Annotated in this window: 57 protein-coding genes and 1 tRNA gene (1 of these 58 only partly in view); 43 read left to right on the top strand and 15 right to left on the bottom strand. The window is 42.3% G+C overall.

The window, feature by feature from the left end; translation table 11 throughout:
• Positions 1-72: 72 nt before the first annotated feature.
• On the bottom strand, positions 73-912 hold the full coding sequence (locus CST_RS07555) for an AraC family transcriptional regulator (RefSeq protein ID WP_015359269.1): 840 nt from the start codon (positions 910-912) through the stop codon (positions 73-75).
• A gap of 167 nt (positions 913-1079) precedes the next feature.
• Here CST_RS07555 and CST_RS07550 point away from each other — a divergent pair, with 167 nt between their 5' ends.
• The 5 genes from CST_RS07550 (at position 1080) to CST_RS07530 (ending at position 6784) form a co-directional block, all read left to right on the top strand.
• A complete protein-coding gene (locus CST_RS07550) occupies positions 1080-1940 on the top strand; it encodes a sugar phosphate isomerase/epimerase family protein (protein ID WP_015359268.1) in 861 nt (286 codons plus the stop codon).
• A 77-nt stretch (positions 1941-2017) separates the two neighbouring features.
• A complete protein-coding gene (locus tag CST_RS07545) occupies positions 2018-3127 on the top strand; it encodes a Gfo/Idh/MocA family protein (protein WP_015359267.1) in 1110 nt (369 codons plus the stop codon).
• 101 nt (positions 3128-3228) lie between these two features.
• Entirely contained in the window at positions 3229-4869 is a 1641-nt protein-coding gene (locus CST_RS07540; protein ID WP_015359266.1) for a SpoIID/LytB domain-containing protein, read from the top strand.
• Between the two features lie 494 nt (positions 4870-5363).
• Positions 5364-5867 (top strand): signal peptidase II, encoded by a 504-nt coding sequence (gene lspA / locus CST_RS07535; protein ID WP_015359264.1) that lies wholly within the window; start codon positions 5364-5366, stop codon positions 5865-5867.
• Positions 5864-6784: an RluA family pseudouridine synthase gene (locus CST_RS07530; protein ID WP_015359263.1), complete on the top strand. Its 921-nt coding sequence runs from the start codon at positions 5864-5866 to the stop codon at positions 6782-6784. Before lspA ends, CST_RS07530 begins: the two co-directional genes overlap by 4 nt.
• 6 nt (positions 6785-6790) lie before the next feature.
• Here the strand turns inward: CST_RS07530 and CST_RS07525 are convergent, their stop codons facing one another.
• The 5 genes from CST_RS07525 to CST_RS07505 all read right to left on the bottom strand — a co-directional run bounded on the left by CST_RS07525 (position 6791) and on the right by CST_RS07505 (position 12165).
• Positions 6791-7732, bottom strand: coding sequence for an ABC transporter permease (locus tag CST_RS07525; RefSeq protein WP_015359262.1), 942 nt, complete (start codon positions 7730-7732; stop codon positions 6791-6793).
• Between the two features lies 1 nt (position 7733).
• Entirely contained in the window at positions 7734-8804 is a 1071-nt protein-coding gene (locus CST_RS07520; protein WP_015359261.1) for an ABC transporter permease, read from the bottom strand.
• Complete coding sequence (locus CST_RS07515; protein WP_015359260.1) at positions 8795-10330, bottom strand: ABC transporter ATP-binding protein; 1536 nt, start codon at positions 10328-10330, stop codon at positions 8795-8797. The genes CST_RS07520 and CST_RS07515 overlap by 10 nt, the downstream gene beginning before the upstream one ends.
• 154 nt (positions 10331-10484) lie before the next feature.
• Positions 10485-11585, bottom strand: coding sequence for a BMP family ABC transporter substrate-binding protein (locus tag CST_RS07510; RefSeq protein ID WP_015359259.1), 1101 nt, complete (start codon positions 11583-11585; stop codon positions 10485-10487).
• Positions 11586-11589: 4 nt separating this feature from the next.
• The gene (locus tag CST_RS07505; protein ID WP_015359258.1) at positions 11590-12165 is read right to left on the bottom strand and encodes a xanthine phosphoribosyltransferase; all 576 of its coding nucleotides are present in this window, start codon (positions 12163-12165) and stop codon (positions 11590-11592) included.
• Between the two features lie 394 nt (positions 12166-12559).
• On the opposite strand from CST_RS07505, the gene nadA reads away from it, so the two are divergent.
• From nadA to CST_RS07460, 9 genes are all read left to right on the top strand, one after another.
• Complete coding sequence (gene nadA, locus CST_RS07500) at positions 12560-13477, top strand: quinolinate synthase NadA (protein WP_015359257.1); 918 nt, start codon at positions 12560-12562, stop codon at positions 13475-13477.
• Between the two features lie 93 nt (positions 13478-13570).
• On the top strand, positions 13571-14401 hold the full coding sequence (locus tag CST_RS07495; RefSeq protein WP_015359256.1) for a tetratricopeptide repeat protein: 831 nt from the start codon (positions 13571-13573) through the stop codon (positions 14399-14401).
• A gap of 31 nt (positions 14402-14432) precedes the next feature.
• A complete protein-coding gene (locus CST_RS07490; protein WP_015359255.1) occupies positions 14433-15725 on the top strand; it encodes a methionine gamma-lyase family protein in 1293 nt (430 codons plus the stop codon).
• 69 nt (positions 15726-15794) lie between these two features.
• A complete protein-coding gene (locus tag CST_RS07485) occupies positions 15795-17150 on the top strand; it encodes a biotin/lipoyl attachment domain-containing protein (protein ID WP_242823533.1) in 1356 nt (451 codons plus the stop codon).
• Positions 17150-17863, top strand: coding sequence for a YggS family pyridoxal phosphate-dependent enzyme (locus tag CST_RS07480; RefSeq protein ID WP_015359253.1), 714 nt, complete (start codon positions 17150-17152; stop codon positions 17861-17863). The genes CST_RS07485 and CST_RS07480 overlap by 1 nt, the downstream gene beginning before the upstream one ends.
• A 54-nt stretch (positions 17864-17917) precedes the next feature.
• On the top strand, positions 17918-18370 hold the full coding sequence (locus CST_RS07475; protein WP_015359252.1) for a cell division protein SepF: 453 nt from the start codon (positions 17918-17920) through the stop codon (positions 18368-18370).
• A 12-nt stretch (positions 18371-18382) separates the two neighbouring features.
• Positions 18383-18661 carry a YggT family protein gene (locus tag CST_RS07470; RefSeq protein WP_015359251.1) on the top strand — a complete coding sequence of 93 codons (279 nt, stop codon included), beginning with the start codon at positions 18383-18385 and terminating at the stop codon, positions 18659-18661.
• Positions 18662-18687: 26 nt separating this feature from the next.
• Entirely contained in the window at positions 18688-19134 is a 447-nt protein-coding gene (locus CST_RS07465) for a DivIVA domain-containing protein (protein WP_015359250.1), read from the top strand.
• A gap of 77 nt (positions 19135-19211) precedes the next feature.
• Positions 19212-19526 carry a DUF503 domain-containing protein gene (locus CST_RS07460; RefSeq protein WP_242823532.1) on the top strand — a complete coding sequence of 105 codons (315 nt, stop codon included), beginning with the start codon at positions 19212-19214 and terminating at the stop codon, positions 19524-19526.
• Positions 19527-19633: 107 nt separating this feature from the next.
• Here the strand turns inward: CST_RS07460 and lexA are convergent, their stop codons facing one another.
• The gene (lexA, locus tag CST_RS07455; RefSeq protein ID WP_015485020.1) at positions 19634-20269 is read right to left on the bottom strand and encodes a transcriptional repressor LexA; all 636 of its coding nucleotides are present in this window, start codon (positions 20267-20269) and stop codon (positions 19634-19636) included.
• A 182-nt stretch (positions 20270-20451) separates the two neighbouring features.
• Here lexA and yneA point away from each other — a divergent pair, with 182 nt between their 5' ends.
• From yneA to CST_RS07400, 11 genes are all read left to right on the top strand, one after another.
• The gene (gene yneA / locus CST_RS07450) at positions 20452-20730 is read left to right on the top strand and encodes a cell division suppressor protein YneA (protein WP_015359247.1); all 279 of its coding nucleotides are present in this window, start codon (positions 20452-20454) and stop codon (positions 20728-20730) included.
• A 411-nt stretch (positions 20731-21141) separates the two neighbouring features.
• Entirely contained in the window at positions 21142-22215 is a 1074-nt protein-coding gene (locus tag CST_RS07445) for a mannose-1-phosphate guanylyltransferase (RefSeq protein ID WP_015359246.1), read from the top strand.
• Positions 22216-22241: 26 nt separating this feature from the next.
• Positions 22242-23162 (top strand): O-fucosyltransferase family protein, encoded by a 921-nt coding sequence (locus tag CST_RS07440; RefSeq protein ID WP_015359245.1) that lies wholly within the window; start codon positions 22242-22244, stop codon positions 23160-23162.
• Positions 23163-23181: 19 nt separating this feature from the next.
• Positions 23182-24147, top strand: a complete 966-nt coding sequence (locus tag CST_RS07435) for a thiamine pyrophosphate-dependent dehydrogenase E1 component subunit alpha (RefSeq protein ID WP_015359244.1) — start codon at positions 23182-23184, stop codon at positions 24145-24147.
• Positions 24148-24163: 16 nt separating this feature from the next.
• Complete coding sequence (locus tag CST_RS07430; protein ID WP_015359243.1) at positions 24164-25207, top strand: alpha-ketoacid dehydrogenase subunit beta; 1044 nt, start codon at positions 24164-24166, stop codon at positions 25205-25207.
• A 13-nt stretch (positions 25208-25220) separates the two neighbouring features.
• Positions 25221-26270 (top strand): NAD-dependent epimerase/dehydratase family protein, encoded by a 1050-nt coding sequence (locus CST_RS07425; RefSeq protein WP_015359242.1) that lies wholly within the window; start codon positions 25221-25223, stop codon positions 26268-26270.
• 174 nt (positions 26271-26444) lie between these two features.
• Positions 26445-27626 carry an O-fucosyltransferase family protein gene (locus CST_RS07420; protein ID WP_015359241.1) on the top strand — a complete coding sequence of 394 codons (1182 nt, stop codon included), beginning with the start codon at positions 26445-26447 and terminating at the stop codon, positions 27624-27626.
• Complete coding sequence (locus tag CST_RS07415; RefSeq protein WP_034838215.1) at positions 27610-28707, top strand: O-fucosyltransferase family protein; 1098 nt, start codon at positions 27610-27612, stop codon at positions 28705-28707. Before CST_RS07420 ends, CST_RS07415 begins: the two co-directional genes overlap by 17 nt.
• The gene (locus tag CST_RS07410; RefSeq protein WP_015359239.1) at positions 28667-29626 is read left to right on the top strand and encodes an O-fucosyltransferase family protein; all 960 of its coding nucleotides are present in this window, start codon (positions 28667-28669) and stop codon (positions 29624-29626) included. Before CST_RS07415 ends, CST_RS07410 begins: the two co-directional genes overlap by 41 nt.
• 40 nt (positions 29627-29666) lie before the next feature.
• Positions 29667-30599: an aminoglycoside phosphotransferase family protein gene (locus tag CST_RS07405; protein WP_015359238.1), complete on the top strand. Its 933-nt coding sequence runs from the start codon at positions 29667-29669 to the stop codon at positions 30597-30599.
• Positions 30600-30666: 67 nt separating this feature from the next.
• The gene (locus tag CST_RS07400; RefSeq protein ID WP_015359237.1) at positions 30667-31119 is read left to right on the top strand and encodes a DivIVA domain-containing protein; all 453 of its coding nucleotides are present in this window, start codon (positions 30667-30669) and stop codon (positions 31117-31119) included.
• Positions 31120-31174: 55 nt separating this feature from the next.
• Here the strand turns inward: CST_RS07400 and fcl are convergent, their stop codons facing one another.
• On the bottom strand, positions 31175-32110 hold the full coding sequence (gene fcl, locus CST_RS07395) for a GDP-L-fucose synthase (protein WP_015359236.1): 936 nt from the start codon (positions 32108-32110) through the stop codon (positions 31175-31177).
• Between the two features lie 12 nt (positions 32111-32122).
• Positions 32123-33151, bottom strand: coding sequence for a GDP-mannose 4,6-dehydratase (gene gmd, locus CST_RS07390; protein WP_015359235.1), 1029 nt, complete (start codon positions 33149-33151; stop codon positions 32123-32125).
• A gap of 269 nt (positions 33152-33420) precedes the next feature.
• Between gmd and CST_RS07385 the strand changes: the two genes are divergently transcribed.
• The 3 genes from CST_RS07385 to CST_RS07375 all read left to right on the top strand — a co-directional run bounded on the left by CST_RS07385 (position 33421) and on the right by CST_RS07375 (position 36167).
• Positions 33421-35289, top strand: a complete 1869-nt coding sequence (locus CST_RS07385; RefSeq protein WP_015359234.1) for a DNRLRE domain-containing protein — start codon at positions 33421-33423, stop codon at positions 35287-35289.
• A gap of 147 nt (positions 35290-35436) precedes the next feature.
• Positions 35437-35877, top strand: coding sequence for an ACT domain-containing protein (locus tag CST_RS07380; RefSeq protein ID WP_015485019.1), 441 nt, complete (start codon positions 35437-35439; stop codon positions 35875-35877).
• A 98-nt stretch (positions 35878-35975) separates the two neighbouring features.
• Positions 35976-36167 (top strand): PspC domain-containing protein, encoded by a 192-nt coding sequence (locus CST_RS07375; RefSeq protein ID WP_015485018.1) that lies wholly within the window; start codon positions 35976-35978, stop codon positions 36165-36167.
• A gap of 44 nt (positions 36168-36211) precedes the next feature.
• Here CST_RS07375 and CST_RS07370 read toward each other — a convergent pair whose 3' ends face one another.
• Positions 36212-37810: a peptide chain release factor 3 gene (locus tag CST_RS07370; protein WP_015485017.1), complete on the bottom strand. Its 1599-nt coding sequence runs from the start codon at positions 37808-37810 to the stop codon at positions 36212-36214.
• A gap of 23 nt (positions 37811-37833) precedes the next feature.
• Positions 37834-38244: a bacteriohemerythrin gene (locus CST_RS07365; protein ID WP_015359230.1), complete on the bottom strand. Its 411-nt coding sequence runs from the start codon at positions 38242-38244 to the stop codon at positions 37834-37836.
• Between the two features lie 246 nt (positions 38245-38490).
• On the opposite strand from CST_RS07365, the gene CST_RS07360 reads away from it, so the two are divergent.
• Positions 38491-39777 (top strand): glutamate-5-semialdehyde dehydrogenase, encoded by a 1287-nt coding sequence (locus CST_RS07360; protein ID WP_015359229.1) that lies wholly within the window; start codon positions 38491-38493, stop codon positions 39775-39777.
• On the opposite strand, the gene CST_RS07355 is transcribed toward CST_RS07360, so the two are convergent.
• Positions 39749-40630 (bottom strand): CPBP family intramembrane glutamic endopeptidase, encoded by an 882-nt coding sequence (locus CST_RS07355; RefSeq protein ID WP_015359228.1) that lies wholly within the window; start codon positions 40628-40630, stop codon positions 39749-39751. The two genes, CST_RS07360 and CST_RS07355, sit on opposite strands and share 29 nt — an antisense overlap.
• Positions 40631-40662: 32 nt before the next feature.
• The gene (locus tag CST_RS07350) at positions 40663-41403 is read right to left on the bottom strand and encodes an MBL fold metallo-hydrolase (protein WP_015485016.1); all 741 of its coding nucleotides are present in this window, start codon (positions 41401-41403) and stop codon (positions 40663-40665) included.
• A gap of 455 nt (positions 41404-41858) precedes the next feature.
• On the opposite strand from CST_RS07350, the gene spoIIGA reads away from it, so the two are divergent.
• The 8 genes from spoIIGA to CST_RS07310 all read left to right on the top strand — a co-directional run bounded on the left by spoIIGA (position 41859) and on the right by CST_RS07310 (position 49074).
• The gene (gene spoIIGA / locus CST_RS07345; protein WP_015359226.1) at positions 41859-42755 is read left to right on the top strand and encodes a sigma-E processing peptidase SpoIIGA; all 897 of its coding nucleotides are present in this window, start codon (positions 41859-41861) and stop codon (positions 42753-42755) included.
• Positions 42756-42864: 109 nt separating this feature from the next.
• Positions 42865-43587 (top strand): RNA polymerase sporulation sigma factor SigE, encoded by a 723-nt coding sequence (gene sigE / locus CST_RS07340; protein WP_015359225.1) that lies wholly within the window; start codon positions 42865-42867, stop codon positions 43585-43587.
• A gap of 194 nt (positions 43588-43781) precedes the next feature.
• Positions 43782-44555 carry an RNA polymerase sporulation sigma factor SigG gene (sigG, locus tag CST_RS07335; protein ID WP_034838297.1) on the top strand — a complete coding sequence of 258 codons (774 nt, stop codon included), beginning with the start codon at positions 43782-43784 and terminating at the stop codon, positions 44553-44555.
• A gap of 97 nt (positions 44556-44652) precedes the next feature.
• Complete coding sequence (locus CST_RS07330) at positions 44653-44952, top strand: YlmC/YmxH family sporulation protein (protein ID WP_015359223.1); 300 nt, start codon at positions 44653-44655, stop codon at positions 44950-44952.
• A gap of 172 nt (positions 44953-45124) precedes the next feature.
• Positions 45125-45580: a transcriptional regulator NrdR gene (gene nrdR / locus CST_RS07325; protein ID WP_015359222.1), complete on the top strand. Its 456-nt coding sequence runs from the start codon at positions 45125-45127 to the stop codon at positions 45578-45580.
• Positions 45581-45596: 16 nt separating this feature from the next.
• Positions 45597-46745: a sensor histidine kinase gene (locus CST_RS07320; RefSeq protein ID WP_015359221.1), complete on the top strand. Its 1149-nt coding sequence runs from the start codon at positions 45597-45599 to the stop codon at positions 46743-46745.
• A gap of 18 nt (positions 46746-46763) precedes the next feature.
• A complete protein-coding gene (locus tag CST_RS07315; RefSeq protein ID WP_015359220.1) occupies positions 46764-47414 on the top strand; it encodes a response regulator in 651 nt (216 codons plus the stop codon).
• A 115-nt stretch (positions 47415-47529) separates the two neighbouring features.
• The gene (locus CST_RS07310) at positions 47530-49074 is read left to right on the top strand and encodes an alpha-isopropylmalate synthase regulatory domain-containing protein (RefSeq protein WP_015485015.1); all 1545 of its coding nucleotides are present in this window, start codon (positions 47530-47532) and stop codon (positions 49072-49074) included.
• 154 nt (positions 49075-49228) lie between these two features.
• On the opposite strand, the gene CST_RS07305 is transcribed toward CST_RS07310, so the two are convergent.
• Positions 49229-49302: transfer RNA gene (locus CST_RS07305), tRNA-Val, on the bottom strand.
• A gap of 279 nt (positions 49303-49581) precedes the next feature.
• On the opposite strand from CST_RS07305, the gene CST_RS07300 reads away from it, so the two are divergent.
• The 4 genes from CST_RS07300 to CST_RS13520 are packed head-to-tail and all read left to right on the top strand — an operon-like array spanning position 49582 to position 53949.
• A complete protein-coding gene (locus CST_RS07300) occupies positions 49582-51402 on the top strand; it encodes a spore germination protein (RefSeq protein WP_015359218.1) in 1821 nt (606 codons plus the stop codon).
• Entirely contained in the window at positions 51377-52498 is a 1122-nt protein-coding gene (locus tag CST_RS07295) for a GerAB/ArcD/ProY family transporter (RefSeq protein ID WP_015359217.1), read from the top strand. Before CST_RS07300 ends, CST_RS07295 begins: the two co-directional genes overlap by 26 nt.
• Complete coding sequence (locus CST_RS07290) at positions 52482-53762, top strand: Ger(x)C family spore germination protein (RefSeq protein WP_015359216.1); 1281 nt, start codon at positions 52482-52484, stop codon at positions 53760-53762. Before CST_RS07295 ends, CST_RS07290 begins: the two co-directional genes overlap by 17 nt.
• Before the next feature lie 13 nt (positions 53763-53775).
• A complete protein-coding gene (locus tag CST_RS13520) occupies positions 53776-53949 on the top strand; it encodes a hypothetical protein (RefSeq protein WP_015485014.1) in 174 nt (57 codons plus the stop codon).
• On the opposite strand, the gene CST_RS07285 is transcribed toward CST_RS13520, so the two are convergent.
• Positions 53923-54720 (bottom strand): SGNH/GDSL hydrolase family protein, encoded by a 798-nt coding sequence (locus CST_RS07285; RefSeq protein ID WP_015359215.1) that lies wholly within the window; start codon positions 54718-54720, stop codon positions 53923-53925. The genes CST_RS13520 and CST_RS07285 overlap by 27 nt on opposite strands.
• Positions 54721-55105: 385 nt before the next feature.
• On the opposite strand from CST_RS07285, the gene CST_RS07280 reads away from it, so the two are divergent.
• Positions 55106-56638 (top strand): YifB family Mg chelatase-like AAA ATPase, encoded by a 1533-nt coding sequence (locus CST_RS07280; protein WP_015359214.1) that lies wholly within the window; start codon positions 55106-55108, stop codon positions 56636-56638.
• Positions 56639-56647: 9 nt separating this feature from the next.
• On the top strand, positions 56648-57671 hold the 5' portion of the coding sequence (gene dprA, locus CST_RS07275) for a DNA-processing protein DprA (RefSeq protein ID WP_015359213.1). 89 nt of this gene lie beyond the right edge of the window; the window shows 1024 of its 1113 coding nt (coding positions 1-1024); the start codon lies at positions 56648-56650; its stop codon lies off the right edge, out of view.

The raw sequence follows: 57671 nt of genomic DNA, 5'->3' as shown, positions 1-57671 counted from the left end.
AGTAATAAGTATATCAGAAAAATAACACCAGATAAAGCTGAATTTTGACATGTTATAAATTTATTTACATGTTTATTTTGAAATCTGTTTTAAATACTCTCTTGGCGAATATCCGGTAACTTTTTTAAAAGCACGGTAGAAATTGGAATAATCGGTAAAACCGCATTTCACAGCTGCGTTGTACGAGCTTTCGCCGTTAATAAGACACTGTTTTGCCCTGCATATTCTTTTGTACATTATGTATTCATGCAGCGTGAAACCTGTGGTTTGTCTGAAAATCTGGCACAGATGTGATCCGGAAATATAGAATTCTTTCTGCAGGGTTTTTAAAGAAAGATCCTTATCAAGGTTTTGATCTATAAATTCAAGTATGGGGATAAGGTTTCGATGACGCTGCGTGGACGGTGCGGTACGGGTTTCGTCCGAAAAAATACGGTTGATTTTGACCATGATTTCGAGGAAAATTGCAAGTTTGAGCTGAATACTCCACAATTTTTTATATGTATCAGCCATAACCAGCTTTTCAAAAAGGGCAATAAGTTCATTTTTCTCGTCATCTGTGGTGTTCAGCCTGTTTTTTTCGCCATGAGGGCGGTTAAAATAGCAGTACCCGAGGTCGTGACCTTCTGTGGAAAAAAACTTAAGGACACTTTCGGGAAAATTAAGAATTATCCTTTCGTAAGTTTCATTCGATTTAAAAGTGGCTTTGTGTATTTCATCTGGCCGCATGAGAAGTATGTCGCCCGGTAAGAGATCATACGAGTTTTTCTCAATAAAATAACGGACTCCGCCCGATAAAAACAGATAAATTTCATAGTCGTCATGAAGGTGGAAATCCATTTTGTAATTGTCCATCGGATTCTGTGTCCGGTTTTTTATGCATATGATCTCGTTATTTAAAGTTTCAAGCATTGATTTTCGTTCCCTTCCGGAATTTTAAAACAGCCTGATATGCAATGTTTTAAACAATGAAAGCCATATATATGGCTATAATTTATTCTATAATATAGGTTGTATGGCGTAAAGCAATTTTCGTTACCTCTATGACATGTGAGGGTAACAATCGGGGAGGATGGATTATGGCAAGGTTTCTGCTGAGCGGCTTTGCGGACGAAATTGACAGGGATTTGGAAATACAGATTAGGGAACTGAGAAAACTTAATATTAATTTTATTGAAGTCAGGGGAGTTTACGGCAAAACAATTACCGACTATACCGGAAAGGAAGTCAGTGAAATTAAAAAAATGCTGGATGACAATGGAATCAGAGTTTCGGCTTTAGGTTCCCCGATAGGCAAAATAGGTATAAAGGATGAGTTTGAACCGCATCTTGACAAATTCAAGCATGCGATCGAGCTGGCCGGCATACTGGAGACGAAATATGTCCGTATGTTCAGTTTCTATATACCTGAAGGAGGAAAACCAGAAGAATACCGCGATGAAGTGCTGGAGCGCTGGTATCGTTTTGTCGAAGCGGCTAAGAATACAGGTCTTATTCTTGCCCATGAAAATGAAAAAGGAATATACGGGGATACACCGGAGAGATGCGTGGATATTATTAAGTCAATGAATGTGGATTATGTCAGGGCGGTTTTTGATCCTGCCAATTTCGTGCAATGTCATGTGGAAACATATCCCGGAGCTTATAATCTTCTGAAACCCTATATATGCTATATGCATATCAAAGACGCGCTGTTTGGAAACGGGAAAGTGGTTCCGTCGGGCTTCGGAGACGGAAAGGTTCAGGATATTTTGCAGGGCATAAACAATTCCACCTACGGGGAAATGTTTTTATCTCTTGAACCACACCTTGGCTCCTTTGAAGGCCTTGCAGAATTGGAAAAATCGCTTGACTTAAGCATCATGGAAGAAAGCGGACCTGGCAAGTTTGCAATCGCCGTTAAGGCTCTCAGGGACATTTTGAGCAGGATAAACCGCTGAAGAACAGTGTTTCGATTAAGGCAGCTGATTTTTTAATTAATTGAAAACCACAAATATTTAATCGGGAGGTCTTTGTTGTGAAATTGGTAAGAATGGGGCTTATTGGCTTTGGAGTTATAGGCTCAAACCATGCAAGGTATTTGGGAAACGGCGAGGTTTCGGGAGCCGTTTTGTCATGTATTTGCGACATAAATCCCGAAAGGCTCAGATTGGCAAAGGAGCTTTACCCACACGTTAAACTGTTTGATGATTACAGAAAGATGATCGCAAGCGGTGAAGTGGATGCGGTCTTTGTGGCGACACCCCATTACGAACACCCGCCGATGGCAGTTGAAGCTCTGAAAAACGGGCTTCACGTGTTGATAGAGAAGCCGGCGGGGGTGTATACTAAGCAGGTGCTGGAGATGAACGAAGTGGCCGGTAAAAGCGACAGAGTGTTCGGAATAATGTATAATCAAAGGACAAATCCGGTGTACCAGAAAGCAAGGGACTTGGTTAAATCGGGGAAACTTGGAGAGATCAAAAGAACAAACTGGATTATTGACTGGTACAGGCCGCAAAGCTATTATGATTCCGGCGGATGGCGCGCTACCTGGTCCGGCGAAGGCGGTGGCGTTTTACTAAACCAGGATCTGCATCAGCTGGATTTGTGGCAGTGGATTTGCGGAATGCCGAAAAGGGTAAGGGCTTTCTGTTATTATGGAAAGTATCATAACATTGAAGTGGAAGATGACGTAACGGCCTTTGTTGAATACGAAAACGGAGCAACCGGCGTATTTGTCACGTCTACCGCAATGACACCTGAAACCAACCGTTTTGAAATAATTGGGGACAGAGGGAAAATTGTTATTGAAGACGGAAAACTTACGTTCTACCGTTTAAGGGTTCCGGAAAGGCAATTCAATCGTGAATATGACGGCGGAAAGATCGCAAAACCAGAATGCTGGAAATGTGAAATTCCGGTTGAGCCGGGGCAGGGAGGACAGCACAGGGAGATCACACAAAATTTTGTAAATGCAATCCTGAAGGGTGAAAAACTTTTAGCCCCGGGAATTGAAGGCATTAACGGGCTTCAGATATCGAACGCGATGCATCTGTCGTCATGGCTGGACGACTGGGTGGAGATACCTGTCGATCCCGATCTCTTTTATGAAAAACTTATGGAGAAAATCCATGGAAAAAATTAAATTTTCGTAACAATTTGTAAAATCCCATCCTGAACCTATGTACACTGTCGTTTTAACCCGATATAATAAAAGAAAAATACAAAGGATAAAGAGGGGCAGAGATGGAGAAAAAATTTTTTTCCGCTGTTTTGATTTTGCTGATTTTGTTCTGCGTTTCTGATTTTAATTCTTTAGCAGCCTCGTATCCCGATACGGTCAGAGTGGGGTTAAATTACGGCAGCGACGCGGTGTCAAGCGTTCAGGTTAATGCCGAGAAGGGCCTAAATATAGGTTATTACGGAAATAACACCTTTACTCTGCTGTATCAGCACAACAGCAACAAGCCCGTTATAATAAGAAAAGACGGATATTTCATAAGAACAGAAAATGGAATTGCGGAATACTCACCGACAGAGGGAATTCCTTCGGCAGGACAGGCAATGGGTCCGTGGCATCTGAAAATAGGCGGAACAGTCGCAGACTATGACACAGCGAAAAGTATTGCCGAAACCTATAATAAATCAGGCATAATAACATACGTGGCCTATGACGGAGGGTGGCAGGTTTGGGCAGGATTTTACCCCGACAAGAAATCCGCCGAGAATGATATTCCGGTTGTCAGGGAAAGGCTGGGGGTTGCAGACATTTCAGTACTCCCTGAGACTTCAAAAAGGCTTGTTATTTACGATTCTGCTTTTAACGTTATTTTGCTTTACGGTGGTGAAAACGGTTATCTTCAGGTGCACCCTAAGCCTGAAAACAATCCTTATATACTGACGGTAAACGGAAAAAGATACAGAAATTACATAGAAATACGAAGGTATACCGACAGTGACCTTACCCTTATTAACATACTTAATATCGAAGAATATCTATACGGGGTTGTCCCATCGGAAATAGAGGCGGATGCGCCGATTGAAGCCATTAAGGCGCAGGCGGTGGCTGCGAGGACTTACACATACCAGAATATCGGAAAATACGAAAAATGGGGATTTGATTTAACGGATACGGTTTCATCCCAAGTATATAACGGATACGACGCTGAAAGACCTGCCACGAACAGAGCGGTGGACGAAACCAGAGGTCAGAAAATAATGTATAACGGCAAGCTGGCCCAGGTTTTCTACTTTGCCTCAAGCGGAGGTATGACGGCTAATGTTTCGGAAGTATGGGGCTCGGAAATTCCATATCTGGTGAGCGTTCCTGATCCGTACGAGTCCGAGACTGCACGCAATTATATCTGGGAAAAAACCTTAACAGCCGCGGAAATAAAGCAAATACTTTTTCGAAGCGGTGTGGATATTGGAGATATTATTTCGGTGAGTGCGGAAGAGTATTCATCATCCGGACGCGTAACAGTGCTGAGAATAACGGGAACCAAAGGCTCAGTGACGTATTACAAGCAGGATACAAGGCTGATATTTAACCTTAACAGTCAGAAATACACCATTGAATCGGCAGGAAACGTTGTGGTGAAAACCGCCGACGGTTCTTTACTGACAATCGCTCTTGACGGAAGAACTGTGGTATCCAAATCGGGAGCGACGAAGCTGTCTTCTTCGGGCCTTGCTACAGCCTCAGTTATAGGCAGTGGAAACAATATACGCAAGATAAGCATGTCGTCCGATGTATATACCTTCAGCGGCAGAGGCTGGGGGCATGGTGTCGGTATGAGCCAGGAAGGAGCGAAAGGGTTCGCAAGACAGGGGTATACCTATGACCAGATACTGAAGCATTATTTCCAGGGTGTAACGATTGAATGAACGTATTGGTAAAAAACAAACGGAGGCAAGCCTCCGTTTGTTTTTTACTTTTTTTGTTCAGGATGACAAAACACTTGATATATCCGCCATAAAAAAGGGATCATCTTCTTTATGTTTCCATTTGCCGAGCTGAAGAATTTTTCGGCTGCTTCCTGATTTGATGTTTTTTACAAAGAAAGGTTTTAATTCCTTGGCAAGACCGGTTTTGAATGCAAAGGATCAAGGAGCTTTTGAAAAAGAAAAATATGATGCCAGTTCGAAACAAATATCCATCAGCTTACGGAAATTTTCATATTTTATTGTATTATAAGCATCTTCAAAGTCGTCCTTCGTCCTCAAATGACATGCTGGTTATTATTCTGAACGCGGGCAAATGACAGTCCAGGTATTTCTTTTGAAAACACAGGTATTTTAAAAAGGCGGCATGTCAATTCCGGGTTGACATTGCCGTGAACGAGCGGGTATACTGATATGGGTACAAAGGGGGAAATTACATGTTCTGGACGATTTTAATAGCCGTGTTGTTTGCATTGGATCAGGTAACAAAGGCGTACGTGAGGGATAATCTCCCCTTGGGGGTAAGAAACGAAGTGATCCCCGGCTTTTTTTATTTTACCCATGTGGAAAATACCGGCGCTGCCTTCGGCATACTCAAAAACGGCAGGTACTTTTTTATAATACTGACTGTTATAATCTGTGGCATACTGATTTATGTGATGATAAAGAATAAACAGAAATTGCTAAGACTTGCGATTTCCTTTATTCTGGCAGGCGCAGCCGGAAACTGGATTGATCGTGTTATCCGCGGAAAAGTAACCGATTTTTTTGATTTTTATATTTTCGGATATGATTATCCTGTCTTTAATGTTGCTGATATTTGCATAAACATTGGTACGTTTCTTCTTGTGTTTTTTGTGCTTTTCATCTATAAGGAACCAAAAAAAGAAAATGCGGCAGCAGAAGACTTAATGGCTGGTGCAGGTGAGGATGACGAATGAGTGAAAACAGGGAAATTGAAATAACAGTGGACGAAAACGAGGCGGGGCAGAGGCTGGACGCTTTTCTGTCCGGGAAAATTCCAGATGTGTCGAGAAATTATATTCAGAAACTCATAGAAGACAACCTTGTTCTTGTAAACGGACAAAGCACAAAGGCAAAAGTCAGGACATATCCCGGCATGAAAATAACGGTATATGTTCCTCAACCCGAACCGCTCAGGGTTAAACCGGAGAATATTCCGCTGGATATTGTTTACGAGGATTCGGATATACTGATAATTAACAAACCCAGAAACATGGTGGTTCATCCTGCCCCCGGAAATGAGGACAATACGCTTGTAAATGCCGTTCTTTATCACTGCGGGGATTCGCTTTCGGACATAAACGGCATTATAAGGCCGGGCATTGTACACCGTATTGACAAGGATACAACGGGGCTTATTGCCGTGGCTAAAAACAACAAGGCCCATCAGTCTCTTGCCCTCCAGCTTAAGGAACACAGTATGAAACGGGTTTATGATGCAATTGTGGAGGGAATAATCCGGGAGGACAGAGGTGTTATAGATGCACCGATAGGCCGCCATCCCGTCGACAGAAAAAAGATGGCTGTGGTGCCCGGAAAAGGCAAAGAAGCGATAACCCATTTTGAAGTGCTGGAACGCCTTAAAGGAGCCACTTATGTGAGATTAAGGCTCGAAACCGGAAGAACCCACCAGATACGGGTGCATATGGCTTATATTAACCATCCGGTATATGGGGATCCGCTGTACGGAAGGAGCACAAAAAAACTCACCGGTGGTCAGATGCTCCATGCAAGATTTTTGAGACTGAAACATCCAACCACCGGCGAATATATGGAATTTGAAGCCGAACTTCCCGAAGATTTCATAAAACTTCTTGATTTCCTCAGAGACTGAGACAAGTTACCGTTCTTCCCTGAAATACGGGTTTCCCAAATCCTTTGGCGGCATATGACTGGAGCTTTTTCTTACCGCTCCGATGATAATGACCAGCATTGTGGCAAGATACGGCAGCATTCTTAAAAAGTGCTGGTTTATTGTTATGGGCAGGTTCAGTGTCTGTATGCGGAAGCCGACAATATCAAGGCCTCCGAAGAGAAAAGCGCCCCAGAAAGCCCTGTAGGGATTCCATGAAGTAAATATAACAAGGGCGATGGCTATCCAGCCGCGGCCCGAAGTTATGTTATCCTGCCATGACGGAACATAAACAAGGGAGAGATATGCGCCGCCCAATCCGCATAATGCGCCGCCTATGAGTATATGGACATATTTGTAAAGAGTAACGTTAATTCCCGAAGCATCGGCCGCTGCGGTATTTTCACCTACCGCCCTCAAATTCAGCCCGAAACGCGTATGGTACAAATATATACCCGATAAGATTACTATAACGTAGCTTAAATAAACAAACAGGTCCTGTTCAAGGAATACCGAAAGTATCGGTCCCAGCACAGGGATTTTGGAAAGGAACGGCAAAGAAAGAGGGCGGAAATTACGGCTGAAGGATTCGGGCAAAACGGTTCCCATCAGGCGCTTACCCCAGAATCTGGACAGACCCGTTCCGAATATTGTAAGCGCAAGCCCGGTTACCGACTGATTTGCCCGCAAAGTCACGGTCAGAAAGGCATATATCAATGCACCAAGGGCACCGAAAACCATTGCGGCAAGCAGGGCAAGAACAGGGTTCATTGTAAGCAGCGCAACCTGGAAGCCTGCCACTGCTCCTAAAAGCATCATTCCCTCAATTCCAAGATTTAAGTTTCCCGCCTTTTCATTGTACATAGCTCCCAATATTCCGAAAGTAAGCGGTGTTCCTGCTATTATCGCGTTTTTCAGAAATGGAATCATATTATTTAACCTCCGATGAAACTGAGTTCTTTCTGTTAAATCGTATTTTGTACCGTACGAAGAATTCACTGCCGAGGGCGCAGAACAATATCATTCCCTGAAGCACGTCTGCGGCGGCTTGCGGAATCTGAAGCGCCGACTGTATGTATGAGCCGCCCTGCAGAAGAATGGCGAAAAGGAATGAAACAACCAGAACCCGTGGAGCACTCAGCCCTGACAAATATGTGGTTATAACGGCAGTAAATCCATAACCGCTTGAAACGTTCATCGTAAGAGTTTTATTTACGCCTGCCGCCTGAATAACTCCTGTAATGCCGCACAGGCCCCCGCTTAAAAGCATTGTGGCTATTATTATCCTTGAAATGTCCATTCCGGCGTATCTGGCAGTGCTTACGCTTTCGCCGACTACTGCAATTTCGAAACCCCTTTTTGTTTTTCTGAGGAACCAGGTTATTATAGCAACGAGTGCAAGGGAAATATAAAACCCTATATGAATTCCAAATAATTTAGGGAGCAAGGCATAGTCAGGGAAATTTGCAATTTTGGCGAACCCCTTTAAGCTGGGATCCCTCCACGGGCCATACTGGAGATATGTGACCCACTGGGTGGCAATATAGTTAAGCATAAGAGTCATAATTGTCTCATTGGCTCCAAACCTGGCCTTGAAAAAGGCAGGTATCACGCCCCATAAACCGCCTGTAAGAAAACCTACTATAAACATAACAGGAAGAACAAGTGGTTTCGGAAGCCAGTCAACGAAAAGTGCTACATAAGTTGCCGCGAAAGCCCCCATCAGAATTTGTCCCTCACCGCCGATATTCCAGAATTTCATCTTAAATGCCACCAGTATTCCGAGGGAGGTGATTACCAACGGGCACATTTCGAGTAATGTGGCTTTAAGGCGGATTTTTGAACCAAGGGCTCCTGAAATTATATTGGAATATACCTGAACGGGATTATATCCCAGAAAAACAATAAAGATACCCGAAACAACAATCGCAGCCATGATGGCAATCAGACGGATTATGATTACCTGTTTAACTGACGTACCTTCACGTTTCACTATTTGCATACGGAATCCTCCTTCTCTGCCGGAGAAACACCTGCCATCATAAGGCCAAGGTCTTCCTTTGTAACATTCTGAGCATCTACTATACCGGTAATCTTACCGTAACATAAAACCATTATTCTGTCACAAAGTTCTATCAATACATCTAGATCTTCGCCTATATAAAGAATGCCGACGCCTTTTCGCTTCTGTTCCTTCAAAAGCTCATAAATTGTGTATGAAGCACCAATGTCAAGGCCTCTGACCGGGTATGCGGTGATAAGGAGCTGAGGGCTTGCGTCAATTTCCCTTCCCAGCAGGACCTTCTGGATGTTTCCTCCCGAAAGCTTACGGATTGGAGTGAAAATACTGGGAGCCTGTATGTCGAGGCGTTTCTTAACCCGTTCGGCTTTTTCCCTTGCAGGTTTTCGATTTATCGTAATTCCGGGCTGATTGATATAATCCTTCAGAAGCATATTATCAACCATGTCCATTGACGGAACAAGCCCCATCCCAAGGCGATCTTCGGGAATGAAACTCATGCTGACGCCGCGCCTGATTATTTCACGGGGACTGTAGCCCACAATGTTTTCACCTTTAAAATAAATATCGCCCGTTGCGACGGGGTAAAGGCCTGCGATTGCCTCGCACAGTTCTTTCTGTCCGCTTCCGGCCACACCTGCCACACCTAAAATTTCACCTTCGTACAGATCAAAGGTTACATCGTCGAGCACCGGAACATTATGTTCACCCAAAGCGGTCAGGCCTTTAACGGATAACAGCAGGTTTCCTCTTTTTGCATTAACCCGTTCAATGGAGAGATTAACGGGTTTACCCACCATAAGCTCGGTCAGTTCCCGTATGTTTGTTTTGGATGTTTCCAGTGTCGCGACGGTTTTTCCCTGTCTCAGAACGGTAACCCTGTCGGTGACTTCCATGATCTCATTCAGCTTGTGAGTGATGATTATGATCGCGCACCCTGTTCCGGCAAGGTTTCTGAGTATTGCAAAAAGCTTCTGAGTTTCCTGTGGGGTTAATACTGCCGTCGGTTCATCAAGAATAAGAATTCTTGAACCGCGGTATAGAACTTTGAGTATTTCCACCGTCTGTTTTTCACTTACCGACATGTCCTTGATCTTCTTGTTCAGATCGATTTCCATGCCGTAACTGGCCATTACGTCCTGAATTGATTTAATTTTATTCTTTTTTGACGTATAACCCGCTTTGCTGTAACCTAAAAGGATGTTTTCGGCCGCAGTTAGGACGTCAACCAGCTTAAAGTGCTGGTGTATCATGCCTATTCCCAGTTCAATGGCATGTTTTGGTGAATGGATGTTAACCTCTTTTCCGTGAATAAAAATACTGCCGCTGTCGGGCTTATAAATACCTGAAAGCATATTTACCAGAGTGCTTTTGCCGGCGCCGTTTTCACCCAGCAGACCGTGAATTTCCCCTTCGTACACCGAAAAGTTTACGTCGATATTTGCGCGTATTACGCCAAAGGTTTTGCAGATGTTTTTCATTTCAACCAAAACTGTTTTATTACTCATGGCTTCATCCTTTTTACACTGTTATTTTTTTATTCTGATCCGAAGATAAGTTCTTTATATAGACATTTTAGCAGTTTTTTATCGTCTGAAAAAGGACAGGATTAAAGGTTTTACCTTTAATCCTGTCTTTTTTCATATTATATTGTGATTTTATTTAGTCTTCAGGTATGGTTCCGATAACACCCTCAACAAACCAGTTAAAACTCAGGAGTTCTTCATCGGTCATAACCGTTCCTTCGGGCACACGGACATTTCCGTTCTGATCCTTTATCGGTCCCTGGAATACTTTGAATTCACCGCTTATAATTTTTTGTGCCATTTCATCAACTTTTTCCTGAGCGCCTTCAGGTGCATTCTTCAGAGGAGCGAGGGCAACTACGCCGTCTTCCATTCCGCCCCAATAGTTTTCGCTCTTCCATGTACCGTCAAGAACCTTCTGAATCTGTTCCGTGTAATACGGACCCCAGTTCCATATCGGTGCTGTCAGGAATGCATCGGGTACGATGTCGGAAGTGTCACAGTTGTAACCAATACACCATTTGCCGCGTTCCTGGGCTGCAATCTGCGGGCCGGTTGTATCCTGATGCTGAGCTATAACATCACAACCCTTATCCAGAAGGGATATTGCTGCGGCCTTTTCCAAAGAAGGATCATACCATGTGGAGGTCCACACCACTTCCACCGTGGCGTCGGGATTAACCGAACGGACACCAAGGGTGAAAGCGTTAATTCCCCTTATTACTTCCGGAATGGGATGAGCGGCAACATAACCTATTTTATTGGTTTCTGTTTTCATACCTGCCACTATTCCTGAAAGATAACGGGCCTGATACATCCTTCCGAAATAATTCAGCATGTTTTCACGGCTTTTGCTGCCTGAGCAGTGCAGGAAAATAACATCAGGGTATTCTTCGGCCATATCATACATATAATCCATATAGCCGTAAGAGTTGGCAAAAATCATTTTGCAGCCCTGTTCAATCATTGACTGGATTACTGAGACAATTGAATCGTCAGTGTCACTGACATTTTCCTGTACAACAAATTCGACTTTGTTGCCAAGCTTTTCCTGGGCATAAAGTCTTCCCTGTTCGTGAGCATACGTATACCCCGGTTCATTAGCAGTACCGATGTAGACAAATCCAACCTTCAGCTTTTTCTGCCCGGCATTGTTCTGAGCTGTACCGCAGCCTGTCAGAATCATTGCCAGACATAAAACCACAGCGAATAAACAGATAATGCTTTTCTTTTTCATTTTTCTAATCCTCCCTGAATATTATTTTGTTATTATTAAAAGACTCTATAACAGCAAGGGATTCAAGGCGAATCCCAAGGTTTCTGAGGATTTGGCCACCTTGCTGAAACCCTTTTTCAATTACAATGCCAACACCCGTGATATTGCATTTTGCCTGATTTGCTATGTCGATAAGCCCTAAAACAGCTTGTCCGTTTGCAAGAAAATCATCGATTATAAGAATGTTTTCGTTTGAAGAGAGGTATTCTTTCGAGACGGATATGATATAATCGGTTTGCTTTGTATATGAACGGATTTTACTTCGATATACCTCAGGTGACATGTTCAGTCCGTTATATTTTTTAGCAAAAACAACAGGTACGTTAAAATTGTAGCCTGTACACACCGCAAAGGCTATTCCTGATGTCTCTACCGTTAATATTTTGTCAACCCTTGCATTTTTGAAACGATTATAGAATTCTTTTCCGATATCAAAGGCTAACCGGGGATCAATCTGGTGGTTCAAAAATGAATCCACCTTCAATATATTTCCGTCAATAATGACGCCGTCTTTCAATATACGCTGTTTTAAAGATTCCATAGAATAAAACTCCCGTTTTTTTACTAAATTCAACAACAATTAAAAAATACTGTACATACCTGCCCGTACAGTATGAAATAGCAAAAGGCACTATGCTAATAAAGAAAAAAATGAGTTATTACCAGACTAATGTTGTCTCACCGAACATATTACATATTCTACAACAATCTGAGGCGGGAAACAACAACAAACATTCCGAATCCAAAAAGAATTTGAAACATATTTTTACTTATTTTTTGTGAAAAACAAACAAAAATTGCATAAGTGCTCTGTATAAAATATCCTTCCGGTGGTATATTTGAACGCCATGTGTTATAATAGAAAGGATAACTTGGACTGAGAGTCTTTCAGAGGTCGTTCATTGTTATATTTGCCTACATGAGGAGGACGGAAAATGACTGAGAATTTTGCTGAAATGATGGAAGAAATAAAGAAAATGAAGAAGGAAAGAAACGCAGTTATCGTAGCTCATAACTACCAGTTGGATGAAGTGCAGGAGCTGGCGGATGTGGTTGGGGATTCGTTCAGGTTAAGCCAGTACTGTGCCTCTACCGACGCCGATGTTGTTGTTTTCTGCGGAGTGCATTTTATGGCAGAAAGCGCAAAGATTCTCTCTCCCGAAAAGACGGTTTTGCTCCCTGAAATTGATGCAGGGTGCCCGATGGCCGATATGGTAACACCGGAGGCACTAATTGAGGAAAAAAAGAAATACCCAAATGCCACGGTAGTATGTTACATAAATACATCTGCAGCTGTTAAGGCAGAATGTGATGTATGCTGCACATCCTCCAATGCAGTGAATGTTATCAGGTCTATACCGAACGATGAGATTTTGTTTGTTCCGGATAAAAATCTGGGAAGTTATGTCGCAAAGCAGGTACCCGACAAAAAAATACATTTATGGGACGGATACTGCATAACACATCACAGGGTCAGCGCAAGCGATGTGCAAAAGGCAAAGGGCATTCATCCCGATGCTTTGGTTCTGGCGCATCCGGAATGCAGGCAGGAAGTGTTGGAGCTGGCCGATTTTGTCGGGAGTACCGCTCAAATTATTGAATATGCCAAAAAAAGCAGTCATGATAAATTTCTTATAGCGACTGAAATGGGAATTTTACATCAACTGAGAAAGGACAACCCTGACAAGACCTTTTATCTTCTGACCCAGGGGCTTGTTTGCCCGAACATGAAAAAAACTACTGTGGAAAGTGTATATAATGCGCTGAAACATGGCAGGTATGAAATAAAACTTGATGAAGACATAATCAGGCGTGCACGCAGATCACTGGATGCCATGCTCAGAGTTCGGTAGACAAGCTTATTTCCTGCTTGTTGAAATGAAAAAAGCGAAATGTTATGATAGGGGATAAATTCCCCTTAATTTAAAAAACAGAGGGTGAACAAGTTGAAACAGAAATCATCGCTGTCATTTCTGACTTGGGGTCTTATACCATTAATTGTGCTTCTTATTCTGTTCAGGATTAGTAAAACAGCGGGCATTCTGGGAATGCTGGCGTATCTGGTTTTGATTTTCGTTTATAATATCAACCTTTTCTATCAGATAAAGGGACAAACTGAATACAGCAAGGGAAATCTTCAGATGGCCGAAAAATGGTTTAAAAAAGCTGCAGAGTCCGGAAAGGCGAATGCCGATGTTCTGGTAAATTACGGTTTTATTCTTTTCAAGGAGGGAAAACTGAAAGAAGCCGAGGAAGCATTCTCGAAAGCAATGCAGAAAAGCAAAAATCAGGATGAAAAAAACAGGGTTAAATCAAATCTCGCCCTTGTAATCTGGAAAAAGGGTGAGCTTGATAAAGCTTTTGGCATGCTTAAGGAAGTTATTGCCGAATATAAAACAACTGCGGTATATGGAAGCCTTGGATATCTGGCTATAGAAAAAGGGGATCTGGATGAAGCTCTGAAAATAAACCTTGAGGCTTATGATTACAATTCGGATAATGCGATAATTCTTGATAACCTGGCTCATTTGTACCATTTAAGGGGTGAAATGGATAAGGCCGGGGAAATGTTTGAGAAGCTTATGGAGAAGAAACCGCATTTTCCGGAGGCCTACTATGATTACGGAAAGTATCTGGAAGACGCCGGAGAGTTAGATAAAGCCCGTGAAATGTATGAAAAGGCTTTGAAGTGTACTTTCAATTTTAATAATACCATTACCAGAGAACAGGTTCAGAAGGAACTGGACCGTGTGAACGAAAAACTAAAGGGAAATTAGAAAATTTACCAGGAGAGAGGAAAACTTGCATATGAAAATTACCGAAATATATCATGAGGCATTTAAAATTGATTCTGATCTTGTAAAGCTGGCGCAGGATGTGGAGAAAAAATGCTCTGATGTGTTTGAGAGAATTAAAAACATATCGGCGTATAATCATAGTAAAGTAATAAGAGCCATGCAGGAATACATGGTAAGTGATTCCCATTTTGTAGGTACAACGGGATATGGCTACAACGACAGAGGCAGAGAGGTACTGGAGAATGTATATGCCATGGCGTTTGGCGCTGAGGATGCACTGGTAAGGCATCAGATAACATGCGGAACCCACGCGTTGGCCCTTTGCCTTTACGGAATTTTAAGACCGGATGATGAACTTTTATCCATAACAGGAAAGCCGTATGACACCCTTGACGAAGTTATCGGTATACGCGGAGAAGTCGGAACCGGCTCTCTTAAAGATTACGGGGTTACTTACCGGCAGGTTGATTTACTGGAAAACGGCGATTTTGATTTTGAAAAAATAAAGGAAAGCATTAATCCAAAAACAAAAATGGTATTTATCCAGAGATCCAGAGGATATTCCTGGAGAGGTCCCATAACCGTGGAACGCATTGGACAGGCCGTAAAATTCGTCAAATGCATAAAGCCCGACGTGGTCGTTATGGTGGACAATTGTTACGGTGAATTTGTGGAATGCAAGGAACCTACCGATGCAGGCGCGGATATTATGGCCGGGTCATTAATCAAAAACCCCGGTGGCGGAATTGCTCTTGCTGGTGGGTATATTGCCGGAAGGAAAGATTTGGTTGAACTGGTTTCTTACCGTATGACGGTGCCCGGTCTTGGGAGCAAGGTTGGAGCCACTCTTGGACAGAACAGATCCATGTTTCAGGGTTTTTTCCTTGCCCCGCATATTGTGGCTGAAAGTCTTAAAGGTGTTGTTTTTGCCTCGGCGCTTATGGAAAGTTTGGGGTATGAAACGTGTCCGGCATACAATGAAGAGCGAAGCGACATAATACAGGCGATAAAATTCGGAAATCCGGAAGCTGTTATCGCTTTCTGTCAGGGGATACAAAAAGGTTCACCGGTAGACTCGTTTGTTACACCTGTACCAAGCGAAATGCCGGGGTATGATTCGCCGGTAATAATGGCGGCCGGAGCATTTGTGCAGGGATCGTCCATTGAACTTTCGGCGGATGCGCCAATACGGCCACCATATATAGCGTATCTGCAGGGCGGACTTGTTTACGAGCACGTGAAGCTGGGGGTTTTGTGCGCAGCGCAGGAATTGATTAACAGAGGTTTATTGAGGCTGGGATAAACTCAGTGGCTTTGGGATATTCTCTTTGTTTACGGTCTTCGCGCGGGATAAGCGCAATACCATGGTTAAGTGAGCGGAAAACATGGTATTCTGGAGGAGAATATGGGAACCACAAAAGATAAAAGAATAAACAGGAGTTCGGAAGCAAGTCTGAAAAAGCGGAAAGCTAAAAAGAAAAGAAATAGAAGAAGAGCGGTGCGGTATGTACTGATATTTTTTGCACTTGTATATTTGCCTGCCATGTGGAAATGGATATTTCACGGACATATCGAAACAGATGTTCTACACAGTGATACCCTTGAGATAGCTGTTAAATCCGAAGGAGTTTTTATCTGGGATGAAACCTGCGTTAAATCTCCGAAAGACGGAATAGTGATACCAAAAGCCAAGCAGGGGGAGCGGGTGCCTAATAAATTTGATTTCGCGATAATTGTTGACAGGGACAGCAAAAGAATATTAAGTGAAATTGAAAACCTTGAAAAAAACATTATAAGACAGTTTGCGGAAAATAATCCCGAAGTACTGGAACCCGATGACGAGTTTAAAAACCAGGTCCAGAACGAAGTCAGCAAATTGACCGATATTGCCGTAAACAGAAATTTTACCGCGATTGACGAAATAAGAGCTACATTGGAAAACCTGCTTTACCAGCGAAACAGGAAGATTTTTGAAAATACCGGGGATAGGTTGTACGTAGAAGACAAAAAACGGGAACTGGAAATTTTACGGCAAAAACTTAACGAATCGGCAGTTACTGTTAAATCCGAATATTCAGGAATAGTGGTCTGGGGCGGTACATCGGATGAGGAGAAATACAGTCCGGACAATATGAAGAATTTGCAGATTGAAGATTTGGAAACAAATAATGAAAACGACGAAGCAGGCACATTGAAAATGAGGTATGAACAATTTTTCGACGTAAGCGCCGATCAGATTTTTGCAAGGCTTGTGAACAATGATAAAGGTTGGTATGTCTGTGCCATAAACAAAAAAGACAGTGATAAGCTTAAAACGGGGGATGAGATATCGCTAAGAGTCGACGGGGTGAAAGAATTGATTCCATGTACGGTTGAAGCTGTGGATGCTTTTGAAAATAAAAGCAGGGTCATTGTTTCCTTCGACCGTTATATTGAGAAGGTCGTGCAAATGAGGCATGTAAAGGCCGACCTGGTGATTGAAAATGTTGAGGGACTTAAAATTCCGCTAAGAAGCCTCATCAACAGAAACATTTACGATAATACCGCCGATGTTTTCGTGGTCAGGGCTAACAGGGCGGTGAGAAAAAGAATTAAGATTATAGCTGAGCAGGATTCTTTTGCTATTATAGATAAACTGAGCGAATCTACCGATACCAGCCCGATCAAAATCTTTGACATTTATGTGGTTAATCCACAGAATATTGAAGAAGGACAGGTGATTAACTGATGTTCACCGAGGAAGATGAATTAAGGATTCGGAATAATCTTAATAATGTACGTGAAAGAATTAGGAAGGCAGCCGAAAGGTGCGGACGTAACCCTGACGACATAATGCTTTTGGCCGTTTCAAAGACGGTGGGAATTGAGGCGATTGAAACGGCAATTAAAGAAAAAGTACTGAATTTTGGTGAAAACAGGGTTCAGGAACTTGTACAAAAATACGATATATTAAAGGGAAGGTGTAACTGGCATCTTATCGGTCGACTCCAGACAAATAAAGTAAAATATATTATTGACAAAGTGGTTCTGATTCACTCGCTGGATCGTCTGGAGCTGGCGGATGAGATTCAGAAAAGAGCGCAGGCCTGCAACCGAGTGGTAAATACCCTTATACAGGTTAATGTGTCAGGAGAGGAGACAAAAGCAGGTATTTCCCCGGATGAAGTGCTTAATTTTGTAAAAAAGGTGTCTGCGTACCCGAACATAAAAGTCAAAGGCCTGATGACTATCGCTCCTTACACCGATAACCCTGAAAATGTGCGCTGGGTGTTCAGGCGTTTAAAAGACATTTTTGTTGACATCAGACGGGAAAATATTAATAATATTGATATGCAGTATTTGTCAATGGGTATGAGCCATGATTTCGAAGTGGCGATTGAGGAGGGTGCCAATATCGTCCGTATTGGTACCAGTATATTCGGTGAAAGGCAGTACCCGTGAACAATAATGCATGAGTTAATATTTCCACACAGGATGAATGGGAGGAAGTTACATATGGCAAATATTCTGAACAAAATGCTTGATTTTGTAGGTTGGGAATCTGAAGAAACTGAAGATGAATACTATGACGATGAAGAAGTTGTTGAAGTGGATAAAAAAGAGAACCGTAAAGTCTCTATTGGCAGGAAAAACCAGGGAAAAGTACTTAATCTGAACGGCAACGCAAACGCAAAAGTGGTTATTGTCTTCCCCAAAAATATTAACGACGCAAAAGATATCTGTGATCATTTAAGGGCCAACCGTTCAATAGTGATGAATGTGGAAGACGTGGAAATTCAGACTGCGCAGCGCATTGTGGATTTTCTCAGCGGTGCGGTTTATTCCCTTGACGGAAACATTCAAAAGGTATCCTCAGGTATTTTTATCGCTACACCCAACAGTGTGGATATATTGGGAGATGTAAAGGAAGAACTGAAGGAAGACGGCGTTTTCACGTGGATGAAATGACGGAGGAAGCAAATGGCGGATATACTGAGCACGGCGGTGGTCCTGTTTTTCAGAATTGTAGAAATACTTATACTGTTACGTGTTGTTTTTTCGTGGTTTCCTTTGGGAAGAGAGAACAGGTTTGTAATATTTATCCATGCAATTACAGAACCGATACTGTCTCCCATAAGGAATATGATTGCAAGATCTGCGTTCGGAAAAAGCATGATGTTCGATTTCTCTCCGCTTCTGGCTTATTTGTTGCTGGGATTTGCTGAATATGTAATCCTGATGATAATAGCCAGACTTTAGGTCCTTTTGGCCGGAGGTATTGCATTATGAACTTTACTCCCAATGATTTATCGAATATAGTGTTCCGCAGATCGGTAGTCAGAGGTGTGGATGAGAATCAGGTATATGAAGTAATCCAGAAAATCATTGAGGATTATTCGGATTACATACGTGAACTGATGAAAGCAAAGGAACAGGTTATGGAGCTGAAGGACAGGCTTGCTCATTATGAAAAAATGGAGGATACCCTTAAGAAAAGTCTGATACTTGCTCAGCAGTCCAGCAGCGAGATTATCAGCAATGCGGAGAAGAAAGCCGAGAATATAATAGCCGAAGCTCAGAATAAAGCGAAAGAGATTATTGATGAGGCGAACCGCGAAGTGGTTAAAATTCAGTTTGAAGCCGAGAGGCTCAAAAAGGACATGGCGGTATATAAAAGCAAAGCTTTAAGCCTTTTACAATCCCAGATGAAATTACTGAATGAAATGGAATAATTTTTAACTTGAATATAACGATGCATAGGTCCGGCTTATGCATCTAAATTTATGCCTGAAAAATCCGGCTGAAGTCGTTGTTTTGCGGGACGGAGGAAGGAAGAATGGTTGTCGGCGCGCTGAATTTGACATTATATATAGGCGGAATGAAAAGTTTAAAGGATAAGCGGAGTGTGGTGAAAAGCCTGCTTACAAAAGTGCGATCAAAACTTAACGTATCAGCAGCCGAGACAGGAAGGCAGGATGAATGGAACAGATGTGAACTGGGGTTTTGCTGTGTTACCAATGAAGCGTCTCATGCTGAAAGCATTTTGCAGTCGGTAATCAATTTTATTGACAGTGACGGAAGAGTTGAAATAATTGATTCATATTCAGAAACAATTCATATATGACAGTCTTTTGACAATAATCTTTATAGATTAAGCCGTACCACTTCTTCAGAAGTTTTTCCCTAAAAAGATTATAGTTAACGGACAAAAAAATAAGAGCCAAGGAGGCTCTAAAATTTTCGGAAAAGTGCTATGACTTTACCCAAAATGGTAACGTTATCTTTAACAATTATAGGTTCGTAATTTTCATTTTCAGGTTGCAGACGGATATAATCCTTCTCCCTGTAAAAAGTTTTTACCGTTGTTTCGTCTTCTATTAACGCTACCACTATATCCCCGTTTTCTGCCGTATTTTGCTGTTTTACAATAACCAAATCCCCGTCCAGAATGCCTTTGTTAACCATACTGTCGCCTTTTACCCTGAGAATGAATGTAGGACCGTTTTCCAGGTATTCAACGGGCACAGGGAAGGTATCTTCTATGTTTTCAACCGCGAGTATCGGCTGGCCGGCTGCAACCCTGCCTATGATCGGAACATTTTCAATTTCATGATCTGAAATATACCCTTCCAGTTCCTGCTTTTTACTGTCTATTACTTTCAAAGCCCTTGTTTTGGAAGGATCTTTCACAATCAATCCCTGTTCTTCAAGAGCCTGCAGGTATGAATGCACGGTTGAGGTGGATTTGAACCCTACGGCCTTGCAAATTTCGCGAACCGAAGGAGGATATCCTTTTTCCTTAACCTGCTTGTTGACAAATTCCAAAATTTGTTGCTGCTTGTCCAGACTTTTCTGCTTCATCTCCATACCCCGTCTTGTTTTGTTATCCTAATTATACCATACTTTTAAAAATTGTCAAACAAATGTTCGAAAATTATTGACAAATGAACAAATGTTCGATAAAATGCTTGTGTAGAACAAACGTTCTCTTATAATAATACAGAATCCGCCGCGGTTTTTGGTTATTTGTTTCAGAGGAGGTTGTATTCATGAGAATATATGGCCTCAGAAATGAAAAAGGATTTTTTATTATTATGTTTTTAATATTCATAATTGCGGTGTTTATTATTGATTCGGTCAAATCGTCCGGTGAGAACGTAAACAGGGAATATAAAGTTATTACCGTCAGACAGGGTGATACCCTTTGGGACATTGCGGACAAATATAGGGGTAAAACAGAAATCCGGAAATACATATACCGGATAAAAAAACTGAATGGGCTTGATGATTCAACGATCTATGCGGGCCAGAAACTGTACCTTCCCTGAAAAAATGTCCTAAATATTCTTCATGACTTTATTTCGCAAAATTTTTTTGCCTTTTCGGTGAAATGCCTAAACTATTCTTAAAAGTTCCGGAGAAATTATCAGCTTTTTCATATCATGACACTGATGTTTCGTGCGCTTTATCAGACAGTTTTTAATAGCCTTTTGTTTTTCACGTCTTGGCGATAACGCCGGTACCCTGCTTTGTTTTTACATTTCCTGAGTAAAAACTGAAACAGGATGATAGTGGTCTTTAAACTGGTCGAATAATGTAATTTTTTTATGTTTTTGCTTTTTTTCGTGCACCTTATCCATTAAATTTACATAATATATAACAACAAAGGAATCATTGCCTTAGGGTGGTTGATGAAGCCACTTTTCAGGCTTTGGTAACATGTAAAGGGGTGCGGATAAATGGAGAAATTTGCCATACTTATGGCCGGTGGATCGGGCACAAGGCTGTGGCCCCTTTCAAAGGAAGCAAGCCCAAAACAGTTCATACCCGTTGAAGGCGAAAACCCTATGCTGGTACAGACCGTCATAAGGCTTAGCGGGGTTGTAGAACCCGAACGGTGCTTTATCATAACTAACCTTCGCTTGACTGATATTACCAAAAACACAGTCAGGAAATATATTCCTGAAGAAAATATACTGACCGAACCCGAAAGAAAAAATACTGCCGCATGCATTGCGTATGCAACACTGGTGCTTAAGAAAAGATACGGAGAAGGAGTACTGTGCTTTGTACCCGCCGACGGATACGTAAGGGACAAGGACAGTTACGCGGAGGCGGTGAAACAGGCTTTTAATACCGCTGAAAAAAACGATGCGATTGTCATTATCGGTGTTAAGCCTTCCTATCCTGCGGACGGATATGGCTATATCCATGCCGGACCTGAAACTGATACAGGTTCGGGAATATCGAAAGTACTTGATTTTATTGAAAAGCCTTCTTTGGAACGGGCAAAGCAACTTATTCTTTCGGACGATTATCTTTGGAACTGCGGGATAGTGGTGGGTACAACAGGGGCAATTTTACGCAACATACAGAAATACTTGCCTGAGCATTACAACAAACTTTCGGAGGCTTTGGAAGAGGAAGAAAAAGGAGTTTCCGAAGCTGTTGAAAAGGCTTATGGAGAGCTTCAGAGTATTTCCTTTGACAACGGCGTTCTTGAAAAATGCGCAGAATCGCTATATGTCGTGAGAGCATATTTTGACTGGGATGATATTGGAAGCATAGATGCTCTTGCGAAAACCATTGAGGCCGATCCTGACGGAAACAGGGTTCAGGGAAGGCATATCGGGATAAATACCACAAATTCCATTATATTTGGAAAGGATATCGCCATATGCACGATAGATCTGGACAACATGATTGTGGCTGGTACAAAGGATGAGGTACTGGTTTGCCCCAGGGATAAATCCCAAAAAATAAAAATGCTTGTCGACAAACTTAAGCAACAGGGGCATGAGGATCTCCTGTGAACACGTAAATACGGGGGAATTCCCAGATGGAAGGGAAAAAATTCTTACTGATAAGGGAAATAGGCATGGGATTATGGAACGAATTACATCATGTTTTAGCTCAGCTGCTTGTTGCGGAAATTGTGGGCCGTATTCCTGTTGTTTACTGGGGAAAGGGTAGTCTTTACGCACCGGACGAAAATGTAAACGCTTTTGAGGAATTTTTCATGCCTGTATCGGATTTGGATATCCATGCTCTGGCTCAGGATAAATTTTTATTTTACCCCGAACGGTGGAACAGTGGGAATTTTCTCACTGTTCCTGACTTTTCAAGAAATGAACCGGCGATAACTACGGAGTGCTTGAAAAATTGTGAGGCAGACGTTGTTGTCTGCGACAGATACACGGATGTGGATAAAATAATTCCCTCAATACCGAAAAAGCACCGGCTTTTCGGGTTAAACAGAAGGAAAGTTTGCCACAGACTCATATGCGAATATATCCGGCTTAAAAAAGATCTGCAGGACAGTATTGAGACATTTTACGCCGAAAACATGAAAGGCGCGCGTTTTTTGGCAGTGCATATAAGAAGCAGTGATAAATTAACCGAAGTGAAACATCTCCATGAATTAAACCAACGTTATCCCCGGGAAATAGAAAAAGTGCTTGAAACCAATCCGGGAATGCGGATATTTTTAATGACCGACTGTATTGACATTCTGGAAGAATACAGAGAAAGGTACGGAAGTCTGCTGGTTTATACCGACTGCAGAAGGGTACCAAAGGACGGGCCGGGTGTCCATTACCAGGAATATCACGATAACAGGGTAAAAGGGTTTGAAATAATCAGGGACAGCTGGCTTGCGGCAAAATGTGATTATTTCATCGGAAACGGCTATTCAAACGTGTCGTTTGGAATCTGTGAGCTTAAAGACTGGAGAAATGACAGGATTAAACTCTTATATTGACCTGAAGGAGCGATGAGTTATGGAAAGGGACAAACTTATTGAAATGTATAGAACAATGAAACTTATCCGCAGGATTGAACAGCGGATTAATGATGAATACAAATATGACGAAATAAAAACGCCCATTCATCTGTCGATAGGCCAGGAAGCGGTTGCAGCAGGCGTTTGCGTACATTTAAGAAAAGACGATTATATTTTCAGTACTCACAGGAACCATGCCCAGTACATCGCCAAAGGCGGAAATATCAGAAAAATGATTGCAGAGCTGTATCTCAGAACGACGGGATGCGCACGGGGCAGAGGAGGCTCGATGCACCTTGTCGATACCGATGTAGGTATACTCGGCTCCACTGCAATAGTCGGAGGAAATATTCCGCTTGGAACAGGCACTGCGCTGGCTTCGAAACTCTTGAACAACGACAGGGTAACGGTTGTGTTTTTCGGCGACGGTGCCGCTGATGAGGGAACCTTCCATGAAAGCCTGAATTTCGCGGCGGTAAGGAAGCTTCCGGTAGTGTATGTCTGTGAAAATAATTTTTATGCCATTAACTCGCATCAGAAGGCGCGTCAGGCCGGCGAGGGCATTTATCAGTGGGGGCGTGGCTACGGTATGCCGGGTTACCGGATTGACGGCAATGACGTGCTGGAAGTTTCGGAATATGCCCGGCAGGCGATTGAAAGATGCCGAAAGGGCGAAGGGCCGACTCTGCTTGAATGCATTACCTACAGATGGAAAGGACATATCGGAACCGTGGACGACGTTGGCGATGGTTACAGACCAAAGGAAGAGTACGATTACTGGCTTTCGAAATGCCCTATAAAACGTTTTGCCGAATTCCTGAGAATAAAAGAAATTTTGACAGACGAGCTTGAAAAAGCCATAGACGAAGAAATAGACACCACCGTGGAAGATGCGTTCAGTTTTGCGAAAAGCTCCCCGAAACCCTCAACGGTCGAACTTACCGAATTTGTTTATGTTGACTGAAAGGAGGGATGTCTGTATGCCGTGGACAACGGTTCAGGTGGAAAAACTGGATAATTTTTTTATAAAGGACGACACTGCAGGTGATCGCATACTCACATACAAAGACGCACTGCATGAAGCACTGGACCAGTCCCTTGCTCGGGATCCCAGGGTTTTTATCATGGGAGAAGGTGTGGATGATGTAGCCGGAGTTTTCGGAACGACAAAGGGACTTAAAGAAAAGTACGGTGAAAACAGGGTATTTGATACCCCTATAGCCGAAAATTCACTGACCGGTATAGCGGCGGGTGCCGCAATGGCAGGGTTAAGACCTGTATTAATTCATGCCCGAATGGATTTCATATTACTGTCGCTTGATCAATTGGTGAATCACGCCTCAAAATGGTCATATATGTTTGCAGGACAGGTAAAGGTGCCGATGGTTGTAAGGACTATCAGCGCAAGGGGTTGGGGCTCGGGAGCACAGCACTCACAGTGTATTCAGGGGATGCTGATGAATGTCCCCGGGCTGAAAATCGTAGCCCCTGCCACTCCATATGATGCGAAGGGATTAATGATATCGGCGATTATCGACAATAATCCTGTTCTGTTTGTGGAACACAGATGGCTTCATAAAACAACGGGTCCGGTACCCGAAAACCTTTATTCAATACCGATAGGCAAGGGAGTTATCCGCCGGAAGGGGAATGATATAACCATTGTGGCGATATCTTATATGCTTGTGGAGGCGCTCAAGGCGGCGGATAAGCTCAAGGAAGCGGGTATATCGGCGGAAGTGGTGGATCTGCGCTCACTGAAACCTTTTGATGAGGAAATTATTATAGAATCAGTTTCAAAAACGGGACGGCTGTTAATTGCCGACACCGGCTCCAAAACAGGTAGTGTTGCTTCAGAAATAGCTGCGTTTGCAGCCGAAAAGGCCTTTTATCATCTGAAAAAGCCTGTTGTACGCGTATGCTGTCCGGACACGCCGACGCCCACCAGCGACGTGCTGGAAAAAGCTTATTATCCTTCAGACGAGGATATTTTCAGGGAAGCCGCAAAACTGGTCAGAGACTGAAAGGAGAAGGAATATGGACAGATTTATAGAGCAGGACTGCCTTGAATATATTGAAAAAATAGACTTAAGCCCGTTAAAGGGAAAAACCGTTTATATTACCGGAGCCAACGGGCTTATCGGCACTTACCTGATTTACATGCTGCATCTTGCAAATAAGGTTAAAAACGCGGAAACTGACATCGTTGCCGTAAGCAAAAATCCTCTCGGCAGCAGCCTCAGGGATATATTTGAAAATAGTAAATACGCTTTTTACGCCGCAGACCTGAATAACCCCAATTGTGACTGTTTTGAGCCGAAAGCAGACTATATCGTCCATGGTGCGACATATGCCCAGCCGAAAAAGTTTCTTACGAACTATATGGATACCATACATCTTAATACGACTGTGACCGAAAGATTACTGAAAAAAGCCAAACAAGACAATGCCACAATGCTGTTTTTAAGTTCATCGGAAATTTACGGCAATCCCGACAAGGAACACATCCCGACCGACGAGAATTATCCGGGGCTGTGCTCGCCTGTGGACATACGGGCAATTTATTCAGAATCAAAACGTATGGGGGAAACCCTGTGTTTTGCATACAGGAATTTTGAAAACGTTAATGTAAAGGTGGCAAGAATTTCGATGACATACGGGCCGGGGATCGGCCTTAAAGACGAAAGGGTGCTTGCGCATTTCTTAAGGCAGGCGCTTTATGAAAACAGAATAGTTATGCTTGATAACGGAAGCAAAATAAGGACATTCTGCTACATCGCAGACTGTGTGCTGATGCTTCTTTATATTCTGGTTTACGGGAAGGATTTTGTTTACAACGTCGGCGGAAAGGACAGCATAAGTATCCGTACCCTCGCTGAAGAGATATGCCGGATTACCGGAAGCTCGCTGTCTGAGGAAGTTGCCGAAAGGGAAGGCCTGAAAGACATAAAGGTATCTCCTGAAGTGGTAAAACTTGATATAACAAAAGTTTTGTCCGAGTTTCCCATTTCTCCGTTTAAACCTTTCAGTGAAGGCTTAAGAAGGACAATCGAATGGAATAAAGTGTCAGCCGGGTTAAGCCAGTAAATCATAAATGCCTGTGCAATTGCCTGAATTAAAGGATTTATAACGTTTCAGTCACTGTCAGCCGTGTGATGGTATGCACAGGCATTTTTTTCCGGATTTTTGCACATAAAATGACAAGTATACATAATATAACCTTGAGGAAATTTTTCAGAAATCAGTGAGGTGAAATATTATATGGCGGGGGACAGATTTCTTCTCATTAAACCGTGGAGTTACAGATTATGGTCCGATGTGGAGCATGTTTTAGCCCAGCTTCTGATTGCCGAAATCACAAATCGTGTCCCCGTTGTTTTCTGGCCAACCCATTGCCTGCATAACGGTTTTATTCATACAAACGGATTTGAGCTGTATTTTGAGCCCGTTTCGGATTACAGTATTTTTGATCTGGCAAAACACGAATATACCTTTTATCCTCCTATCTGGGATGCGGACAATCTGCTTGTAGAAGACCCGGGGAAGGAAACGTGGATGTACAGAAGCATAGGAGATCTCATCAGCAGCGATGCCAATGTGGTTGTCGGAGACGTTTATTTTTCGATTTCAGAAATAATTCCGTTCATAAAAAAGGAAAACGCAGCATACGGAATGACCGCCACCGAAATATACCGGTATCTATTCAAGAAATATATAAGGATCAAGAAAGACATCCTTCAGGAAGTGCAGGGATTTTACCAGTCATGGCTGAAGGACGGGCATCCCATTCTGGCCGTTCATGTACGCAGGGAAGAGGATGACATGATTATTGACGTCAGAAAGGACATAGCCGACGAGCATTACTGGCAGAGACACAGCGGAAAATACGGACTGAAATTCCCGATAAAAAAGGACAGAAAATACCGTTTTCTCGGAAGAGGAAAACTTCTTAACGCGAATTCCCAGTATCATGCAGAAATAAAAAAGCTGATGAACAGATATTCCATAAAGAAAATATTCCTGCTTACCGACAGTGAGGAAGTAATCAGGGAATACACCGAAAAATACGGTGACATGGTGGTTTATACCGACTGTAAGCGCCTGTCGGCCAGCGAACCGGCGTATTTCATTGAAAACCCCGTAGTGAAAAGACGGCGTGGCATAGAAGTGATTAAGGATGCCTGCCTTGCAGCAAAATGCGATTTCTTCATCGGTAACGATTTTTCAAGCTTGTCGCGGGCAATATCGCGGATAAAGGACTGGCCCGAGGAAAACATAAAACTTCTTTTCCGCAGAAGGGAAAGACGCAAGTATCCCATAAACGTAAAAATGATTGTGTCTGACAGAAAGAAAATATTCAAATCTTTTGTGGAGTATATAAAAAATCTTTACCGCAGAATATTGAAAAAGCTGCATCTTGGTGGTGATGAAGGTGACAGGTGACAGATTCCTGCTTATAAAGAGCTGGGGCTGCGGTTTCTGGTCTGATGTGGATCATGTAATGGGACAGCTTCTGGCGGCTGAACTTACAAACCGGATACCTGTTGTCTATTGGGGGTCAAACAGCCTGTATTCTGAATCCTTTACCGGAAATGCGTTTGAATTGTATTTTGAACCGGTATCAAATTTTACACTTGATGATTTGGCACGTCCGGGATTTACCTATTATCCTCCGATATGGAACGATAAAAATCTGAAAGTGGAGGATTTGGACAAAGTGGCGTGGGCATACAGAAATCTCGGCGACATGATGATGAGTGACGCCAATGTGGTGGTAAGTGACACCCATTATTTCGTCAGGCCGCTGATACCTTTTATTCCCAAAACCCACTGGGCTTACGGGATGACTGCCCACCAGATATACCGCTGCCTGTTTGACAAATATATCAGGCTAAAGCCCGATATACAGCAGGAAATTCAGGAATTCTACGATGAATTCATGAAAGACGAAAAGCCTCTTCTCGGCGTCCACATGCGCGGCGGTGACAAGGTTAAGGAAGTGGAAAATTTGTCTCATCTGAATAATAAATATTATAAGACAATTGACGAATTTGTAAGAAGGTATGATATAAGGAAAATACTGTTGCTGACAGACTGCGAGGAAATCCTTGAGGAATTCAAGAAGCGTTACGGCAAAATGCTTATTTTTACAGATGCCAAAAGGGGACATTTAAGCGACACGAAAAATGCGCCTCACCTTACAAGTTATTCTGAGAAAAGGCGGAAGGGGATTGAAATAATCAAGGATACCTATCTTGCTTCAATGTGTGAATTTTTCATAGGTAACGGGTATTCCAACGTGTCATACACGGTAAAACGGTTGAGGGACTGGCCTGAAGAGAATATTGTACTTTTTTACAGGGATTTGAAACATGAACGGAAGCTGGCGAGAAAGCGGGTCAAAGAAGACAGAATAAGGAGAAAACTGGAAGAAATCCGCCACAGAAAGGAATATCCTGAGTTTTACGGAGGTGTGAATACGTATGCAGACGAACCGGTATCTGCTGATAAAATCACTGGGTAAAAGCATCTGGGCTGACGTGGATCATGTCATGTGCCAGATTCTTGCGGCAGAACTGACCAACCGAATTCCGGTAGTATACTGGGGTATGGAGAGCCTTTACAGCGAGTCCATTTCCACTAATGCCTTTGAATTATTTTTTGAACCGGTTTCAAACATTTCGGTGCATGATATTGTCCGTCCGGAATCCACTTTTTACCCGCCGGTATGGAATTCGAAAAACATTCTTGCAGAGGACACCGACAGGTTTAAAATGGAAGGCCGGGATCTGAAAAGTCTTATGAGAAGTGACGCAAATATTGTAGTCAGCGATATTTACTATCCGTTAAGTTCAATACTGCAATTTGCCAACAGATCCCACTGGTCATTCGGAAAAACCCCGTATCAGGTTTACCGGCAACTTTATGACAAGTATCTTATACCGAAACCAATTGTGAAACGGGAGATAAAAAAATATATTAACACCCATCCCAACTTCAGGGATGAAAAACCGATACTTGGGGTGCACTGCCGTTCAAACGCCATTGTAAATGAAGTGGCACAGCTTTATGATCTGAATGAACTTTACAAACCACATATATGGCATTATATCGAGCGTTATAACATAAGGCATATTTTCCTGATAACCGATTCTAAAAAAATACTTAAACAGTATAAAAAATTTTATGACATTAACGGTATGCTTCTGTATACCGACAGTAAGAAACGCCCCCTTAAGGAGCGGATACCGACATACCTTCAGAAATATCCGAACAAAAGGCACAAAGGCGTGGAACTGATAAAAGACACGATTGAAGTAATAAAAGACACATACCTGGCTGCGCAGTGCGATTTCTTCATCGGCAACGGATATTCCAGCCTGTCAAATACGGTGCTCAGATTGAAGGACTGGCCTGAGACGAATATAAAGCTGTTATATTAGAGATTTGAAGCTCTTTAAAGAATAACGGGAGGGGAGAACGTTGAATTCCAGTGAGCTCAGATATATTGAAATAATCAAAAGCAGTTTCCCACAACTGGATTTATCAAGGATTGAATTTAACAAAACCGACGGAACCCACAGTGACATAGCAATAGTCAATAACGAAGTGGTATTCAAATTTGCAAGGTATGACTGGAGTGCCGCATATTTAAGGAATGAAGCCGAAGTGGTTGGCTTCATCCGCGATTTTATCACTATGGATTTGCCCAAGGTGGAAATGGTTTACCCGAACGTATCCAAACGTTCGTTTGTCAAAGGTTCTCCGTTATACCGGAATATTCTGCTGAAACTCGATCATCATACTCAGGACGCTGTCGCAAGGCAGATTGCGACATTTCTGGATCAGTTGCATAACATTCCTGTGAAGAAAGCGCAATATGCCGGCATCGGGGACTCACAAATGAATAAAAACCGCGAGGAATGGCTTCTGGAGCTTGAAACAATGCAGAGAAAAATAGCCCCGTACTGCACCGAGTATGTTAAAGAATATCTGCGGCAGATTATCCAGCCCGCCGTTGAAAATGAGGAGTTTTTCGAATTTCAGCCGGTGCTGATTCACGGAGACTTAAAGCCGAATCATATTCTGTTTGATAAGTCATCAAGGAGAATAACCGGTATAATTGGTTTTGACAATGCGGGGTTCGGAGACCCGGCTTATGATTTCGGGATGCTTATGGATCATCTCGGAGAGAATTTTCTGATGAGAGTGAACAAATATTATCCCATAACTTCCGAGTACCTTGACAGAGCCAGATTCTACGCTTATATCAGCAATTTCATGTGGTACAGGGACATCTGTGATATGATCGCAACGAGAGATTTTTCACGTTTTCAAATTCCGGCAAAAGACAGGGATATCTTACCATTGGGCGCGACATCCCAGAACGTCAGGGTAAAACCGCAAAGAAAATGACTTGTGACATCCGGAAAGAGTCCGGAATAGAATATTGTTAAAGAAACATGTATTGGGAGATGGTCGGGTGAATTACACAGCTGCCGATTTAAGCCGCCTTACGCTCAGGGGAGTGCTCTTTGACGGGTACAGCAAAAAACAGGTGGACAGCCTTTTGTCAAAGATAGTGGAAGACTACAATGAAATGAACAATACCATCCATGAACTGAAATGCCAGATATCCACTCTGAATGAAACGGTACAGCATTATAAAGTGCTTGAAGAATCGCTGCAGCACTCCATCCTGGTTGCTCAGCACACTGCCGAGCAGATTAAGGCCAACGCATGTGACAAGGCAAAAAACATTATTGAGGAAGCAGAACTGAAAGCACAGAAAATTATTGACGACGCTAATAATGAGGCCCGAAACATTCAGGCAAAATATGAGCAGCTTAAAAGTGAGTTGTTCACTTTCAAAACAAAATCCGAGGCTTTGCTGCAGGCACAGATGGACGTTCTGAAACAAATGTTTTCCGAATAAAAATTTCCCGAAAAAGGAGAGGGGACAGTGTTTTGCAAAAGTCCCCCCTCCGATATTATTTTTTCTGTATCATATTAAGATAATATTCGTATTCCATTTTTATCCCTTCTCTTATGTCGGTTTTCGGTTTCCAGCCCATTGCCGTGATTTTGGAATTATCAAGTATTCTTCTCGGCGTACCGTCAGGTTTTGTCGCGTCAAATACAACTTCCCCGGTGTAGCCAACCACATCCCTGATGATCTCGGCCAGTTCCCTTATGCTTATTTCCTGCCCTGAACCGATATTTACAGGGTCACTTCCGTCATAATGCTGCATAAGATATATGCATGCTTCAGCCATGTCATCCACGTATAAGAATTCCCTTAACGGTTTGCCCGTGCCCCACAGTTCAACAAACGGCAATTTTTCGGTCTTGGCTTTGTGGAATTTTATTATCATTGCCGGTATCACATGGGAGTTATTTTCGTCAAATCTGTCGTTAATACCGTAAAGGTTTGCCGGCATGACAGAAATATACCGAGTCCCGTATTGTTTGTTGTATGACTGGCACATTTTAATGCCTGCTATTTTGGCAATGGCGTAAGCCTCATTGGTGGGTTCCAGCGGCCCGGTAAGCAGATACTCCTCCTTAATAGGCTGAGGGCAAAGTTTCGGATAGATACAGGAGCTTCCGAGAAACATCAGCTTTTTTACATTGTTTTTAAATGCGCTTTGGATTACATTACATTCAATAAGCAAATTTTCGGTAATAAAGTCGGCGGGATAGGTGTTGTTGGCGTGAATTCCACCCACTTTTGCCGCAGCCAAAAATACATATTCAGGTTTTTCCTGCCGAAAGAATTTTTCGCATTCTGCCTGGTCGGTCAAATCCAGTTCTTTATGGGTTCTTTTGATTATATTATGATATCCGTTCCGCTCAAGGCATCTGACAATTGCCGAACCAACCATTCCTGTGTGCCCTGCCACGTATATCCTGCTGTCCTTTTCCATGAAAATCTCCCCTTAACTCAAATTTATTCCCGCGGCCTGAAGATCGCTTCTTACCATCATTTCAACCAGTTTCTCGAAGGACACTCTGGGCTGCCAGCCAAGCTTTGTTTTGGCCTTTGTAGGGTCGCCAAGAAGCAAATCCACTTCGGAAGGCCTAAAAAACTCGCTGCTTACCCTGACCAAAACCCTGCCGGTATCTTTATCCACACCTATTTCATTCAGTCCTTCTCCCTGCCAGGCGAGATTGATACCGACATTTCTGAAAGCAAGTTCACAGAATTCCCTTACGGTATGGGTCTCTCCCGTCGCAACGACGTAGTCGTCAGGTTTATCCTGCTGAAGTATCAGCCAGATGGCCTCAACATAGTCCCCGGCATAACCCCAGTCGCGTTTTGCGTCCAGGTTGCCAAGGTACAGACAGTCAGTTTTTCCTGCCAGTATGTCTGCTATACCGGTTGTAATCTTACGGGTTACAAAGTTTTTACCTCTTCTCGGCGATTCGTGATTAAAAAGTATTCCGTTGCAGGCAAACAGGTTATATGCTTCTCTGTAATTTACCGTAATCCAGTAGGCATAAAGTTTACTAACCGCATACGGGCTTCTTGGATAAAACGGAGTATTTTCGTTCTGAGGTATTTCTCTTACCTTTCCGAAAAGTTCGCTGGACGACGCCTGGTAAAATTTAATGTCCGGGTTTACTTCACGGATGCTTTCCAACAATGTTAAAGTACCTATCGCATTAACGTCCGCCGTAAATTTCGGCATGTCGAAGGATATTTTCACATGGCTCTGGGCCGCAAGGTTATAGACTTCGTCAGGCTCAATACTGTATAGTAATCTGCTCAGGCTTCCTGCATCGGTCATATCTCCGTAATGCAAAGTCACCTTACGTGGCCCGTTCAGAAGGTGGTTTATCCTTTCTGTATTGTCAATACTGCTTCTTCTTATAAGACCATGCACTTCATATCCTTTTTCAAGCAGAAATTCGGCAAGATATGAACCATCCTGTCCGGTAATTCCTGTAATCAACGCTCTTTTCACTGGCATAACCTCCCGTGGAGTTAATAGTTTTCGGTTTCAAAAAACAATTGCCTTAAATCCGGTCAGGAAATAAGGAGCTAAAACAAGCTTTGGTACATTAATATGCGGACAGATTATGTAATGTTACATTTACATAACTTAGCAGATTACAAATCCATTACTGGCAGAAAAAAACGATTTTTAATGCAACTTTCTGCCAGAACGAGAATATGATGTTAATAAAAGTAAAAATTAAACAATCCAAAAAATTCCAGAAAGGGAGTGACCAGATGCCTACGGTAACTGTTGGTATTCCTGATACCACTTTTCTGTCTTCTGCCCAGCCTGAGCAGAATTTTTCATTTTACCCCCTGATGTATGTTGGGAACGATCCGGTTTTTCAGGAGTGTATTGCCCTGATGGAAATCGAATTACCTGTCTTGCCTGTAACAAGTGTAGACAGTGCGGTACTGCAGTTATCGGTTATTGTAAAAACAGGGACCGATCCGAGCCCCATTGTTGTAAACAGGGTAACCGATCCTTTTGATGCACAGACGGTGACATATAACACCCGTCCGGGTTTTGTTGCCACAGGTACACAAATTGACATCAGCACTTCGGATTTGTATACCGTTGTAAATATTGACGTCACCGAGCTTGTGAACCAATGGCTTGACGGAACGTTTGAAAATCACGGGATTGCATTGACTAACGCCGACGGTGTCACCCTCGTCCAGTTCGGTACAAATAACATTGTTTATGAACCGTATTTCCCAAGACTTGTAATTACTTATTCTGATACACCGGTTCCACCTGTTGACAATCCATATGGGTATGTATACAACAACGGAGATCAGACAATTCCGGTGGAAGGTTCCATTCCTTTCAGCCATAACGGCGCCCTGCGCGGTATAACCCATACCGTGAATACCGATACCATTACTGTTGAATCCGCAGGGGTTTATGCGGTGTGGTACTCGGTTACGGGGCTTGAGGCCAACCAGTTCACTTTATTCCAAAACGATGATCCGGTACCCGGAAGCACATATGGAACAAGGGAAGGCAACAGCAGTTACACCGGTTTTGTTATCATTAATGCCGCTGCAGGCGACGTTCTGACTTTGAGAAACCATACGAGTGCAGGTCCCGTAAGCCTTGACAATGCCGCCGGCGGAACACAAACCGGAGTAAGCGCGTCGATTATGCTTTTCAAAATCGGAAGCGCCGTAACCCCCGATCCAATACTTGATGAAGTGAACAATGCTCAGAATGTCACAGAAATGCGGGCTGCTATAACCAATCCGCAGCTGGGACTGGATTTAACCCTTTTTAATTCACTGAGCGTAACAGCCCAGGAGATAGTTCTGGAGGAATTACTTACAGGACGCCCTGATTTTGGCTATCTGACGGTAGCGGACCTGCAGGCGGCACTTGACACGGCGGTAAATGAAGTGGTGGATACCGAAAACATCCGTGTACGTGCAGGCAGCACCGACGGAAACGGAAGTATTGCCCGCCCGTTCGGAAGCATTACCGAAGGTATTAATGCAGTGGCGCCCGGAGGAACGGTTCACATAGGTTCGGGTATTTACGAAGTGACGACACAGATTAACGTAAATAAAACCGGAATAACACTGCTTGGTGAACCCGGTGCGGAAATTCTTCTCAGGGCGGAGATTATTCCCATTCTGATTACAGGCAGCGATGTAACGGTCCGCGGTTTGACAATTACGAGCGATATACCGTATGAACGGGAATTTATCCAGATTGGGGCTCCTAATGTAAAACTTATTGAAAATACCGTTTTCGGTCCCGAGCAACCACCGCCAATGGACAACTGGGTTGTTAACAGGGCAGTTGTATCCCAGGTGAATACTCAGAATGTTCTTCTGGAACGCAATACCTTCTTCAGTCTCAGAACGGGAATGTATATCAATCCCGGCACAACGGGTGAGATAAGAGACAACGTTGTTTACAATACAAAAGGCGGATTCCTCGTGGATCGTGCATTTACCACATTTGTAGGGAATTCATGGGGGACGCCGCCGAATGAGTTTGACATCGTACTTTTGCCGGGAACAACAACAGAGCCGCCGTATGACGATATTGAACGGTTATCACAGGAAAACAACAACGCAAACATCTCGGATCAAAGATGAAATCAAAAGTGAAAAAAACGGGTTGTCCGGTTTTCGGGCAACCCTTAATTTTAGGGCAGGTTGAGTAATAGCAAAATGTTCTTGCCTGATACAGGAAAATTAAGATATAATCTACTTAATAAAAGGTGTTGTCCAGAGGTGGGTAACGTGCCGATAAAGCAGATATCGATTTTTCTTGAAAACAAACAGGGAAGGCTTGCGGAAGTTACGCGCATACTTGGTGATAACGGGCTTGATATCAGGGCATTGTCATTGGCTGATACAGCAGATTACGGGGTATTACGGCTTATTGTAAATGATCCTGACAGGGCGAAGAAAATCCTCACCGACAACGGTTTTGCGGTAAGTGTAAATGACGTTATAGCCATAGAGATAGAGGACAGGCCGGGAGGTCTTGCCGAAGTTCTTGCCGTTCTTGACAAAAAGGGTATCAGCATTGAGTATATGTATGCTTTTGTAAATTCAAAACCCAATACAGCGATGGTTATTTTCAGAGTGGAGGATCCTGAAAGTGCTCTCGAAATATTAAAGAGCGAGGATGTTAAAATTAAGTCGCCCGATGAGGTATGTAACCATAATAAGTTCTAAGGTTAAGCAATATATATTTATTGTCGGCAGTGATAACGCCTGTGTGTGAAAATATCGTTACTGTTCTGGAAAGATTGGAAGATTAGGGAGTGAGCCGTATGGAAAAGAAATTATATCTTTCCGACACAAACAAAATTATCGGTGGCGTTTGCGGGGGTATAGGCGAATATCTGGGAATTGATCCGACAGTAATACGCCTTATTTGGGCCGCTCTTTCAGTGGGTACGGCTTTTGTGGGCGGAGTAGTTCTTTATATAATCGCGATGTTTATAATACCCAGAAGATCGTAATTTAAAAAACCTTCATGCGAAGCAGCACATGAAGGTTTTTGCTTTTATCCCGACACATCCGACAACTCAATGCCTTTATTTTTTTCCTTTGCCCAGTCGATGGACCACTGGTTTTCAAATATCAGTACGTATTGCTCATTTTTGTCCTGTGCAATGAGGGTTGAAGACGTAAGGTTTAAATCCCGCGGATCCTTGTCTGTGGTGACCAGCCATCGCGCAAACTTATGGGGGAGCATCACCACTTTCAATTCCACATTATATTCATGCAGCAGCCTGTGTTCCAGAACGTCAAACTGAAGCATGCCAACTGCACCCACTATGAACTCTTCGCCGCCGATGTCCACTTGTCTGAAGACCTGTATTGTTCCTTCTTCCGAAAGCTGCATAATTCCTTTCAGAAACTGTTTTCTTTTCATTGTGTCTTTGGGCGAAATCCTGGCAAAATGCTCCGCAGGGAACATGGGCATACCGGTAAATAAAGCAGACGGCTTTGCCGTGCTTAGCGTATCGCCGATTTTGAAAATTCCGGGATCGTAAAGCCCGATAATGTCTCCCGGCCATGCTTCCTCAACTATTTCCCGTTCCTGTGCCATTATCTGCTGAGGCTGGGAAAGCCGGATTTTTTTGTTGCCGTTTGACAGATAAACTTCCATTCCCTTTGTAAACTTGCCGGAGCAAATTCTTAAAAAGGCAACTCTGTCACGGTGATTGGGATTCATGTTTGCCTGTATTTTAAAGATAAATCCGTAAAACTCTTCCATTTCAGGTTCTATCACTGTGTCGGTGAAAACACGCTCGCCAGGCGGGGGCGCCATTTCAAGGAATTCTTCCAAAAACGGCTCCACACCGAAGTTTGTCATCGCACTGCCAAAAAAGATTGGAGTGAGATTTCCTTCCAACACTTCCTTAAGATTGAAATCGTCTCCTGCAATGTTTAAAAGCTCGATATCCTCAACCAGTCTTGAATAATACGGTTCCCCCAGTAATTCCCTAAAAACCGGATCATCAACTGAGCCTGCTTTTGATTCCACAATGGTCTGACCGTGATTACCACCTGTAAACAGTTCAATCTGTTTTAGTTTCCTGTTGTAAACCCCTTTGAAATCACCGTCGGTGCCAATAGGCCAGTTCATCGGATATGAGCGGATACCCAGCACGTCTTCAATTTCCTGCATCAAATCAAACGGGTTTTTTATGGCCCTGTCCAGCTTGTTTATAAATGTAAAAATAGGGATTCCGCGCATTTTACATACGTGGAAAAGCTTAATTGTCTGGGCCTCAACGCCTTTGGCGCCATCGATGAGCATTACTGCGCTGTCGGCTGCAACCAGTGTCCTGTAGGTGTCTTCACTGAAATCCTGGTGTCCGGGGGTGTCCAGAATATTGATGCAGTAGCCTTTATACTCAAACTGCATTACGCTGGAAGTAACCGATATACCACGCTGCTTTTCAATTTCCATCCAGTCTGAAACTGCGTATTTTTTTGCTTTGCGTGCTTTTACCGATCCTGCAAGGTTAATGGCACCGCCGTACAGTAAAAGTTTTTCGGTCAATGTTGTTTTTCCCGCATCGGGGTGGGATATTATTGCGAAAGTTCTGCGACGTTTAACCTGTTCATGAAGTTCTTTTTTCAAGTCTGCCATCAGATGCAAATCTTCCTTTCCGGTTAGCCTGATTTTCTTTTCAAAAAGTCTGCGTATTTCATATCAGAGTTAAGTATATGACTGAAAAGCCACCTTGCCAGAAAATCCAAAGTTTCGGATATTACACTTACCTGCCGGCTGTCAATGTCCTCCATGGCCAGCCTGTCTATTCTTTTAATAAAGTACAAATGTTCCATGCGGTGTTCTTCAAGTTCGGGGTAATCATGCTCACGCATCAGTTTTTCCTCAAATGTAAAATGGTAATCGGCATAATCCTTCAGTTCATTAATTGTTTCCATTATATAATCGTAATAATCAAGAGAATCTCCGGCATATAGCATGTCCTCAAGTTTGGCACCGATGTCTATCAGTTTCTTATGCTGTTCGTCCACAACCTCAATGCCGGTTCTGTAATTTTCGTTCCATTTAAACATTTTTTTACCCCCTTCAGGTTAATGCCGGAATTTTCCACATTTTTCGCCAAAACACCGCTGCCTGAAAATTTCCGTACTCATACCCTTACATGTTACAGGCAAATTTTTGCTAAGTCAAGATAACAGGTTGATAAATATCTGGAAAAAATATCAGGCAATTAAGCTGAATTGTTTAATTTTATGTCAGAGATATGATATAATTGCTGTAATTTAAACGATGGTATATTTGTTCCCGGAGGGATGCTCATGGAGATGATTCAACTTGCGAAAGAGGCAAAAAAAGCATCGATTATTCTTGCTTCAACGGCCACCGAGCGGAAGAACCTTGCCTTGAAATTGATTGCGGACTATCTGATGAACCATATTGACGAAATAGTCAAAGAAAATGAGGAAGACATACGGAGAAGCATGGAAGAGAATTTGCCCGAACCTCTTGTAAAACGTTTAAAGTTTGACCGAAAAAAGATACTTGACACGGTGGAGGGGATAAAAAGCCTTATTTCCCTGCCCGATCCGGTTGGGAAGAAGTTACTGGCTACAGAACTGGATGAAGGACTTACCCTTTACAGAGTCAGTTGCCCGATTGGGGTCATAGGCGTAATTTTTGAATCCAGGCCGGATGCTCTTGTTCAGATTTCCACGCTGTGCCTTAAAAGCGGGAATGCGGTTCTGTTGAAAGGCGGCAGAGAGGCAATTCGCACAAACCGTATCTTAACCGAACTTATCCAGAAGGCAACTCTTGAAGCCGATATACCTCAAGGCTGGATTAGCCTCCTCGAGTCAAGAGATGATGTCAACCAGATGCTTAAGCTTGATAAGTATATAGACCTGATAATTCCGCGCGGCTCCAATGAGTTTGTAAGATACATCATGGAAAATTCGAGGATACCCGTTCTGGGTCATGCCGACGGAATATGCCACTGTTATGTGGACAGTGACGCTGACATTAAAATGGCAGTGGACATAGTTAATGATGCAAAAACTCAATATGTGGCGGTATGCAATGCAACCGAGACTCTACTTGTGCACAGCGCAATTGCCTCGCGTTTTCTGCCCGAACTGAAGAGAAAACTGGATGAAAGCAATGTGGAACTTAGAGGCTGTGAAAGAACCCAAAGGATTATTGAAGTAAAGCCCGCATCGGAAGAAGACTGGAGAACGGAGTATCTTGATTATATACTTTCGGTTAAAATAGTGGATTCCATCGACGAGGCAATTGAGCATATCAATACTTACGGTTCCGGGCATACCGATGCCATAATCACCGACAACAGGGGGCATGCGGAAAAATTCATGGACCTCGTCGATTCAGGCAACGTATTCTGGAACTGTTCAACCCGTTTCAGTGATGGTTTCAGGTATGGTTTCGGCGCTGAAGTCGGAATTAGCACCAGCAAGATCCATGCCCGGGGGCCTGTGGGTTTGGACGGGCTTACAATTTATAAATACAAACTGATTGGGAAAGGGCATATTGTAGCCGACTATGCCGAACACAGGCGCACGTTCAAACACCGGCCCCTTCCGTTGGATTAACCTTGGGCGTATGCGAGTTACCTTTGGCTGATTTAAAATAAAGGAACATTATGCATAAGGGTATCAGTATAAAAGAAACTGCAAGCATGATTACACCCGCTGCGTCCGAAAGTCCGGCGCCGAATTCGGAAAGAATTACGCCCGACAGATTCATGCCCATATGAAAGGCAATGGAAACAAACAGCGAATCAAACCATACCGTAAGCATCCCCATTAAAACCGCCATAACGAACGCGTATGTTCCCTGAACGACATTAAGGTGCACAAAACCGAATAAAATCGCCTGGATCAGTATTGCCGCCGTTGCCGGTATATTGCGTTTAAGCTGGTTTAAAATCAGGCCCCTGAAAATAATTTCCTCAATCAAAGGGGCCATTATCCCCACTGCCAGAATTTGAAGAACAGTATTCTGATTACTCATCAACTGTTCAACATGTTGTGTATATTCTTCAAACAGATCGGGCGCAATTCCCGTCTTTTCAACCAGCGTGATAATGAAACTGAGGGGCATTTGCATTGCGCAGCCTGCCAAAAAACTGACCGCAGTATAGACAGGGGATGTTCTGTTAAGTGAAAGCCTTTCAAAAAACTTTCTCCTGAAAACGGCATGGATGATCCACGCAGAAAAGAAAGTAAGTATGGCGGATAAAATATAGGAAGGCATTAATATGTCGTTTACCACCGTCATAAGATCCAAATTCATCGCAAGTTCAGGGTTACCGGAAAGGGCGTATTGGAAGGATTTAAGGAAAATATAAGCCGCCGAAACCGGTATGGCTGCTATAAACTGCATTACAATGCACAAGGCTGCGAAACCCGTGCAATAAAAAAACACCTTAAAAAATTTTTTCATAACCGACCTCACTTTAATAATTTCTTTTTATTTTATATTTCAATATTGAAACACTGACCCCGCCGGTTTATAAGGTGTATTTCGCTTTTTAACCGGTTTGTTTCCATGAATTTTCTTATTCTGTCCATTATACTGTAATCATCTGAAAAATGCATCGGGAAAATATGGGCGCAATCCACTTCATTTACAAACCATTCCAGCCCCAGCAGTGAAAAATTCTCCTGCCTCGGATCGGCTACAATAAAAGCAATGTCTATTTTATGCCTTGCCAGCTTCCTTATCTGTTCCTTAAACTGTTTTTCCATCTGCCGGTTAAATGAGTCAGGTTCACCCTCCCAGTGCCACCAATGCAAATCCCCGGCATGAAAAAGACACACTCCGTCTGTTTTTACCAGAAAAGCGGTTCCTTCATCGGTGGAAGTAAATGTTTCAATGTACAAACCGTCAATGACATATTCATTTTCCGGTTCCGCTCTGTGTATATTCGGATGGGGAGTATAGTCTGCTATATCCGATGAGATAATCAGCCGGATATTGGGGTTTTGCTCCACCCATCTGAATATAATGGGGTTGTAATGATCGTAATGCCTGTGGGAAACGAAAAAGTACACATCGGTATCCTTAAAGCATTCGGGGCTGAATTTTCCGTTATAAAGGACCGTTTCATTATTTGCCGCCTGATTTACAAAATAATCGAAAATCAGCAGTTTGTTATTCATTTTTACAGCAAACCCGCTGTGATATAGATACCATACATCAACCTTTTTTTTCAAACTATCACAATCCTTTTTTTATTACTTTATTACATAATAATCCAAAAGCGTTGTCAAATCAATACAGTGACAAAACCAGGTTTGCAATAACGGTAAAAAGTCGGCAGTCTCTATTATGATATTACGGCAAATCAGTAGAAAATATATTATAATAAATTGACATACATATAATAAAATTCTTAAAATTGAAAATATTTACTTAAGATGCGGCTGTTTCTGATTCAGCACATAGAGATTTATGTCTTTTTAAATATCCGGGAAATTTAAGGGCCATACCTTTATTTGACAAATCCTGCAGAAGTCAAATTGTATAATTTTTTACACTTATAGTTTTTATTCAGGAGTTAACTTACAGGCATAAATTTCAGTGCACGGGCATATAGGTGGATAAGGGAAAAGTATGCCCTTTTTAAAATACGTTGGGGATACGCAACCAGACGGGCAGAGGTGTTGTTATGTCGGTTTACATAGATATCCTGTTTCTTCAGAATATTATCGTTAATTACGGAATTTTATTAGTGACGCAGAAATTGTCGGGCAGGTACTCAACAGCGCTGCGTAAGTTAATATCTGCCACCGTCGGTGCAGCGTATCTGGTTGTCATGCTCCTGTGTCCAAGAATCGGAACCCTATATACAATCGGCGGAAAAATAATGCTTTCAATACTGATGGTTTCAATTGCATTCCCGTGTCAACGGCTTAAAAACTGGTTTAAAGCGCTGCTGTCGTTCTATATTTCTTCCTTTATATTTGCAGGGGCGGGCTTTGCTTTAATGAGCTTTCTGAACCAGGGAATTTACTTTAAAAACGGTGAATTTTACACCCAGATGAAAAGCGACGGAATGCTTCTGATATTAACCCTTGCAACCGGATTTTTGATGGTTCGTGCATTTACCGACATATTCAGGAAACGCATAGAAAAGGATTCATACATAGTTAAGACCTATATCAGTCTTGACGGCAAAACAGTTTGTGTTGATGCCCTGATCGATACAGGCAATTCCCTGACCGATCCGGTTTCACAGTGGCCTGTAATGATTGCCGAGCTGGAAAGCATAAGGGAGCTGCTGCCTGACGGCATGGTTAAATGGTTTGAGAACTGGACTCAGATGAGTGCCGCGCCAAGTTATGACGAAAACGCGGAATGGATAAAAAGGATCAGATTAATTCCGTTTAACTCAATCGGAACCCAGAACGGGATGCTGCCGGGTTTTAAGCCCGACGGTGTTTGCGTGGAAAAGGAAGAATTATGTTTTGAGCGTACCCAGGTTGTTGTATGCATAAGCCGGAGCAGGCTTTCATCCGCCGAGCAATACAGGGCCATTATAAGCCCTGAAATGGTTACGGCATAAATTACATCGCCCGACGGCCGACATTAATGGGATTCTTACACTTCCGGTTATCAACCGGAAAATTGATATAAATTTCTTACAAATGTCATTACATACGAGGGGGATAGGAATGAAACTTGGTAATGTATTAACGGTAGAGTTACTGAAATTTTTTTATAGAATCAGCAGAATATTTAAACCCGGGGAACTGTTTTATCTTGGTGGCAGCGAAGCGCTTCCGCCGCCTTTGACCAATGAAGAGGAAGCAGAACTTCTGGATTTGCTTGAAAAGGATGACATGCCGGTTAAAAAAACGCTGATTGAACGAAATTTAAGGCTGGTAGTGTATATAGCAAGGAAATTTGAAAACACCGGCATGGATATTGAAGATCTGACGTCAATAGGGACCATTGGCTTAATCAAGGCAATAAACACATATAACCCGTCCCGCAATATAAAACTGGCCACGTATGCTTCAAGGTGCATTGAAAATGAAATACTGATGTACTTAAGGAAAAACAGCAGGGTGCGTACCGAGGTGTCAATAGACGAGCCTTTGAATGTGGACTGGGATGGGAATGAACTGCTTTTGTCCGACATTCTCGGAACTGACGGGGATTTGATACAAAAAAACCTTGATGATGAAATAGACAAGGAATTATTGAAAATGGCAATGAGTAAACTCAGCAGGCGGGAGAAAAAAATAATGGAAATGAGGTTTGGTTTAAACAATCAAAAAGAAAAAACGCAGAAGGAAGTGGCTGATATGCTGGGAATTTCACAATCCTACATTTCGCGCCTTGAAAAAAGAATTTTAAGCCGGCTGAAGAAGGAAATAACAAGGATGCTGTAATATGGAAATAATATAACAATAATATTTCCGTGCAGAATAATTTATATAAAATTTTATATGCCCTGTTAAGCAACGTTGTTCTTCATTAAAAAGTCTGTCAAGGGGTTTTTGCGATATTTTCAGGGATTTAGAACAGTATATTTGGCACCTTCCCGGAAAAAATGATATTAGGCTTTATCAAAAGGGGAGGTGTCATCTTGATCAACAAGGTGGAAATATGCGGAGTAAACACGTCCAAACTTCCTGTACTTACAAACAAACAAAAAGACGAACTGTTCAAAAGAATTAAGAACGGAGATAAAAAAGCCCGTGAAGAATTCATCCATGGGAATCTTAGGCTGGTATTAAGCGTGATTCAGAGATTTAATAACAGGGGCGAAAACGTGGACGATCTTTTCCAGGTGGGTTGTATAGGTCTGATAAAAGCCATTGACAATTTTGATTTGTCACAGAATGTGAAGTTTTCTACCTATGCGGTGCCGATGATAATCGGAGAAATAAGAAGGTATTTAAGAGACAACAACTCCATCCGCGTAAGCCGTTCATTGAAGGATATAGCATATAAAGCCCTGCAGGCTAAAGAGAAACTTACAAATAAACTGTCAAGGGATCCTTCGGTCAGTGAAATAGCTGAGGAAATGAATGTGCCAAGAGAAGATGTAATATTGGCACTTGATGCCATACAGGAACCAATATCCCTTTTTGAATCGGTTTACCACGACGGTGGTGATGCCATTTACGTGATGGATCAGGTCAGTGACGAAAAAAACAACGATGAGCGATGGCTGGAAAACATATCGATAAATGAAGCTATTTCGAAACTTACCGAAAGGGAACGGATGATTGTGGATCTCAGGTTTTTCAGGGGAAGGACGCAAATGGAGGTTGCGGAGGAAATAGGAATTTCTCAGGCACAGGTGTCAAGACTTGAAAAAGCTGCGTTAAGACATATGCGAAAATATGTTTAACAATACAGATTACTGATGTATAAAGGAAGTAAGGTGGTTCTTACTTCCTTTTTTTATGAATACATTTTATTAGAATCAGAATCCAAAGGGTGTTGCAATGCTTCAGCGTGAATACAGAAGTTTCGAACGGGAAGGAATCCAGCTTCCCAATTGCGGTATATGCAGAATTACCGATTTAAGGCAGAAGGAAGTAATAAACATTGCAGACGGGAAAAGACTGGGTTTTGTAAAAGACGCCGAATTTAACCTTGAATCGGGTAAAATCGTTTCATTAATCCTGCCGGGAAGATGGTCAATTTTCAGATTATTTGGTAGAATAGAAGAAATGGTTATACCATGGAAGGATGTTAGAAAAGTTGGTGACGATATTATTCTGGTGGAACTGAAAGAACGATAAAATGTATTATATATTTTCCAGTGATGTAAAAATAAATACAATATATAATACTTTTCTAAAATAAAACTGTTTTTTTTTCGATAATTGATATATAATAAAAAATTGTTTAAAATTAAGTTTCTGTTTAAATTATTTTATCTTCCGGCTATAAAAGTCAAAAAGGAGGTAGGCTATGAGGTGTCCGTACTGTTCCCATATGGAGGACAGAGTAATAGATTCACGTCCTACGGATGAAGGTACCACGATCCGCAGACGCAGAGAGTGTTTGAGATGTCAAAAACGTTTTACTACATATGAAAAAGTCGAATATATGCCTTTGATTGTTATTAAGAAGGACAAGTCCCGTCAACCGTATAACAGGGAAAAACTTCTAAACGGCGTATTAAGGGCATGTGAAAAGCGGCCGATTTCAATACATCAGATAGAACAGCTTATTGATAATGTGGAAGCCAAGATTCATAACTCCCTTCAGAGAGAAATCACGAGCACCGCAATAGGAGAATTGGTTTTGGAAGAATTAAGGAAACTGGATGAAGTTGCCTATGTTCGTTTTGCTTCTGTTTACCGCCAGTTCAAGGATATTAATACATTCATGGCAGAGCTCCAGAAAATCATAGATGAAAAATAGCGGGGGTTAACTAACTTTGGAAGAGTTTAATGTATCCAGGCTTAATAAGATTATCAGGGATACTATAAAAATGATTGACAGAAGCCGGGAAGCCATATACGATATTGCAGAAGGGGCAAGGATTGAATGCGAAAGACTGAGAAGGGATCTTGAAGAGCTGAGAATTGAAGTGGAGAGAATTATCAAAAAGAACGACGAACTGGAAATTGCACTGAAAAAAAGCCGTGAGAGGCTCGCAATGGTAAGCAGCAACTTTGACAAATATTCTCAGGATGATATACGCATTGCGTACGAACAGGCCGACAAAATCAGGGTTGAACTTGCGGTAAACAGAGAGCGGGAAAAATTTGCGATTATCCGGAGAAATGAACTGGAAAGGCGGCTGAGGGAAGCTTCTAAAACAGTTCGGAAGGCTGAGCAGTTAATCAACCAGGTTGGCACGGTAATGGAGTATCTTTCAGGAGATTTGAAAGATCTGAACATGCAGCTTGAAGACGTGGAAAAAAGGAAATACCTCGCCATTCGCGTTATTCAGGCCCAGGAAGAGGAAAGGAGCAGGGTCGCGAGGGAGATACATGACGGACCGGCCCAGGTATTATCCAATGTGGTTCTGAAAGCTGAAATATGTGAAAAACTGATTGAGACTGATATAAACAAGGCCAAAGAAGAGCTGAAAAATCTGAAGCAGATTGTGCGCGAATCTCTGGTTGACGTAAGAAGAATAATATATGCTTTAAGACCGATGTCACTTGAAGATATAGGGCTTATACCAACGCTGAAAAAATACATGGATAAATTTTCATATGAAACGGGAATTACTGTCAATTTTCAAAAAAGGGGAATTGAAAAGGAAGTACATGATAAGAACGTGGCGCTGACAATATTCAGAGTGGTGCAGGAAGCGCTGAATAATGTCTATAAGCATTCGGGAGCGAAACATGCATCGGTAATCATGGAATTTACGGCTATAGATATAGTAATTACCGTTTCTGACAAAGGAAAGGGTTTTAATATACAAGAGATAAAAGTGGATAAGGACGACAACATGGGAGGATTCGGTCTTTTCAGTATGAAAGAGCGAATTGAACTGCTTGATGGGACTATGGAAATAAAATCCTGTCCGGGTAAGGGAACAACCATCAGGGTTGTCCTTCCATATGTTTAAATGAAAGGGGTTACATGGATGGATAAAATACGGGTAATGCTGGTAGAAGATCATTCCATGGTTCGTCAGGGGCTTAAGCAGTTAATAGAGCTGGAAAGCGACATTAAAGTAGTGGCGGAAGCCGCCAATGGTACCCAGGCTGCCGATTATTACCAGATTGAGAAACCCGATGTGGTATTAATGGATATAAATATGCCTAAAAAGAACGGGTTGCAGGCTTTGGAACTTATTAAGCAAAATGATCCTGATGCCAAAATTATTATGCTTACCATCCATTCAGACAGGGAATATTTGTTTGAAGCGCTGCAGCTTGGCGCCAGCGGCTATGTACTTAAGGATGCGGATGGATATGTGCTTATTGAGGCGATAAGAAAGGTATACGAAGGCGAAATGTACATTCAGCCCACAATGGCAAAGGAACTTGTTATGGAATTTAAGAGATATGCGCATAACGGGAAAAACTCTTCAAAGAAGGAAAATATCCTGAGCGAGAGGGAAATCGAGGTATTAAGGCTTGTAGCGAAGGGGCTGTTAAACAAGGAAATAGCGCAGACTCTTTATATCAGTGAAAAAACGGTAAAAAACCATATTTCTAATATCTTCAAAAAATTAAAAGTTTCGGACAGAACTCAGGCAGCAGTTTATGCATTGAAGCATAACCTGATTTGAATTTATCTCGGAACCTAATTCAATCAGGTTCTTTTTTTTTTATATTCATCTTTACTGTATAAATCTTTTAGGGTAAAATAATGAAAAAATTTTTACGTGGCGCAAGGTGAACTATATGAAAAAGATAGAGATAATGGATACAACGTTGAGGGACGGCGAACAGACACCGGGGGTTGCTTTCACTTCCACAGAGAAATACAATATCGCAAGAATCCTCATTGAAGAAGTGAAAGTGGACAGGGTGGAAGTTGCATCCGCCAGGGTCTCCAAAGGCGAAATGGAAGCTGTCAAACTTATATCCAACTGGGGTGCCCAGAAAGGGTATCTTGACAGGATTGAAGTTCTTGGGTTTGTGGACGGTACTACGTCAGTGGACTGGATCTGTGAAGCAGGCGCAAAGGTCATGAATCTGTTGTGCAAAGGCTCGGTAAGGCATGTAAAGTATCAGTTGAAAAAAACACCGGAAGAACACATAAAAGATATCCAAAATGTTATAAATTATGCCCATTCCAAAGGATTACGGGTAAACGTGTACCTTGAAGTGTGGTCCGAAGGAATAGTACAGTCGCCGGAGTACGTATTTCAGCTTATCGATTCCTTAAAGGATTATGAGATTGAAAGATTTATGCTTCCCGATACTCTGGGAATACTGCACCCTGAGCAGACTTATCAGCTGGTTAAGCTTATGGTTGACAGATATCCTGATTTAAGGTTTGATTTTCATGCCCATAACGATTATGATCTTGCGGTTGCAAATACTTTTATGGCTGTTAAAGCAGGGGCTGTTGGAGTTCACACCACAGTGAACGGTTTGGGAGAAAGAACGGGGAATGCTCCTTTGTCAAGTGTTGTAGGTGTACTTAATGATTTCTGTGAAGGAATTGAATTAAATGTTGATGAGAAAAAGCTTGGAAAAATCAGTAAAATTGTCGAAGCCTTTTCGGGTATAAGGATACCTGCAAACAAGCCGATAGTAGGAGAAAACTGTTTTACGCAGACAAGCGGTGTCCATGCCGATGGTGATAACAAAGCCAATCTTTACTGTAATAATTTAATTCCCGAACGTTTCGGAAGACAGAGGAAATATGCTCTGGGCAAGTCTTCAGGCAAGGCAAGCATTCAGAAAAACCTGGAGGAACTGGGTATTGAACTTGACAGTGAAGCCATACGTAAAATAACAGACAGGATTGTTGAACTGGGAGATAAAAAAGAGAATATAACCACCGATGATCTGCCGTACATTATCTCGGACGTTTTGAGAAACAAGCACAACGATGAAAAGATTAAACTGCTGAATTACTACATATGCCACGCAAGAAATCTGAAGCCTGTTTCCACTGTGAGCCTGCAAATAAACGGAGAGGTTTATGAAGAGACTTCAACCGGCGACGGACAGTACGATGCTTTTGTAAAGGCGGTCACAAAGATATATGAAAAGATTAACAAACCCATGCCTCAGTTGGTGGACTATATTGTAACAATACCTCCCGGCGGAAAAACCAATGCGCTGGTGGAAACGTCCATAACATGGTACCTTGGGCGTGAATTCAAAACACGGGGCCTTGATTCCGACCAGACTGCGTCTGCAATCAAAGCCACAATGAAAGCGCTGAACATAATTGAAGAAATGAATTTCGGCACCAATTCCAACTCAGATTAGCAAGAATCAGATTAAAAAGCAAAAGGCTTTCGGTTTATCCGGAAGCCTTTAATTTTTGTACGAGACAAGAAGATTAACCCCGTGTTCTTTTATTTTGCCGTAAGTTATTGCACACAACAAAAAAGGATTAGGCCATAACCCTAATCCTTTTTGATGGTCACTACTGGAATCGAACCAGTGACCCCCACGATGTCAACGTGGTACTCTAACCAGCTGAGCTAAGTGACCGTATTTTTTTCCTTCTTCAAAATCCGTTTAAGAATTTTATTTCAACTGCTTTCTCTGTCCCGCGTCATTAATTATACACGGAAATATTTAAATTATCAATAGTTTTATAATTATTTTATCAGTCAACACAATCATTCCTCTCATAAAAACCCGTTTGAAAAGGTAATTTCCCTTCCTCTGAAAGTTTGAAAAAATACCTATACGCTTGGTTAAATCCAGTATAACATTTGTATTCAGTGCTAAAACTAATTCAAGACTTACTTTCAGGGAGGGTGTTTTTTGAAAGGTATAACTTCCTATCTGAAATCAATTTTTCTGTTTAAGCCCGAAAAGGAAAAAAATCCTTTCGTCCTTGATGATTTTGAAAATCAGCCGCTGGACACCGAAAACAGTGATGACGGTGTAGCGGCCGGAGACAGCGAAGATGACGGCAAGGGCAAACAGGAAGGGGAACAGAAAAAATCCGATAGGAAAAAAAGAATAACGAAACCCGTTTCATTATCCGCCAGGAATAGTGCGGATGACAGGGAAAAGAAAAAAGATAAAAAGGACGACACTATAAGCAGTTCATTAAGTACATGTCTTGAAGTTATAAAAGAAAGGTACAGCGCCGATATAAACGGAGACTTTAAAATACGTGAGTTTAAAGTGCGTGTAAAAGACAAGGTATATCCGGCCTTCGTCTGCTTTTTTGACGGTCTTGTTGACAATTCGCTGGTCAACAACAATATTCTCGTTCCGCTGATGACTTTGTCGGTAATGCCCATGGACACCGAAGACAGGCCGGTTAAAGACATTATTCATGACCATTTGATTCCGCAGAACCAGATTAAAGTGTGTGAAACATACCAGGAAGTTATTGACGAAATTAATTTCGGTGGTGCAGGGATATTCATTGACGGACTTGATGTGGCCTTTGGCGCGGATGTTAAGGGATGGGAACACAGAAATGTTGAAAAGCCAACGTCGGAACTGAACATACGCGGACCGAGGGAATCTTTCATAGAATCCCACAGGGCCAATTCGGCCCTCCTCAGGAAAATACTTAAAGATGAAAACCTGATTGTAGAAGACGTTTTGGTGGGTGAAAGAAGCAAAACACCGTGCAGTATTGTCTATATAAAAAATCTGGCAAACAGCAGGCTTGTGGATGAGGTACGAAAAAGGCTCAAAAGCATAAAAATCGCATATTTGCGCGATGCAGGGGAACTGGAACAGTTTCTTGAAGATGATACTTATCTTCCGGCACCGCAAATGCTTTTAACCGAACGACCAGACAGGGTGGCAGCCTATCTGGGCGAAGGACGCGTTGCGATAATTGTGCACGGAAGTCCTTTTGTAATTGTAATTCCGGTAACCTTTTTCAATCTTATTCACTCACCGGAGGATTATTATTTAAGGTATCCTTATTCCACTTTACTGAGACTTATAAGAATTATGGGGATATTGATTACACTCTTTCTTCCGGCGGTATACCTGGCAATAACCAATTTCCATCAGGAAATGCTCCCTACTGATTTGCTGCTCGCTATTGCGTCATCACGGGAAAAGGTTCCTTTCCCGACAATTGTAAGCCTTTTTATCATGGAAATAGCCTTCGAGCTTATCCGCGAAGCGGGTATAAGAATACCCGGCCCGATAGGTCCTACACTGAGCATTGTAGGCGGTTTAATTCTTGGTCAGGCTGCTGTTTCGGCGAACCTTGTAAGCCCGTTCCTTATAATAATAGTAGCCGTTACGGGAATCGGATCATTTGCCATTCCTGATTTTTCCCTGGGATATTCATTCCGTGCGATGCGTTTTATATATATCCTCCTTGCAGGTTTTGCCGGCCTTTTGGGAATAAGCCTTGGCGTTTTCATACATTTTCTGCTGCTGATAAACGCAAAATCTTTTGGTGTTCCGTTCCTTGCCCCGTTTGCACCGAAAACAACAGGCAGAAGAACCAATACCATATTCAGGGCGCCGCTTTGGAAAGAAGAAGACAGGCCGGACTTTATTAACCCGAAAGATGTCAAGCAGCAGCCTTTTATAAGTAGAAAGTGGGTAAAGTCGGAGAAGGGGGTGGAAGTGGATGGAGAAGAGGACAACGATCGGTAATTTTGAGGCAGCATGTGTTATACTCAATTTGCTTTCTACCAAAATTATACTTGACTTTCCGAGAACTGCGTCGGAGGACGCAGGAAGTGCGGCATGGCTTATGATTTTTCTGGATTCCGTGGCAGTATACCTGATTTATTTGCTAATAACCCGGTTGTATGAAAAATTTACAGGGAAAGACCTTCTGGACATAAGCGAAAAGGCTTTGGGTGAGCCGGGAAGGATTATTTTTGGCATTATTTATCTCGCCCAGTTCATGTATGTAACATCGCTTGTTCTCAGACAGTTTGCCGAAGATATAAAAGTCATCAGCCTTACAACCACACCCGTCAGTATTGTTCTGCTGATATTTGCCGTAGGAATGGTGGTTGGAGCCTATTTTGGCATTGAAGCGATAGGGAGGCTGCATGTTTTGGCTATACCGCTTTTGGCGCTGGCGTTTATATTGATACTTTTATTCAATATTCCCAGGTATGACGTGACCAGGCTTTCGCCATGGCTGGGGCTGGGAATTAAAGCAATAGCCCTGAAGGGTATAATAAACCTGTCCTACTTTTCCGAAGTGGTTGCCATATTTTTTTTAATGCCGTTTCTGAAAAAGAAAGAAAGGTACGGGGAAGTAGGGCGGTACGGAATATTTTTTGCCGGGCTTTTTCTTGTGCTGTCCACACTGTGCTATCTTATGGTATACCAGTATCCCACTTCCACAGAGTTTTTTCTTCCCGTATACCAGATGGCGAGATCAATTAAGATAGGAAGGTTTTTCACCCGCATAGAAGCCGCGTTTATATTGATATGGGCGTCATGTGCGTTTCTGTATTTAAGTTCATGCCTGTATTTTATTACTTATATTTTTCAGAGGGCTTTTAATCTTAAATACAGAAAACCGCTTATAGTGCCCTTCATGATTCTTGTTTTCACTTTAAGTCTTGTACCCGAAAATTTATATTCCACGCTTCAGGCGGAAATGGAAATTTACCGCAGCTTCTCATGGGTAATTTCCCTTATTTTTCCGGTTATATTGCTTGCCGTAGCATCATTGAGGGACTGGTTAATGAGAAGAAAAGAGGTCGGGAAAAATGATATGGAGAATTAAGAAATTGTTAATTCTGTGTATGATCATTCCAATGATTTTCATAAGCGGCTGCTTTGATGCCTCCGAGCCGGATGATTTGGCCTACGTCGTGGCAATGGGGCTGGATAAGGGGCCTGAAGATAATCTGATAATTACCCTTTTGCTTGCTGTGCCTATAGCGGTGGGTGTCGGCCCCGAACCGGGAGAAATTGAAAAATCCACTAATATTGTAACAGTCGCGGCGCCTACAATACTTGGAGGAATTAACGTTATAAATTCACTTATAAGCAAACGCGTCAATTTCGCCCACGCTAAGCTGATTGTAATATCAAAGGACTTGGCTGAACAGGGGATAGAAAAGATCATAAACACATTTATCCGTTTCAGGGAATTCAGACCCGATACCTATTTGGGTATAACTAAGGGCAGTGCCGAGGAATTCCTTAAATCAAGCAAGCCGCTTCTTGAATTTAATCCCTCCAAGCATTTTGAACTGATTATGGAATCCTTTGCCTACACAGGTTTTTCAAACGGATGCACAATTGAGGAATTTTATTCCAAAATGGAGAGCACGTATGAGGAGGCTGTGGCGCTTTTACTTGACGTTTCCCGGATTCAGGAAACGAAAGATTTGGCTGAAATGATTTCAAGCAGAAACCGGAATGGGATTCTGGAAGGGGATTACACTGTCGGAGAGATACCTGTCGTATATGAAAATAAGGTCCGGCAGATGGGGTCCGCTGTTTTCAGAGGGGATAAAATGGTGGGGGAGCTGACCGGCCTGGAAACATTCTATTATCTTGTGGTATCGGGCAAACTTGGAGAAATGTATTTTACACTGCCTGATTTCAATGAAAGTACTGATATAGCGGAAAACAGGGATTATATCACTTTAAGGCTTGGCCAGGCAAGAAAGCCTGAAATCAGTGTAAAAATTAAAGAGAACATACCGGTGGTGGATATAAAAGTTTCGCTGGAAGGGGATATATTGGCGATAACCGGAAGAAACGACTATTCAACGGGCGAAGGGCTGAAAAAATTGGAAAAATATGCATCAGAATATATTAGGGAAAAAGTTGTTTTATTTCTTGAGAAAACCCGGGATGAACTTAACAGCGACATATGTTTTTTGGGGAAATATTTGAAAAAGACTTTTTTATACTGGGAAGACTGGATAAAATTCAACTGGCCGGAAAAGTATGAAAAAGCGCAGTTTAATGTTAACGTGGAGATTAAAATCAGACGCTCGGGAATAATGGTAAAGCAAATACCGGGAATTATCTGAAAGGGGGAATCGGATGAATACTTTTGCGGTGCTTATTGTCGTAATCATGCTTTTATGGGCGGGAATATACACCGTCAGCTATGGTGTATGGACTTTCAGGGAAAACAAAAAAGGTGGTATATCTCTTTTTATATTAGCCGTTATCTGTGTTGTATTCCCTTTATATCTTCTGTGGCTTAGAAAGTAGTAAGCATGAGGTCTGTTCGGTGTTTGCATCCGAAGCAGGTAAAAGATGATTTTTTAAAAGAAAATTATACCTTCCGTTTAAAAACTCAACTATTTTATTGGCTATTACCTTGTGTCCGTCTCTGTTCGGATGAATTCCGTCTATGCATAGCAGTGTTGTAAAGTCGGGAAACCGAAGAAACGCTTCCCTTATATCTATGCATACCGTTTTTGTCTCGTCCGCAATTTTCTGAATCACTGAGTTATACCGTTCCTGCCACCAGTAAATTTTTGTAACACTGCCCAGCCATTTAAGGATATTCTCTTTGGCAACGGGATTACTCTTGCTGATCCAGTTGAAATATTTGTCTGCATTCAATGGCGGAAGATTCATTAATACAGGAATACTTTTATTTCTCCTCACAAAATCTATTGCATCCCTAAGAACATTTTCAAATGTCTGAAAATCTGTTCGTGGCAAATGTGTGCCGTCAGGATTTCTGGCAATTTCATCCCAGTTGAAATCACAGTCATTCCCGCCGTATTCAATAAGCACTATGTCGGGTTTTTCACTGAAAATACTGTTTTTAAGTTTTTGGATACCCTTGATGAGTGTGCTGCCGAAACGGGAGGCGTTGTAAACCATGGCGTTCAGTTTATCCCGAAGAAGCTCCACATAGTTTTCCTCAAGTATCGTGTATTTATTTTTGGTTTCGTCATATACAATTCCTTTGGATATTGAATCTCCCGAAACAATTATTTTAAATGGGCCTTGTTCCTGTATAATGGACATTTGACGCACCTCTTATATCAGTTTTACATAAAATGCCAATGCATTTTTTATTGATTTTAATATACCCAAGTATAAGTATTCTTACAACACAGTTTTATATTGCGGGAAATATAGAAAAGTTAAAAAATAAATAATTTTTTTCATCATGAATTTTTAGTGAATTTTACGTAATTATTATAAGCTGAAAACAAAAAACTTACGTATTCTTGATACTTGACTTAAACTGTTGAATAATTCCGAGAAAAACAATATAATAGTTGATAAAAGGTTTAACTGATAAAATTTAGCGAATTTGGTTTATTTATATATTTTTATGTAATTCAGTTAAATGTTTTCAAGAGTGTTCCTGCTTTTAAAAATTTTGAAAAACGAAAAGGTTTTGAGTATGCTTAGCAAGGTTAACACATGCGGATTGTTAGGTATTGACGGATACATGGTTTCGGTGGAAACTTACATAAGCAACGGACTGCCGGCATTTGAGATAGTCGGCCTTGGGGACATGGCCGTAAAGGAAGCAAAAGAACGGGTAAGGGCTGCAATAAAGAATTCGGGTTTTGAATTTCCATCCCGCAGGATTACCATTAATCTTGCGCCGGCTGATCTGAAAAAAGAAGGAACGTCGTATGACTTACCGATGGCCGCAGGGATTCTTGCGGCAACCGGAATTATACCTGAACCCTCTCTTTTAAATAGTGTTTTACTGGGCGAACTTTCTCTGGACGGAACGGTAAGGCCGGTTTACGGTGTTCTGCCCAAAACAATAACAGCAAAGGAAAAGGGATTTGAATTTGTATACACCCCTTATGAAAATGCGAAAGAAGCGTCGGTGGTTAAGGGTATAAAAGTAATACCGGTAAAGAAACTTTCCGAACTGGTGCTGCATTTAAAAGGTGAAATTAATTTGCCTGCCGTTGAAAGCCAGAACGACCTGTTACTCTGTGATGACGACGAAAACCAGCCAGACTTTGCCGATGTGAAGGGGCAGGAACATGTCAAAAGGGCGCTGGAAGTTGCAGCAGCAGGCGGGCATAATCTTCTAATGATTGGAAGCCCCGGCTCGGGGAAAACAATGCTTGCCCGAAGAATGCCGTCAATTCTTCCGGATTTGACTTTTGAAGAGGCCGTTGAAATTACCAAAATTTACAGTGTGGCGGGTTTACTGCCTTCCGATTCATCTCTTATTACAAAAAGGCCGTTTAGGGCACCTCATCATACCATAAGCCCTGTTTCGCTTGTTGGGGGAGGGAGAATCCCAAGACCGGGAGAAGTAAGCCTGGCGCATTTGGGAGTACTTTTTCTTGATGAATTGCCCGAGTTTGGGAAGAATACTCTGGAAGTTCTGAGGCAGCCTCTTGAAGACGGGATTGTTCATATTTCAAGGATAAACGCTTCAATTACATATCCATGCAAAACAACGCTGATTGCCGCGGCAAACCCGTGCAGGTGCGGTTTTTACCTTGACGAAACAAGGGAATGCACCTGTACGCCGCAGGAAGTTAAAAGCTATTTGGGAAAACTTTCGGGACCGTTACTGGACAGGATTGACATTCAGGTGGATGTGCCGACTGTGAAATACAGTGATCTGGCTGATGAAACTAAATCCGAGCCTTCAAAGGAGATACGCAAAAGGGTAAATAACGCAAGGGAAATACAGAGAAAACGCTTTGCAAATACAGGCATATACTGTAATGCCCAGATGACTTCGGCGATGGTGAGAAAACACTGCAGGCTGGGCAAGGAAGAATCGGAACTGTTGAGACAAGCCTTTTCGTCTCTGGGGCTTACCGCCCGTTCCCATGACAAAATCCTGAAAGTGGCAAGAACAATAGCCGATTTGGAAGGGGCAGAAAATATCAGAACCGTTCATATTTCAGAAGCCATACAGTACAGGATACTGGACAGAAATCTGTATGTGTAGGAGGCCGGTATGAATCCGGAACTGAAAGAATGGGTGTGGTTTGCAAATCTGAAAGGAATAACCACGAGAAAGAAAGCCGAACTGTTAAAAGTTTTTGAAAGCCCGGCTGAAATTTACGCCGCCGATGCCGTTGAACTTGCAAAGACAGGCTTGTTAAACCGTGATAACATTGAAGCAATATTGTCCGAAGAATACAGAAAAACGGTGGATAGAACCATAGAGGAGATAGACAGGAAACATATAAATGTCGTAACACTTGACAGCGGAGATTACCCCGAAATACTGAAAAATATCTGTGATCCGCCAATATGCCTTTATGTTAAGGGAAAACTGCGTGCAGATGAACTGGCGATTGCCGTTGTTGGTTCAAGAAAAGCATCCGGATACGGAATAAGCCAGGCAAAGAAATTATCCGGTGAACTTGCACAGTGCGGTATCTGCATAATAAGCGGTATGGCGAGGGGAATAGATACGGCGGCGCACACTGGGGCGCTGGCGGCTAACGGCAGGACGGTTGCTGTTTTGGGATGCGGTCTGGATGTGGTTTATCCTCCGGAAAATAAAAAATTAATGGATCAGATCATAGAAACAGGTGCGGTAATTTCCGAATATCCGCCTGGTGTTGAACCTGCACCGCATCATTTTCCTGTAAGAAACAGAATTGTGAGCGGAATGTCTGTTGGAGTGCTGGTGGTTGAAGCAGGTGAGAGAAGCGGTTCGCTGATAACCGCTCAACTGGCCCTTGAACAGGGCAGGGATGTATATGCGTTACCAGGTAATATAGTCAGTGTGAACAGTAGAGGAACGAATAAATTAATACAGGACGGTGCAAAACTTGTGACCTCTGTCCGGGATATACTTGACGAGCTCCGCTGGTATGAACATTTTAAAGTAAAAAACATATTTGATTTGAATTTTGGTAAAAATATGAAACACAATTACGAACTTACTGACGACGAAAGGGATGTTTTAGAGCTTCTCGCGGCTGAAACCCTGGGTATTGACGAAATTCAAAGGAAAATGGCGGTTGATA

This window comes from Thermoclostridium stercorarium subsp. stercorarium DSM 8532, from assembly GCF_000331995.1.
Lineage (GTDB): Bacteria > Bacillota > Clostridia > DSM-8532 > DSM-8532 > Thermoclostridium > Thermoclostridium stercorarium.
This window is presented reverse-complemented; position numbering and strand designations above follow the sequence as displayed.

What these genes read in the sequence shown, in the direction of transcription:
- CST_RS07475 (WP_015359252.1), top strand. Translation starts at nt 17,918, where the DNA reads ATGGCAAATATTCTGAACAAAATGCTTGATTTTGTAGGTTGGGAATCT.
- nrdR (WP_015359222.1), top strand. Translation starts at nt 45,125, where the DNA reads ATGAGGTGTCCGTACTGTTCCCATATGGAGGACAGAGTAATAGATTCA.
- CST_RS07525 (WP_015359262.1), bottom strand. Translation starts at nt 7,732, where the DNA reads ATGATTCCATTTCTGAAAAACGCGATAATAGCAGGAACACCGCTTACT.
- CST_RS07420 (WP_015359241.1), top strand. Translation starts at nt 26,445, where the DNA reads ATGGCGGGGGACAGATTTCTTCTCATTAAACCGTGGAGTTACAGATTA.
- CST_RS07430 (WP_015359243.1), top strand. Translation starts at nt 24,164, where the DNA reads ATGCCGTGGACAACGGTTCAGGTGGAAAAACTGGATAATTTTTTTATA.
- CST_RS07410 (WP_015359239.1), top strand. Translation starts at nt 28,667, where the DNA reads ATGCAGACGAACCGGTATCTGCTGATAAAATCACTGGGTAAAAGCATC.
- nadA (WP_015359257.1), top strand. Translation starts at nt 12,560, where the DNA reads ATGACTGAGAATTTTGCTGAAATGATGGAAGAAATAAAGAAAATGAAG.
- CST_RS07415 (WP_034838215.1), top strand. Translation starts at nt 27,610, where the DNA reads ATGAAGGTGACAGGTGACAGATTCCTGCTTATAAAGAGCTGGGGCTGC.
- CST_RS07370 (WP_015485017.1), bottom strand. Translation starts at nt 37,810, where the DNA reads ATGGCAGACTTGAAAAAAGAACTTCATGAACAGGTTAAACGTCGCAGA.
- CST_RS13520 (WP_015485014.1), top strand. Translation starts at nt 53,776, where the DNA reads ATGAATACTTTTGCGGTGCTTATTGTCGTAATCATGCTTTTATGGGCG.
- yneA (WP_015359247.1), top strand. Translation starts at nt 20,452, where the DNA reads ATGAGAATATATGGCCTCAGAAATGAAAAAGGATTTTTTATTATTATG.
- fcl (WP_015359236.1), bottom strand. Translation starts at nt 32,110, where the DNA reads ATGGAAAAGGACAGCAGGATATACGTGGCAGGGCACACAGGAATGGTT.
- CST_RS07365 (WP_015359230.1), bottom strand. Translation starts at nt 38,244, where the DNA reads ATGTTTAAATGGAACGAAAATTACAGAACCGGCATTGAGGTTGTGGAC.
- lspA (WP_015359264.1), top strand. Translation starts at nt 5,364, where the DNA reads ATGTTCTGGACGATTTTAATAGCCGTGTTGTTTGCATTGGATCAGGTA.
- CST_RS07360 (WP_015359229.1), top strand. Translation starts at nt 38,491, where the DNA reads ATGGAGATGATTCAACTTGCGAAAGAGGCAAAAAAAGCATCGATTATT.
- CST_RS07315 (WP_015359220.1), top strand. Translation starts at nt 46,764, where the DNA reads ATGGATAAAATACGGGTAATGCTGGTAGAAGATCATTCCATGGTTCGT.
- CST_RS07530 (WP_015359263.1), top strand. Translation starts at nt 5,864, where the DNA reads ATGAGTGAAAACAGGGAAATTGAAATAACAGTGGACGAAAACGAGGCG.
- CST_RS07510 (WP_015359259.1), bottom strand. Translation starts at nt 11,585, where the DNA reads ATGAAAAAGAAAAGCATTATCTGTTTATTCGCTGTGGTTTTATGTCTG.
- CST_RS07440 (WP_015359245.1), top strand. Translation starts at nt 22,242, where the DNA reads ATGGAAGGGAAAAAATTCTTACTGATAAGGGAAATAGGCATGGGATTA.
- CST_RS07515 (WP_015359260.1), bottom strand. Translation starts at nt 10,330, where the DNA reads ATGAGTAATAAAACAGTTTTGGTTGAAATGAAAAACATCTGCAAAACC.
- lexA (WP_015485020.1), bottom strand. Translation starts at nt 20,269, where the DNA reads ATGGAGATGAAGCAGAAAAGTCTGGACAAGCAGCAACAAATTTTGGAA.
- CST_RS07375 (WP_015485018.1), top strand. Translation starts at nt 35,976, where the DNA reads ATGGAAAAGAAATTATATCTTTCCGACACAAACAAAATTATCGGTGGC.
- spoIIGA (WP_015359226.1), top strand. Translation starts at nt 41,859, where the DNA reads ATGTCGGTTTACATAGATATCCTGTTTCTTCAGAATATTATCGTTAAT.
- CST_RS07330 (WP_015359223.1), top strand. Translation starts at nt 44,653, where the DNA reads ATGCTTCAGCGTGAATACAGAAGTTTCGAACGGGAAGGAATCCAGCTT.
- CST_RS07290 (WP_015359216.1), top strand. Translation starts at nt 52,482, where the DNA reads ATGATATGGAGAATTAAGAAATTGTTAATTCTGTGTATGATCATTCCA.
- CST_RS07490 (WP_015359255.1), top strand. Translation starts at nt 14,433, where the DNA reads ATGAAAATTACCGAAATATATCATGAGGCATTTAAAATTGATTCTGAT.
- CST_RS07540 (WP_015359266.1), top strand. Translation starts at nt 3,229, where the DNA reads ATGGAGAAAAAATTTTTTTCCGCTGTTTTGATTTTGCTGATTTTGTTC.
- CST_RS07295 (WP_015359217.1), top strand. Translation starts at nt 51,377, where the DNA reads ATGGAGAAGAGGACAACGATCGGTAATTTTGAGGCAGCATGTGTTATA.
- CST_RS07445 (WP_015359246.1), top strand. Translation starts at nt 21,142, where the DNA reads ATGGAGAAATTTGCCATACTTATGGCCGGTGGATCGGGCACAAGGCTG.
- CST_RS07385 (WP_015359234.1), top strand. Translation starts at nt 33,421, where the DNA reads ATGCCTACGGTAACTGTTGGTATTCCTGATACCACTTTTCTGTCTTCT.
- CST_RS07470 (WP_015359251.1), top strand. Translation starts at nt 18,383, where the DNA reads ATGGCGGATATACTGAGCACGGCGGTGGTCCTGTTTTTCAGAATTGTA.
- CST_RS07285 (WP_015359215.1), bottom strand. Translation starts at nt 54,720, where the DNA reads ATGTCCATTATACAGGAACAAGGCCCATTTAAAATAATTGTTTCGGGA.
- CST_RS07480 (WP_015359253.1), top strand. Translation starts at nt 17,150, where the DNA reads ATGTTCACCGAGGAAGATGAATTAAGGATTCGGAATAATCTTAATAAT.
- sigE (WP_015359225.1), top strand. Translation starts at nt 42,865, where the DNA reads ATGAAACTTGGTAATGTATTAACGGTAGAGTTACTGAAATTTTTTTAT.
- CST_RS07435 (WP_015359244.1), top strand. Translation starts at nt 23,182, where the DNA reads ATGGAAAGGGACAAACTTATTGAAATGTATAGAACAATGAAACTTATC.
- CST_RS07280 (WP_015359214.1), top strand. Translation starts at nt 55,106, where the DNA reads ATGCTTAGCAAGGTTAACACATGCGGATTGTTAGGTATTGACGGATAC.
- CST_RS07520 (WP_015359261.1), bottom strand. Translation starts at nt 8,804, where the DNA reads ATGCAAATAGTGAAACGTGAAGGTACGTCAGTTAAACAGGTAATCATA.
- CST_RS07505 (WP_015359258.1), bottom strand. Translation starts at nt 12,165, where the DNA reads ATGGAATCTTTAAAACAGCGTATATTGAAAGACGGCGTCATTATTGAC.
- CST_RS07310 (WP_015485015.1), top strand. Translation starts at nt 47,530, where the DNA reads ATGAAAAAGATAGAGATAATGGATACAACGTTGAGGGACGGCGAACAG.
- CST_RS07465 (WP_015359250.1), top strand. Translation starts at nt 18,688, where the DNA reads ATGAACTTTACTCCCAATGATTTATCGAATATAGTGTTCCGCAGATCG.
- CST_RS07555 (WP_015359269.1), bottom strand. Translation starts at nt 912, where the DNA reads ATGCTTGAAACTTTAAATAACGAGATCATATGCATAAAAAACCGGACA.
- CST_RS07425 (WP_015359242.1), top strand. Translation starts at nt 25,221, where the DNA reads ATGGACAGATTTATAGAGCAGGACTGCCTTGAATATATTGAAAAAATA.
- CST_RS07550 (WP_015359268.1), top strand. Translation starts at nt 1,080, where the DNA reads ATGGCAAGGTTTCTGCTGAGCGGCTTTGCGGACGAAATTGACAGGGAT.
- CST_RS07355 (WP_015359228.1), bottom strand. Translation starts at nt 40,630, where the DNA reads ATGAAAAAATTTTTTAAGGTGTTTTTTTATTGCACGGGTTTCGCAGCC.